Consider the following 57,671-nt stretch of genomic DNA (forward strand, 5'->3'; position numbering starts at 1 on the left):
TGGCCATCCTTGCCCTGGTGTCCAATCCGGAGAAACTGAGCTTCAACGACCAGGATGCCCTCAACATCGTGCTGGATGGACAGGCACGCTACATCCCGGTGAAGTGGAATTACATCTACAGCATGATCGCCGATCTCAAGCAAGGCCGCCAGGCCATGAGCCCGGTAGGTGATGCGCGCATCATCCACTTCGCCGGGCTGGTCAAGCCCTGGATAGACTGGAGCGGACATGCGGCGCGCGAGCTGTATGTGCGCTATCACGCGCTGTCGGCATGGAGCGACCTGCCACTGGACCCGGCACCGCTGAACCACAAGGAAATGCGGGTCTATGCGCGCTTCCTGATCAAGCGCGGGCACTATGCCAGAGGTTTGTACTGGAACGCCCGCTTCCTGCTCACGGCCGTGCGCAGGAAGCTGGGGCGCTGATCAGTTCGCCTCTTCCTGGCCGCGCAGCAGCCCCCAGAGGATGACCATGGTAAAGCCCAGGCTCATCACCCCGGAGTTGTGCGCCATGAACACTTGGGAAAAACCGAAACCGATGAAGTTGACGATCAGCAGAATGCCCCCCACGGCATAGGGCCTGGCCTGTTCGGAGGCTGATTTCAGATGAGCGATGAACAGGCGCAGCGGCACGAAGTACAGTGCCAGCAACACCAGCAGGCCGGGGATGCCGCGCTTGACCAGGGCATCGAGCCATTCGTTGTAGACGTGATTGTTGCCTGACATGAGCGGATTGACCTTGCCCGCTTCGATCTGCTTGCTTTCCCAGGCCACGAAACCAGCCTTGCCCATACCCAGCCACGGCGACTCCGCCGCCGCCATGGCGCCGGTACGCCACATTTCCATGCGCGTACCAATGGAGGTGTCGGCATCTTTCTTGTGCATGTAGGTCATGGCCTCGGAGAAGGCCAGCGTCACGCGCGCCCGGTAATCCGAACTCGGCAACACCGTGAAGACCAGGACGATGGCTGCGATCAGCGCGGCAAGCCCGCCCCACACATAACGCGGCTGGATCGAGCGGCTGTAGTACACACACAGGATCAGCAGGCAGGCCGGCAAGCCCACCCAGCTGCCACGACTGCCGGTAAACAAGGAACCCAACAGGCCCATGACACCGCCCACGATCAGCAAGGGCAGCCAGATCCGTACCGCGCGCTGCTGCAGCGCCCAGGTGAGCCCGGTCAGGCAGAGGATACCGATGATGAAACTGATGTCGCCATATTGGATGGCATTGGTGTAGCCGGTCGCGCGCAGGTTATGCGAAAAGTACTGCCAGCCGGCGAAAAGTCCCGAGCCGATACCACCAAGGATCAGACCGGACCAGAAGCTCGCCGGTGACGGCGGATAGGCCCGCAGCAGCAGCAACGCCATGGCTGCCAGCAGGAAGCGCAGCGGCAGGTCATATTCCTTGAGGCTTTCGTGGTGGAACAGGTGCATGGCCACGGTGACCACGAAGTAGATCACCAGTACCGCGATGAGCAGGCGATCTTCCCGGCTCAGGGTGGAACGGATGCGCTTGTTGACCAACGTGAAGCTGCCCAGGGACAGCAGGATGGCGCCAACAGAAAAGCCGCTGGGGACAATCAGTGCGATGGCGGAATAGAGAAAGACTGCGAACGAGGTAAAGCTGCCCATCTAAGTGAATCCTGTTTATAGTTTGAATTGACGAAGGCCAAGGCCCCCTTGGTTTCAATAACGTGCGATCAGTGGAAATCCGGCCCCTTCCCCGGCTTCTTGTTCAATGATTTCCTGGTCACACATCCTCAATACTCAATACTCAATACTCGACCACTACCGCCTCCTTGCCAAACGACGCCACCAGCGTCGACTGCAGACTGTCGCTGGGATTGACGCGCCAGGCATCGCCCAGCACGACTTCGCAGGCCGCATCGGCCTGGCGATACTTCATCACGAAGGGCAGGCCCTGCTCCTGGCGATGCGCAGCCAGCGTATCGCGCAGGTGATTCGGGTCGATCGCCTTGTTGAGCGACACCACCATGCGCACGCCATACTGGATGCGCGCCGCGCCCAGGTCCATGACCTTGTCGGCGGCCACCCGCAGGCCGCCATTGAAACGGTCTTCCGACACCTTGCCCGAGACCACCAGCAATTCGTCTTCCTTGATGAGATGCTTGAAGGGCTCGAAGAGTTCGTTGTAGATCGTGGCTTCGATCACGCCCGTGCCATCGTCGAGCGTGCAGATCACCAGCTTGCCGCGCTGGGTCATCTGCACCCGCACCCCGGTGATGATGCCGGCCAGGCTGCGCGGCTCCCACGAGGGTTCCAGGCTGGCGATCTTGGTGCGCACGAAGCGGCGCACTTCCTTTTCGTAGGCCGAGAACAGATGGCCGGAGAGATAGAAGCCCAAGGCGCCCTTCTCTTCGGTCAGGCGCTGCTTGTCGCTCCAGGGCGGTACCTGCACGTATTCCAGCGGCGCTTCCAGGTCGCTGTCGTCACCGCCGAATAGGCTGACCTGGTTGGCCGATTTCTCGGCCTGCTCGGCACTTTCCCAGGCCAGGTTGACCGAGGCCTGCAAAATTGCGCGGTCGACCTTGAAGCAGTCGAAGGCACCGGCGCGAATCAGCGAATCGATAGTACGACGATTGATCTGCTTCTTGTCCACCCGCTTGGCGAAGTCGAACAGGTCCTTGAAGGGGCCGCTCTTGCGGGCTTCCAGGATGGCTTCGATGGCGTTCTGCCCGGCCCCCTTGACGGCGCCCAGGCCATAGCGGATCTGGGTGGCCTTCTTGCCCGGCTCGCCCACCGGCATGAAGCGGTAGTCGGACTTGTTGATGTCCGGCGGCAGGATGGCCAGCTTGCAGATATCGATCGAGTCCTCGATCAGGATCTTGACCTTGTCCGTATCTTCCATGGCCAGCGACAAGTTGGCGGCCATGAACGCGGCGGGGTGATGGGCCTTCAGGTAGGCGGTGTAATAGGACAGCAGCGCATAGGCGGCCGCGTGCGACTTGTTGAAGCCGTAGCCGGCAAACTTTTCCATCAAGTCGAAGATTTCGTCGGCCTTGGCCTGGTCCAGCCCGTTCTTGGCCGCGCCTTCGCGGAACAGTTCACGGTGCTTGGCCATTTCCTCGGCCTTCTTCTTGCCCATGGCCCGGCGCAGCAAGTCGGCGCCACCCAGCGAGTAGCCACCGATCACCTGCGCCATCTGCATCACCTGCTCCTGGTAGACCATGATGCCGTAGGTCTCGGAGAGGATGCCCTCGGTACGCGGGTCAGGATAGTCGAAGGCTTCGCCGTGCTTGCGCTTGCAGAAGTCGGGAATCAGGTCCATCGGGCCGGGACGATACAGCGCCACCAGGGCGATGATGTCCTCGAAACGGTCGGGCCGCGCATCCTTCAACATGCCTTGCATGCCGCGGCTTTCCAGCTGGAACACGGCGACCGTCTTGGCCTTGGTCAGCAGCTCATAGGAAGGCCGGTCATCCAGCGGCAGCTTGGCCAGGTCGAAATCGGCCATGGCCGGATCGAGCATGCGGATATAGCGCACCGCACGATCGAGGATGGTCAGCGTGGTCAGGCCCAAAAAGTCGAACTTCACCAGGCCGACGGCTTCCACGTCGTCCTTGTCGTACTGCGAGACCACGCCGGAATCGCCGCCCTGGGTGTAGAGCGGGCAGAAATCGGTCAGCTTGCCGGGCGCGATCAGCACGCCACCGGCGTGCATGCCGATGTTGCGGGCGATGCCTTCAACCTGCTGGGCCAGGCCCATCAACTGCTTGACCTCTTCCTCGTTCTCCAGCCGCTCCTTCAGGAGAGGCTCTTCCTCAATGGCGTCGGCCAGCGTGACCAGCTTGCCCGGCTTGAAGGGAATCAGCTTGGAGATGCCGTCACAGAAGTTGTAGCCCAGGTCCAGTACGCGGCCCACGTCGCGCACCGCGCCCTTGGCGGCCATGGTACCGAAGGTGGCAATCTGCGAGACCGCCTCCTTGCCGTAACGATCCTTCACATACTGGATGACGCGATCGCGGCCTTCCTGGCAGAAGTCGATGTCGAAGTCGGGCATCGAGACGCGTTCGGGGTTCAGGAAACGTTCGAACAGCAGGTTGTAGCGCAACGGGTCGAGGTCGGTAATCAACAGGCAGTAAGCCACCAGCGAGCCGGCACCGGAACCCCGGCCAGGGCCGACCGGCACGCCATTGTTCTTGGCCCACTGGATGAAGTCCGCCACGATCAGGAAGTAGCCCGGGAACTTCATCTTGATGATGGTGTTGTTCTCGAACTCCAGGCGCGCTTCATAGCGCGGGCGCTGCTTCTCCCGTTCTGCTTCGTTGGGGAACAGTTCCTTCAAGCGCACTTCCAGCCCGGCCTTGGTCTGGGCCACCAGGAAGTCGTCGATGGTCATGCCGTCGGGCGTGGGGAAATCCGGCAGTTGCGGCTTGCCCAGCTGCAGCACCAGGTTGCAGCGCTTGGCGATTTCCACGGTATTGGCAATCGCACCGGGCAGGTCGGCAAACAGCTCGGCCATCTCGGCCTGCGACTTGAAGTATTGCTGCTCGTTGAAGCGGCGCACCCGGCGCGCATTGGCCATGATCTCGCCCTCGGCGATGCAGGTGCGGGCTTCGTGGGCGATGAATTCTTCAGGGCTCTGGAACTGGATCGGATGCGTAGCCACGCACGGCAGGCCCAGCTTGGCGCCCAGGGCCACGCTCTGGCGTACCTGCAGTTCCATGTTGGCCTGGCCGGCACGCTGCAGTTCCAGATAGAACGCACCGGGGAAAATCTCCGCCCAGCGGCGCGCGCAGGCTTCAGCCTGGGCCAGGTTGCCGTTGTCGATGGCCTGGCCGATGTCGCCCATGCCGGCACCCGACAGGGCGATCAGGCCATTGCCGCCTTCCTGGTGGCGCAGCGCATCGAGCCATTCCATACGGACTTCAGCACGGCCCTTGTATTGGTTGGTGAGCCAGGCCTGGGACAAGACTTCACATAACTGCAGGTAGCCATGACGGCTTTTGATCAGCACCAGCAGGCGGAAAGGTTTTTCGCGGTCGGCGTCGTTGGTGATCCACAGGTCGCAGCCGGCGATGGGCTTGACGCCCTTGCCGCGCGCTTCCTTGTAGAAACGCACCATGCAGAACAGGTTGGCGAGGTCGGTCACCGCCAGGGCGGCCTGTCCATCCTTGGCGGCGGCCTTGACGATGTCGTCAATACGCACCAGGCCATCCACGATGGAGTACTCCGAGTGCATACGGAGGTGTACAAATTGCGGTGTAGTCATAGGGTCGACATTTTACCGGAGCTTGCGATCCTGACCGGTTCCGAATGCTCTCGAATTGTGAGAAATATGAAGACTTTACACCTGCCCCTTGTGCCCGATCGTCCGGGCTTGCCTTGATCTGCATCAGAGAAGCCGCAGGCACCGGCCAAATAACTGCGGCCACCCGGGGTGCACGGTTATAATGCTGACGATTCAAAGACTTACAGTTGAGTACGCCATCATGCAGTCCCCGCAGACCCCCTACGTCAACATTGCCGCCTACAAATTCATCAGCTTCGATGACACCGCTGAAAAGCGTCCGGCATTCCTGGAAATTTGCCAGAAGAACAACCTTCGTGGCACCGTGATCCTGAGCCCGGAAGGCATCAACCTCTTCCTGGCCGGCCTGCGCCATGAAATCGACGCCTTCCTGGCCTGGCTGCGCGCCGATGCGCGCTTTGCCGACCTGACCGTCAAGGAAAGCTATTCCGAGAAGCAACCCTTCACTCGCATGCTGGTGAAACTGAAGGCCGAGATCATCACCATGAAGCATCCGCTGATCAAGCCGGAGCTGGGTCGTGCGCCTTTCGTGGAGCCCAAGGAACTCAAGCGCTGGCTGGACCAGGGCCATGACGACGAAGGCCGTCCGGTGGTGATGGTGGATACGCGCAACGGCTTCGAGGTCGATGTCGGTACGTTTGACAACACGGTGGACTACCGCATCAGCAAGTTCACCGAATTCCCGCAGGTGATCGAGGAGCACAAGGCCGATTTCGAAGGCAAGACGGTCGTCACCTTCTGCACCGGCGGCATTCGCTGCGAAAAGGCCGCGATTCATATGCAGAACATCGGCTATGACCATGTCTACCAGCTCGAAGGCGGCATCCTGAAGTATTTCGAGGACGTGGGCGGTGCCCACTACAACGGCGACTGCTTCGTCTTCGACTATCGCACCGCCCTGAGCCCGGAGCTCAAGGAAACCCAGACCGCTCAATGCTTTGCCTGCCGCGCCGTGGTCACCCCGCGTGAACAGCTCTCGCCGGATTACGTGCCGGGCAAGTCCTGTCCGCATTGCGCGCCCAAGCAGCGAGCTGCGCATGAATCCAGCTCTGCAGCAGCCTGATTGCTGCGCATCCCGGCAACGAAAAAGCCGACCCCTTGCGAGGTCGGCTTTTTTACATCTTCACGGTTTGTGACGATGAGATGAAGATTACTTCTTGAACTTGGCAGCCGTTTCCATCACGCGCGCGCCGAACAGCTTGGCGGTTTCCAGGTCGCCCGGCAGCGGGCCTTCTTCGGGCGAAGAGTCCGACGGGCTTTGCGCCATCAGGCCCGAGAAGGAACCGACGAAGTTGATGTCATTGCGCTGGGCAGCCTTGCTGTTGGCAGGCATCAGGCCGGTGCCGACCCAGATCATGCTGTGCTGCATGCCCAGCGTGAACAGGTAGTGCAGGGTCGAGAGCTTGTCGCCGTTCATGGTGGCCGAGTTGGTGAAGGCGGCACCGACCTTGTCCTTCCACTTCTGGCTGAACCAGGGCTTGGAGGAGGCGTCGGCGAACTTCTTGAACTGCCAGGACACGGTACCCATGTAGGTCGGCGAACCGAAGATGATGGCATCGGCCGCGTCCAGGCTGGCCCATTGTTCATCGGTGATGGTGCCTTCGGCACTGATGGCGATCAGCTCGACAGCGGCGCCGGCAACGCCGGCCGCGCCAGCCTGCACGGCTTCGGCCTGCTTCTTGGTGTGGCCGTAGCCGGAGTGGTAAACGATGGCAACTTTGGTCATGACGAAATTTCCTTCTCTAGAGAGTGAAGTGACGCGGAAAAAACCGCCGGTGTGATCGGTACCGGCGGGTTGCTACTGGAAACTGCTTGCTGCATTCCTGCATGCCGGCGCAGCAAAGCTCAGCGCGGCAGGTCAAACAACAGGACTTCGGCCTTCTCGCCGCCGCTGATCTCGATGCGATCCACCGCACTGAGCTTGACGGCATCGCCCGCCTGCAGGGCCTGGCCATTGACGCTGATCTTGCCACGGGCCACATGCACATAGCCCAGGCGACCTTGCGACAGGGTGTACTCGGCGCTTTGTGCACCGTCGAACAAACCGGCGTAAAGCTGGGCATCCTGGTTCATGCTGACCGAACCTTCCCGGCCATCACGCGAAGCTACCAGGCGCAGCTTGCCATCCTTGTCGGCGGCCGAGAAGTGCGCTTCCTGGTAACCCGGCTCGGCGCCAGCACGGTCGGGCATGATCCAGATCTGCAGGAAGTGCGTGGTGCCGTCCTGGGAGTGGTTGTACTCCGAATGACGCACGCCCGTGCCGGCACTCATGCGCTGCACGTCACCGGGACGGATCACGCTGCCATTGCCCATGCTGTCCTTGTGCGCAAGTTCACCTTCGAGCACATAGGAAATGATCTCCATGTCACGGTGACCATGGGTACCAAAGCCCTGGCCTGCGGCCACGCGGTCCTCGTTGATCACCCGCAGCGGACCAAAGCCCATGTGCTTGGGATCATAGTAGTCCGCGAAGGAAAAGCTGTGATACGAATCCAGCCAACCGTGGTTGGCGTGGCCACGATCGTTCGCTTTGCGAAGTTCCATCATGTCAACACCTCTTTCTTGAGTGGGACCAAACCGGAATTGATTTGGTCAAAATGTTTGTCGATGGCGTCACTATAGTGGCTATCTTTTATGCAGATAAGGTCTAAAATCCGTAGTGTTCGTTCAAAAAATTTAAACAAGCGGAGCAAGACGTGAACCTGACCCTGGAATCCCTGCTGATCCTCGACATGATCGACCGCAAGGGCAGCTTTGCCGCGGCCGCCGTGGCCCTGGACCGGGTGCCCTCGGCCCTGACCTACAGCGTGCGCAAGCTGGAGGATGACCTCGATGTGCTGCTGTTCGACCGTCGCGGCCACCGGGCCCAGTTGACACCGGCCGGCCTGCAATTGTTGCAGGAAGGCCGACACCTTTTGCTGGCCGCCAGCGATCTGGAGCAGCGTGTCAAGCGCACCGCCACCGGGCGCGAGACCGAATTGCACATCGTGCTCAACAGTCTGATTCCCTTCGAGAAGATGCTGCCGGTCATCGAAGCCTTCGACCGCGAAGAGTCCGGCACACGGCTGCGCTTCACGCCCGGTGTGCTGACCGGCGCCTGGGAAAAGCTCATCGAAGGCCGTGCCAACCTGGTCATCGGGGTCACGCTGGACGGGCCGGAAGTGGTCCGCACCAGCGGGCGCTTCCAGATGCAGGAGCTGGGCGCGGTGGACTGGGTGTTTGCAGTGGCGCCGACGCACCCGCTGGCGGCCGCCGACGAACCCTTGTCAGCAGAGCTGGTGCGCAGCCACCGGGCCATTGCCGTGGGCGACAACAGCCAGACCCTGCCGACACTGACCATGGGCCTGCTGTCGGGCCAGGAAACGCTGACGGTGGCCACCGTGGCCGACAAGCTGCAGGCCCAGCTGGCCGGTCTCGGTTGCGGCCATCTGCCGCGCATCTGGGCCGCGCCCTACCTCGCCACCGGCGCTCTGGTGGAAAAGCAGACCCTGGCGGCCAAACCCAACGACAACTTCATGGTGGCCTGGCCCAAGGCCGAGCAGGGCAAGTCGCTCAAATGGTTCATCCAGTACCTGGCACAGCCGCATGTAAGGCAATCATTGATCGGACCGATCCCCCTGCGGGAGCAGATGTGAGCGGTCATGCCTATGTCGGCCGCTTCGCGCCCTCGCCTTCCGGTCCGCTGCATGCGGGCTCGCTGGTGGCGGCGCTGGCCAGCTACCTGGATGCGCGTGTACACGCTGGACGCTGGCTGCTGCGCATCGAGGACATCGATGAGACCCGCACCGTGCCCGGCGCGGCCGACGACATCGTCGCCACCCTGGCGGCCTTGGATATGCACTCGGATGGACCGGTCCTGGTACAGAGCCAGCGCAAGGCACGCTATCAGCTTGCACGCGAGCGTCTGGGCGCGCTGGCCTACCCCTGCGGCTGCAGCCGCAAGGAAATCGCCGATTCCAGGGTGGGCAGGGCCAGCGATGGCGCCGCGCTCTATCCCGGTACCTGCCGCCAGGGCCTGGCGCCCGGCAAAGCGGCACGCACGCTGCGACTGCGCGTGCCGGATGCCGGTGAGCCGGGCGAGCTGGTGCAGTTTACGGATCGCTGGCTGGGGCCGCAGGTCCAGCACCTGGCCTCGGAAGTCGGGGATTTCGTGCTGCAGCGGGCTGATGGCTTCTGGGCCTACCAACTGGCGGTAGTGGTCGATGATGCCGAACAGGGCGTCACCGACATCGTGCGCGGCGCCGACCTGCTGGACTCGACGGCACGGCAGATCTACCTGCAGGGACTGCTGGGCTATGCGACGCCGCGCTACCTGCACGTGCCGCTGTTGATGAATGCGTCGGGAGAAAAGTTTTCCAAGCAGAACGGTGCCCAGGCGCTGGACCTGGGCCAGCCGCTGCAAGCCTTGCAGCAGGCGGCGGCCTTTCTTGGACTGGACACGGGCGCAGCCCGTGACAGGGAAGGATTCTGGACCCTGGCGCTCACCGGCTGGGGAGCGCGTTTCGGTCCGGGCGCAAGCGCATGATCGACGCCAGGCCCGATGTCCGCATCAGCGCTTGGGGATGCCGCCCAGCAAGGCCGCAACCTTGGGCTTGGGACGGTTGTTCTTCGCCAGCTCCGGCTTGGTGGAGACGGTTTCGGTGGTACTGGGTTCGTATGGCTTGAGGAACCACGGATCAACCTTCTCGCGCCGGGCCACCGGTGCGCCACCTTCGCGACTGCTGCGGCTGCGCTCACCACGTTCACTGCGTTCACCACGCTCGGGACGTTCACCGCGCTCACCGCGCTCACCGCGTTCGCTACGCTCGCCACGTTCGTGACGGGCACGCGGGGCAAAGCCGACCAGTTCGGCGCGCTCAAACTTCTTCTTGATCAGCTTTTCGATATCGACCAGCAGGCGTTCATCCTTGTCGCAGAACAGCGAGATGGCGTCACCCGAAGCGCCCGCGCGACCGGTACGGCCAATACGGTGCACATAGTCTTCGGCGTTGTAGGGCAGATCGTAGTTGATGACGCAAGGCAGTTCGGCAATGTCCAGGCCACGGGCGGCCACGTCGGTGGCCACCAGGACCTCGATCTGCCCCTGCTTGAAGGACTCCAGCGCCGCCATGCGCTCGGACTGGGTCTTGTCGCCATGGATGGCAGAAGCCTTCACACCTTCGGCCACCAATGTGCGCGCCAGGCGCGAGGCACCGATCTTGGTATTGGAAAAGACGATCACTTGCTTCAGTTCGCGCTGGCGAATGATGAAGCTCACAGCATCGGCCTTGGCCGCCTCCTCGACTTTGTAGATGGTCTGGCTGACGTTTTCTGCCGTGGCATTGCTGCGCGCGACTTCGATGGTCACCGGATTGTTCTGGAAGCTGGCGGCCAGCTTCTTGATCTCGGGCGAGAAGGTGGCCGAGAACAGCAGGTTCTGGCGCTGCTTGGGCAACAGGTTGATGATGCGCTGCAGATCCGGCAGGAAGCCCATGTCCAGCATGCGGTCGGCTTCATCCATGACCAGGATCTGGGTCTGCGACAGGTTGACCGTCTTCTGCTGCACGTGGTCCAGCAAGCGGCCCGGGGTGGCGATGACGATTTCCACACCGGCACGCAGGGTGGCGGTCTGGGGTGCCATGTCGACGCCGCCGAAGACCACGGTGGAGCGCAGCGGGGTGAAGCGGGAATAAGCCTTCACATTCTCGGCCACCTGGTCGGCCAGCTCGCGGGTCGGGGTCAGGATCAGGGCGCGCACCGGATGACGGGCGGGGGAAGCGCTGTGGCTGGCATGCGCCAGCAGGCGCTGGATGATCGGCAGGGAGAAACCGGCGGTCTTGCCGGTGCCGGTCTGGGCTGCGCCCATCACGTCCCGGCCTTGCAGCACCACTGGAATGGCCTGGGCCTGGATCGGAGTCGGATGGACGTAGCCTTGTTCGGACAAGGCCTTCAGAATATCGGGCGAGAGGCCGAAATCTTCAAAGCGGACGGCAGGTGCAGCCGGTGCTGCGGACGCGGACGTGGTGTCGGACATGGTTTATTGCGAACGGTGCGACAGCGCCGCGGCAGCCGCCAGGCGGCTCCGGTGCATGGGGTGCATGCGCACGGGTTCTGATTGCTTTCTGTGTTGAAGTGTTACGGGCGAACCGGCCAATTGCTGCGCAGCCGGGCGCTTCGGATGATGCAAACGCCAAAAACGATGCTGACCGGGCGGACGACTTGCAATGCCCGGAATTCCTTGCGGAACTCCGTATTATACGCCGCATCGCCGCCGGCTTCATGACAGTTTGGTTTCCGCCCGGTACCGAGGGCCTGTGCAGCGCTGCGAAGAAGCCGCAGCGCCCTCCCCTCCGGGGTGTTCAGCCGATGGTGATGTTGATGTCCGGCAAGCCGTCCACATGCCCTTGCAACTGGTCACCCTTGATCACCGCACCCACGCCTTCGGGGGTGCCGGTGTAGATCAGGTCGCCGGGGAACAGCTCGACCAGGCCGGACAAATAGGAAATGGTCTCGGCCACGTTCCAGATCAGGTCCGAGAGATCGCCCTGCTGACGTACCTCGCCGTTGACCTTGAGCCAGACGGCACCCTTGTCCGGATGCCCGCACTGGGCCACCGGCACGATGGGCGCACAAGGTGCGGACTGGTCGAAACCCTTGGCCATGTCCCAGGGGCGCCCCAGTTTCTTGGCCTGCGCCTGCAGGTCGCGACGGGTCATGTCCAGGCCGACGGCGTAGCCATAGACCAGTTCCAGCGCCTTCTCCACAGGGATATCGCGCCCTCCGCCGGACAGTGCCACCACCAGTTCGATCTCATGATGATAGTCCGCCGTCGCCGCCGGATACGGCACCACGGCATCGGTCGGCACGACGGCGTCAGCCGGCTTCATGAAGAAGAACGGCGGCTCGCGGTCAGGGTCATGCCCCATCTCGCGGGCATGGGCGGCATAGTTGCGACCTACGCAATAGATGCGGCGAACCGGGAACGGCGCACCGCCGACCACCGCAACGGTGGCCTGGGCGGGGGCGGGAATGGCGAAACTCATCAGGAAAACTCCGTGGTGGCGCATGCAGCTGCATGCGGTGGATGAAGAACCGGTCATGGCCGGCTTGGCGAGCGCATCAGTTGTCTGATGTCCCGGTAGTGTAAAAGAAAAGCGCTGGCCCCGCTTGCAGCTCACCCGGCCTCTCTCTCCTACCCGACGACCCGCCATAGCCCGCAATTGGAGGGCGATTGCCCCGGTAATCCGCCAGCAGAAAGCCGGCGAATTTGGGACACTTGCCACTTGTCGGCGCCGCCGGCACTTTCTCCTCATCTCGACTCGATCCATGCACCCGCAAGCCAACGCTTCTCTCATCCTGTTGCAAAAAGCCCTGGCACTCCACCAGAAAGGCCAGCTGGCGCCAGCGGAAGACCTCTACAAGAAGGTGCTGGCGAAGCTGCCACGCCATTTCGAGGCCAATTATCTGTACGGCATGCTCAAGCTGCACCAGGAAGAGTGGGAAGCCGCCGAGGCGCAACTGGCCAAGGCGATCGAACTCAATCCCGACCATCCCGATACCTATTTCGATCACGCCGGGGCCCTGGTCCATTTGGGCCGAGATGCCGAGGCAGTGGAACGCTACAACCAGATTCTGACGCAGAACCCGGCCTTCGCCGATGCCCTGCTGGCGCGGGGCGCCGCCTTGCGTCGGCTCGATCTGAACCGGGAAGCACTGGAGGATCTGCAGCAAGCGGTGCGGCTGGTGCCGGACCATGCCGATGCCTGGTTCCAGCTGGGCAATCTCCAGCACGAGCTCTACAGCTATCGCGATGCGCGCGCCAGCTATGAACGCGCGGTCGCGCTGCGCCCCGATTTCATCGAGGCCTGGTTCAACCTGGGCAATGCCTGCAAGGACAGCTACCAGTTCGAGGAGGCCCTGCGGGCCTTTGACCGTGCGCTGGCGGTGCAGCCCGACTTTTTCGAAGCCCAGTCCAACCGGGGCTTCGTCCTGTTCAAGATGCAGCGTCCGGAGGAAGCGCTGGAAGCCTACGACCGCGCCCTGGCGCTCAGCGACAGCTCCCCGGACCTGTGGTTCAACCGGGCATCGACGCTGGAACAACTCTCGCGTTTCAGCGAGGCCAGCCAATCCTATCAGCGGGCGCGCGAACTCAGCCCCGAGAGCCATTCGGCTCAGTGGAACGAAGCCCTCCTGAAACTGCGCCTGGGTGAGTTCGCCAAAGGCTGGCCGGCCTATGAATCCCGCTGGAAGACCGCGCAGATGCGTACGCAGGTACGTCAGTTCCTGGAGCCGCTCTGGCTCGGACTGCAACCGCTGCGAGGCAAGACCATCCTGATCCACGCCGAACAAGGCTTTGGCGACACCCTGCAGTTCGTGCGCTACCTGCCGCGGGTGGCCGGTCTCGGCGCCCGCGTCATCCTCGAAGTGCAACCCGCGCTCAAGCGCCTGCTGGCCGGGGTACCGGGGGCGGCCGAAGTCATCGGCAGCGACCAGGACACGCGTCCCGCGTTCGACTATCACTGCCCGCTGATGAGCTTGCCGCTGGCCTGCAAGTCCTTCAGCGAAGCCGACATACCGCGTGCGCCCTATCTGCTGCCCGAGTCGGAAGCCTGGGCAGCCTGGCTGCAGCGTCTGCCGCACAACCGCGCCCTGCGGGTCGGCCTGGTCTGGGCAGGTAGCTCGGCCCAGACCCACCCGGATGCGGTACGGATCGACAGCGAACGTTCGCTGCCCTTCTCGGCACTGGCACCGTTGGTGGAACTGGCGCATGAGCATGCGCAACTGGAGTTCTATTCCTTGCAGGTGGGCCAGGCCGCGCTGGAGCAGCTGCATGCCCATCCGCTGGCCAGCCAGGTGCAGGATTGCGCCGGCGCATTGCATGACTTTGCCGACACCTCCGGCCTGCTCGCCAATCTCGACCTGCTCATCAGCGTCGATACCGCCGTCTGCCACCTGGCGGGTGCCCTGGGCAAGCCAGTCTGGCTGCTCAACCGCGCCAATACCTGCTGGCGCTGGCAGCTGGAACGCAGCGATACGCCCTGGTATCCGACCATGCGCCTGTTCCGCCAGCGCCAGACCGGGGACTGGAGCGAAGTCATCGCCGAGGTCCGCAGCGCCCTGCTACAACAGTTGGCCTGATGCTGTTACCATGCGCGCCGATACGGATGACCCGCTCATCCGTCGGAACCTGGCGCGCCGGCTCGCCTCATACCCTGTAACGCAGCTGCGGCCCGATCTCTCTGACACTGTGACAGGCGGCACCGCCCAGCGCCCTGCCGCCTGTCGGCATGAAGAAAACAAGGACAAGACGATGCAAGCCCCCACTCCCTCCCCGAGCAAGCCTCCCCACGCCGCCGGTCCGCGCCTTCTGGCCGACATTGGTGGCACCAATGCCCGTTTCGCGCTGGAAACTTCACCCGGCCATCTAGAACAAGTGCAGGTCCTGCGCGGTGCCGACTATCCGCAATTCACCGATGCCGTGCAGGCCTATCTGGAGCTGGCGGGCCAGCCCGCCGTCAAGCACGCGGCAGTGGCCATTGCCAACCCGGTGCAGGGCGACCAGATCAAGATGACCAACCATGACTGGGCCTTCTCCATCGAAGCGGCGCGCCAGTTGCTGGGCTTTGATCTGCTACTGGTGGTCAATGACTTCACGGCACTGTCCATGGCGGTGCCGCAACTGCGCGCTGATGAGTTGCAGCAGATCGGTGGCGGCGCGCCCAAGGTGGGCCAGCCGGTCGGGCTGGTGGGCGCCGGGACGGGACTGGGCGTGGGCGGACTGGTGCGCGGCGACGGCCACTGGCTGCCGCTGGCCAGCGAAGGCGGTCACGTCGCCTTCGCCCCGGCCAATGCGCGTGAAGCGGCTGTGCTGGCCTATGCCTGGCAGTTTCATGAGCACGTGTCGGCTGAACGCCTGGTCTCGGGGCCCGGGCTCGAACTCATCCATCGTGCACTGCTGGCCATCGATGGTCATCCGGCTGCCGAACTGAAGGCCGCCGGAATCGTGGACGGCGCACTCAAGCAAGGCGACGCGGTCTGCCTGGAAACGCTGGACCTGTTCTGCAGCATGCTCGGTACCGTTGCAGCCGATCTGGCGCTGACGCTGGGTGCACTTGGCGGCATCTATATTGGTGGCGGCGTGGTACCGCACCTGGGCGAATACTTCGCGCGTTCGGCCTTCCGCGCACGCTTCGAGAACAAGGGCCGCATGTCCGTGCTGACCAAGGCCATTCCGACTTATGTGATCACGGCGCAATATCCGGCCTTCACGGGCGTGTCAGCGATCCTGGCCGACCGGCTGGATCCGTACGAGTAAGAACAGGTAGCGCTGCGAGGTTTTGCAGGAGGCTGATGCGGCAGATTCGCGTCAGCCTTTTTTATGGCATCGCGCGAGACGGCAACAGCTCAACAACGAGAAAAAATCCGAGGAGATGAGTCGAGGGGGAGGACCTGCCGGAACAACAGAAGAAACAGAAGAAACAGAAGAGAGATAAGAGGCGAGCCTTGTCTGCGGCACTTGCGGGAAATGGCTGTGGCTGCTTCGTTCCCGACCTGACCAGGTTGACCATGCCACAATGCGCAGGGGCCCGCCGGGGTGCATTGTATCGCAGTTCAGCGACTTGCCGCCAGAGAAATCATTGCAGCGCATCAGAAAGTGAAAAGCCGCGCGAATTGCCTAAACAATTTACGCGGCTTTTTGCATGAAGCTTCATATGTTCGTCAGGCGCGCCATACCGGGTGCGCGCCCTGCCCGCTCAGATGCCGAGGTCCTTCCAGATGGCATCGACACGTTTCTTCACGTCGTCGCTCATCACGATGGGCGTACCCCATTCACGGCTGGTTTCACCGGGCCACTTGTTGGTGGCATCGATGCCCATCTTGCTGCCCAGCCCGCTGATGGGCGAGGCGAAGTCGAGATAATCGATGGGCGTGTTGTCCACCATGACGGTGTCACGCACCGGATCCACACGCGTGGTGATGGCCCAGATCACTTCCTTCCAGTCACGGATATCGACATCCTCATCCACCACCACGATGAACTTGGTGTACATGAACTGGCGCAGGAAACTCCACACCCCGAACATCACCCGCTTGGCATGGCCGGCGTAAGATTTCTTCATCTGCACTACCGCCATGCGATAGCTGCATCCCTCTGGCGGCAAGTAGAAATCGGTGATTTCGGCGAACTGCTTCTGCAGCAGCGGGACGAACACTTCATTCAACGCCACCCCCAGCACGGCCGGCTCATCGGGCGGTTTGCCGGTGTAGGTGGAGTGATAGATGGCATCGCGCCGCATGGTGATGCGGTCGATGGTGAAGACCGGGAACCAGTCCTGCTCATTGTAGTAACCGGTGTGATCGCCATACGGCCCTTCGAGCGCATGCTCGAATCCGCAGGCGTGTTTTTCATCCGGATAGATATGCCCTTCCAGCACGATCTCAGCCGAAGCCGGCACGCGCAAGTCGCTGCCCATGGCCTTGACCAGTTCGGTACGGCTGCCGCGCAGAAGACCCGCGAACTGGTATTCGGAGAGACTGTCGGGCACTGGCGTGACCGCACCTAATATAGTGGCGGGATCGGCACCCAGGGCCACCGCGATCGGATAGGGCTTGCCGGGATTGGCAATGCAGTGCTCGCGGAAATCCAGAGCGCCGCCGCGATGGGCCAGCCAGCGCATGATGACCTTGTTCGGACCCAGCACCTGCTGGCGATAGATGCCCAGGTTCTGGCGTTTCTTGTTCGGCCCCTTGGTGACGACCAGGCCCCAGGTAATCAGGGGCGCAATGTCGCCCGGCCAGCAGTGCTGGATCGGCAGGCGCGACAGGTCCACGTCCCGGCCCTCCCACACCACATCCTGGCAGGGTGCCGAGCTGCGCTCCTTGGGTGCCATGTCCCACAGCGACTTCACCAGCCCGCCCAGGTCCAGCACATCCTTGATGCCCTTGGGCGGCTCCGGCTCCTTCAGACGCGCCAGCAAATGACCGATGCGGCGCAGTTCACTGATGCTGTCGGCCCCCATGCCGAGTGCCACGCGATGGGGGGTACCGAAAAGATTCGCTAAAACCGGGATATTTTTTTTGTCGACCTGCTCAAAAAGAAGCGCCGGACCTTCCGCCCGGAGGGTACGGTCGGCGATTTCGGTCATCTCCAGATGTGACGACACGGGGTGTGAAACACGCTTGAGCTCACCTTTTTGTTGCAACTGGGAAATAAAATCCCGCAAATCAGTGTATTTCATACTTTTTAACAAATTTCTTTTTGCATCACAGCCGGCTCAAGTAACCCCGGCAAACGCTTGATTCTATTGAATTTTGACGAAAGGCCACATGCAATATGATACACAAAAGTTATAAAGAACCAATTTCATAGTATTGACTCGATATAAAGTGGCTTCTACAATGCGCCCACTCTAAACCGAAGAGGTGAGCCGTGGGCTCGTAGAGGCTTGATCGAAAACAGTCAAGCCTAGCAAGGTATCCAGGGAACCGGGGTCCCAGCAACTCAAGAAGTGTGTCCAGGGCGTCAGCCCTACCCCCCGAAACATGCCATCCGACGGCAGGGCCAGCAGGCCTCGCGGATGGCCTTGCCGTAACGCCTTGCGACGGTAACGCAATAGATTGCAGCGACGACAGTTCAGCCGTTTGGTCTTCACTTCTTGGCCAGGCGCGCCCTGTTTTTGCCGCAATAACGCAGGAGGTTCAATGTCCAACCAAGCTTCCGAGGCGCCTTTAGCGGGCGCCCCGCAGATGGTTCGCCGCGTGGATTTCCGGAATCTCTCCGGAAATGTACGCATTGCTCAATTTTTCGGCATCGCTCATCGTCTGCTGACGATACTCGGCATTGCCGCGTTGTTTGTTCTGGGTCTGATGTTCTTCAATCCCGACCTGGCCGACAAGCTGATCAGCATGTCGCCCTTCTCGGACGCCACTGAAGAAGTCCAGGAAGCCGAGGCACCGGCCACGCCGGCGCTGGCCGACCTGATGGCCCCGACCGCGCCGATGGCCACCGTCAGTGCGCTGGCAGGTGCGGCTGCGGCCAGTTCGGTGCAGCACGCCAACGCACCGATCCAGGCCCTGTCGCCGGAAGAACGCCAGTTGCTGGGCAATCCGCGCCAGCAGAAACTGGTGACCAACTGGCTGGCCAAGCGCTATCGTGTGGCCAGCGATGCAGCTGACATGCTGGTCTCGGCGGCTTACCTGACCGCGCGCGACATCAAGCTCGATCCGCTGCTGATCCTGTCGGTGATCGCCATCGAGTCGCGCTTCAATCCCTTCGCAGAAAGCCCCATGGGTGCGCAGGGCCTGATGCAGGTGATGGCCAAGGTACACCACGACAAGTTCCAGGAGCTGGGCGGCATCAAGGCAGCCTTGAATCCGGTCGCCAACATCCGCGTCGGTTCGCAGATCCTGAAGGAATATGTGACCCGTGGCGGCTCGGTGGAAGCCGGCCTGAAGAGCTACGTGGGTGCGGCCGACATGGCCAATGATGGCGGTTACGGTCTCAAAGTGCTCTCCGAGTACCAGAACCTGAAGCAAGTGGCGATGGGCAAGAACGTGTCGATCTACACCACCGCGACCATCAAGCTGCCGCCGGCCTCCTCGGGTGTCTCGGCCAGTGCCGCACAGCCCAAGGCGCCTGCCAACAACGTGGCCTCGGCATCCAAGCCCAAGACCGAAGAACAACTCGCTGCCCTGTAATATTGCTGGATACAGGTTGGTGTGTTGCGATGTGAATATTACCGGTATTCAGCACGCACGAAAAAGGAGCCCTCGGGCTCCTTTTTTTTTGCCTGTCCACTGGCAGGCAAGGCTGCAGCTCTGCCCTGCTTCAGGCTGCCTGGCGACGCCGCTCGAAGAACACGCGCAGACGCGCCACGGCCTCCTGCAGGTTTTCCAGCGAGGTCGCATAGGACAGTCGGATGAAACGTCGCGCCGTAGAGGGGCCGAAGTCCAGCCCTGGCACCAGCACCACGCCGGCCTCATTGAGCATGTCCAGGCTGAGCTGGTCGGCATCATCGGACAACGCGCTGCAATCGGCATAGACATAGAAGGCGCCGTCGGGCACCACCGGCACCTTGAAGCCCAGGCTTTCCAGGGCCGGCACGATGTAGTCGCGGCGACGCTTGAACTCGGCCTTGCGTTCTTCATACAGCGCAATGGTCTCGGGCGTGAAGCAGGCCACGGCCGCATGCTGGGCAATCGAGGACGCACAGATCAAGAGGTTCTGCGCCAGCTTCTCGACCTGCGGCACCAAGGCCGGCGGCAACACCAGCCAGCCCAGGCGCCAGCCGGTCATGTTGAAGTACTTCGAGAAGCTGTTGATGACCACCACGTCCTCGCCCAGCGACAGCGCCGAGAACGGAGCGCCTTCATAAGACAAGCCCTGGTAGATCTCATCGACGATGGTGAAGCCGCCACGCTGGCGCACTTCGCCCAGGATGGCCCGCAACTCCTCGGGGGCGATCGAGGTGCCCGTCGGATTGGAGGGGGAGGCCAGCAACACGCCACGGGTCTGCTCGCTCCAGTGCTCGCGCACCATCTGCGCCGACAGCTGGAAGCGATGCTCGGGACCGCTGGCGATGAGCCTGGCACGTCCCTCGAAGGCCGCCACGAAATGACGGTTGCAGGGATAGCTGGGGTCGGGCATGAGCACTTCGGTATCGCGCTCGACCAGCGCCGCGCAGGCCAGCAGCAAGGCGGCCGAGGCACCAGCGGTAATGACGATGCGCTCCGGCGCAATCTCCAGGCCGTAGACGCTGCGGTAGTGCTCCGAGATGGCGGCCCGCAAGGCCGGCAAGCCGGTGGCCGAGGTGTACTGCATCTTCCCTTCGGCCATCGCGCGGGTGGCGGCCTCGACCACGGCGGGTGGTGCGGTGAAATCAGGCTCGCCGATGCCCATGTGGATCAGGTGACGGCCCTGCTGGGCCAGGATATCGGCCTTCTTGGACAATTCCATCACATGGAAGGGAGCGATGTGCTGCAAACGTGAAGCAAGTTGGTTCAGGTTCATGCGCTAATTCCAGACAACATGGGCAAAAAAGACAAGACGGCGCCCAAGCCAACGGCGCCGTCCAAACACGAGCAAATCAGCCGACGACAGCAGATCAGCGGCGACCGGCAGCTTCCACTTCGGTGCTGCGCGCCTGGGCGGCGAAACGGTCCAGTACGCCATTGACATACTTGTGACCGTCGATGCCGCCAAAGGACTTGGTCAGTTCGACCGCTTCATTGATGACCACCTTGTAGGGGATCTCGATGTGGTTCTGCAACTCGTAGGCACCGATGAGCAGGGCGGCGTGCTCCACCGGCGAGAGTTCCTTGATGGGACGATCGATCAGCGGAGAGAGGCCTGCACGCAGCTTGTCAGCATCACGGATGGCCCCGGTGAGCAGGGTGTCGAAATGTTCGGCGTCGGCCTTGTCGAAACCGTGGGCTTCGCGGATGTGGGCTTCGATGGCGCCCGCGTCCTCGTGATTGAGCAACCACTGGTACAAGCCCTGCAACGCGAACTCGCGCGCGCGGTGACGCGGGGTGCGGTTCTTGTTCGAATTGGCGTGTGGAGTTTTGTTCGACATGATGAATGCGGCCGGAGCCTTGGATAACTGAAACAAAGGAATGCGAGTGCCGGCACAGGCCGGCGGGACGGCAGCGGGATATGCACCCCGCCGCTGCCTGTGAATTATTCTTCTTCGGTCGCCTGGCCGAGTTCTTCCAGCACGATGGACAGGTTGGCCATTTCCACGGCCACGCGCGCGGCATCGGCGCCCTTCTCGGCCATGCGGACTTCGGCTTGCTCGTCGTTTTCGGTGGTCAGCACGGCATTGGCGATGGGCAGACCGAAGTCCAGGCCGATGCGGGTGATGCCGGCGCCGGATTCGTTGGAGACCAGTTCGAAGTGATAGGTCTCGCCACGGATGACCGCGCCCAGCGCGATCAAGGCATCGAACTGTTCCGTCTCGGCCATCTTCTGCAATGCCAGGGGGATTTCCAGGGCGCCCGGCACGGTCACGTGCAGGATGTCTTCATCGGCCACGCCCAAGTGCTTCAGTTCGGCCAGGCAGGACGCCAGCAGGCCGTGGCAGACGTCTTCGTTGAAGCGCGCCTGGACGATGCCGATGCGCAAGCTTTCGCCATTGAGGTCTGGTTCATAGGTTCCGATGGTCATGGCTGTTCCTTCTTGATAGGTTGACTTGCGTAATTCTTGATACGTCGGGCGGCAGGCTCACGCGCCTTCGCGTGCCTGATAACCGGTCACTTCCAGCTGGAAGCCGGCCATCGAGGGCATCTTGCGCGGGCTGGCCAGGAGCTTCATCTTGCACACGCCGATATCCTTGAGGATCTGGGCGCCGATACCGTAGGTGCGCAGGTCCATGCGGTCGGCGCGGCCGGGCTTGGCGGCCTCGGGCGTACCGACCTTGTTGAGTGCACCGAACTGGTCGAACATCTGCTGGGCCGACTCTTCGCAGTTGAGCAGCACGATCACGCCGGACTCGGCTTCCTGCACGGCCTTCATGGCCGCCGCCAGGTTCCAGGAGTGGGTGGTCACGCCGGCTTCGAGCAGGTCCAGGATGGAGACCGGCTGGTGCACGCGCACCAGGGTTTCACGACCCGGCTCGATGTCGCCGCGCACCAGCGCCAGGTGCGCGCCGCCCGAGGGGGTGTCGCGGTAGGCGATGGCCTTGAACGTCCCGTGCGCGGTCTGCATCTCGCGCTCGGCCACGCGTTCGATGATGCTTTCGTTGCGGCTGCGGTAATGGATCAGGTCGGCGATGGTACCGATCTTCAGATTGTGCTTCTCGGCGAACTCCAGCAGGTCCGGCAGGCGCGCCATGGTGCCGTCTTCCTTCAGGATCTCGCAGATCACGGAAGCGGGGGTAAGCCCGGCCATGGCCGTCAGGTCGCAACCGGCTTCGGTGTGACCGGCGCGCATGAGCACCCCGCCCTTTTGCGCGCGCAACGGGAAGATGTGGCCCGGCTGCACCAGGTCCGACGGCTTGGCGCCCTTGGAGGCGGCCACCTGGATGGTCCGGGCGCGGTCGGCGGCAGAAATCCCCGTGGTCACGCCTTCGGCGGCTTCGATGGAGACGGTGAAATTGGTACCGTAGGCGGTACCGTTGCGGCTGGCCATGAGCGGCAGGTCAAGTTGGTCCACGTGTTCTTCGGTCAGCGTCAGGCAGACCAGGCCACGCGCATGCGTGACCATGAAATTGATGGCTTCGGGCGTGACGAAGTCGGTGGCCAGCACCAGATCACCTTCGTTTTCGCGGTCTTCTTCGTCGACCAGGATCACCATGCGCCCGGCACGGAGTTCGGCAACGATTTCTTCGGTTGTAGCAAGTGGCATGTTCGCGCTCTTTTCCCAATTGGAACCCGCTATTTTAAAGGATTGCGGGCCTGCTCCGCTGGCCAATTACGCCATTGACCCGATTTGCGCAGCCTGGGCCGCCTGGGTGCGTTGCAAGGCTTCCAACAACAGGGCCGGATCGCCCAGCGCCAGGCGCCTGGAATCCGACAAGGTCTGGCGGAAGGCGCGCGCGCCGGGCATGCCGGTCAACAGGCCCAGCATGTGGCGGGTGATGCTGTTCAAGCGCAGGCCGCGCCCATTGTCGCCGTGCAATTCCAGCTGGCGCTTGATGTAGGGCAACATGGCCGCGATCACCTCGGCCCGGCTGGGCTGGCGACCACCGGGCAAGTCGCCGTAGTAGCGGGCATCGAAGCTGGCCATCAGATAGGGGTTGTGATACGCCTCGCGACCCAGCATGACGCCATCGACATGCCTGAGATGCTCATCGATCTCGGGCAAGGTCTTGATGCCGCCGTTGATGAGAATTTCCAGGTCAGGGAAATCCTGCTTCAGTTGATAGGCGTAGTGATACTTCAGGGGCGGGATCTCGCGGTTTTCCTTGGGGCTCAGCCCCTTGAGGATGGCGTTGCGGGCGTGGACGATGAAGGTCTTGCAACCCGCCTCGGCGATCTGACCGACGAAATCGCGCACGAAATCATAGGATTGCACGTCATCGATGCCGATGCGGTGCTTCACGGTCACATCGATGGACACCGCATCGCGCATGGCCTTGACGCAATCGGCCACCAGCGCGGGCTCGCCCATCAGACAGGCACCGAAAGCGCCCTTCTGGACGCGCTCGGAGGGGCAGCCGCAGTTCAGGTTGATCTCGTCATAGCCCCACTGCTCGCCCAGCCTGGCGCTGTGCGCCAGGTCGGCGGGCTCGCTGCCACCCAGTTGCAGGGCCACGGGATGTTCCTGCTCGTCGAAATCCAGGTGACGCGGCACGTCGCCATGCAGCAGCGCACCGGTGGTGACCATCTCGGTGTAAAGCCAGGTGTGGCGCGTGATCTGGCGGTGGAAGACGCGGCAGTGGCGGTCGGTCCAGTCCATCATGGGGGCGACCGACAGCGTACGCGCTGGCAGGGAGTTCTTCATAAACTGACGAAATGCTTCATTAAATTTCTGAGCTGGAGGCCGGAAAACCAGACAACAAGCGCCGGGGAGGAACAAACCTTCATTTGCCCGTTTTAGCACCCTGGATCCGCCACAGCGGCAAATAGAAAGCCCGCAAGGCTTGCGCATTGCGGGCTGGTGTCCCCTCTATCCTCTTCGAGATAGGATTTTTCGTACAACGGACACGATTCTGCACCACAATCCGGCAGCCGTCATTTCGCAATGCACAAAAACAGCGCAGCACAAACTATTTTGGACAAACGTTCATCTCGCGCAACAATGAACGGAAGGATAAAGACCGCATTCACGTCCGCCGCGCAGGCGTAAAACCACTAGCACCGGACCTCTGCGACTGGAGAGTGGAAATGGCAAAAAAAAAGCCCACAACCGAAGTTGCGGGCTTGAATCCAATTCTTTAGGAGGAAATTGGAGGAGACAGGTGTAACTATATGGCAGTGCATCATGGCTGTCTGCTTTATTGTGCTGATATCAGTTATTCACAAACCAGATATCACCACCAGCACAGCCCGCCATTCCCGACTCTTCACTGCAGGCAGGCCCTGCGGGCCCGCCCTTCCCCGCTACCGATTTAGATGGATTCTTCGCGCGATGCCTTCTTGCGCTCGTGTTCCTTCAGGTGACGCTTGCGCAGACGAATGCTCTTCGGAGTCACTTCGACCAGTTCGTCGTCTTCGATGAATTCCACCGCGTATTCCAGCGACAGTTCGATCGGCGGCACCAGGCGCACGGCTTCGTCGGTACCGGAAGCGCGCACGTTGGTCAGCTGCTTGCCCTTGATCGGGTTGACGACCAGATCGTTGTCACGCGAGTGGATACCGATGATCATGCCTTCATACACCGGGTCGTTGTGGCTGACGAACATGCGGCCGCGATCCTGCAGCTTCCACAGTGCGTAGGCCACGGCAGCGCCGTCGTCCTGGGAGATCAGCACGCCGTTGCGACGGCCGGCCAGTTCGCCCTTGGTGGTATCGACCGGCTTGTAGTCGTCGAAGACGTGGCTCATCAGGCCGGTGCCGCGGGTCAGGGTCATGAATTCACCCTGGAAGCCGATCAGGCCACGTGCCGGGATGTGGTATTCCAGGCGCACACGGCCCTTGCCGTCCGGTTCCATGTTCTGCAGGTCGCCACGGCGGCGGCCCAGTTCTTCCATGACGCCGCCCTGGTGGGTTTCTTCGACGTCGACGGTCAGGTTTTCGTACGGCTCTTCACGCACGCCGTCGACCATGCGGAACACCACGCGCGGACGCGAGACGGCCAGCTCGAAGCCTTCGCGGCGCATGTTTTCGATCAGGATGGTCAGGTGCAATTCACCACGGCCCGACACTTCATAGGTCGAGTCGTCGTTCTCGGCCTGCACCACGCGCAGGGCCATGTTGGACTTCAGTTCCTTTTCCAGGCGGTCGCGGATCTGGCGGGTGGTGACGAACTTGCCTTCGCGGCCAGCCAGCGGCGAGGTGTTGACCATGAAGTTCATGGTCAGGGTCGGCTCGTCCACCTTCAGCATCGGCAGGCCGTTGGGCGCGTCCGGCGCACAGATGGTGGAGCCGATGCCGATTTCTTCGATACCGTTGATCAGCACGATGTCACCCGCCAGGGCTTCATCGACCAGCACGCGCTCCAGGCCCTTGAAGGTCAGCACCTGGTTGATGCGGGCCTTGGTCGGTTTGTCTTCCGGACCATTCATCCAGACCACGTCCTGACCGCCCTTGACGCGACCGGCCAGGATGCGGCCCACGCCGATCTTGCCGACGTAGGAGGAGTATTCCAGCGAGGTGATCTGCAGTTGCAGCGGTGCGTCCGGATCATCCTTGCGGGCCGGCACGTACTTCAGGATCGCGTCGAACAGCGGCTCCATGTTGCCTTCGCGGGTTTCCGGATCCAGGCTGGCGTAGCCGTTCAGGCCCGAAGCGTAGATCACGGGGAAGTCCAGCTGCTCTTCGGTGGCACCCAGCTTGTCGAACAGTTCGAAGGTGGCATTGATGGCCCACTCGGCGCGTGCACCCGGACGGTCGATCTTGTTCAGGACGACGATGGGCTTCAGGCCCAGGGCCAGTGCCTTGCGGGTCACGAAGCGGGTCTGCGGCATCGGGCCTTCCTGGGCATCCACCAGCAGCAGCACCGAGTCCACCATCGACAGCACGCGCTCGACCTCACCGCCGAAGTCGGCGTGGCCCGGGGTGTCGACGATGTTGATGTGGGTGCCCTTGTATTCCACCGCGCAGTTCTTCGACAGGATGGTGATGCCGCGTTCCTTTTCGATGTCGTTGGAGTCCATCACGCGGTTGTCCACTTGCTGGTTGTCGCGGAAGGTGCCGGACTGGCGCAGCAGCTGGTCCACCAGGGTGGTCTTGCCGTGGTCAACGTGGGCGATGATGGCGATGTTGCGAATTGCGCGGATATTGTTTGACATGGTGAATGTGGTTGGGAATGCCGAATCTCGGGAGGCGCGCATTATAGCATGTTGCGACGCATGAACTTTGGAAAAACCTGTGTTATCAACGGCTTGCCGAGCCCTGCGGGCTATCCCGGAAGGCCAGGCTGCAAGCCGTTTTGACGCTATCTGTCCTCAGGCGGTGGACACCAGCCTTTCGGGGGCCAGGATGGCGTATTCCTGCAACAGTCCGGTGCCCAGCAAGGCTTCATCCGAACCGCGATAGACCCTTACGCGGCCGGTCTGCTCCGGCACCGCCACCCCTTCCTTGCCCAGCGGCAAGCGTTGGCCATGCAGGAAGCGGCGCGCCAGCTCATCGGTCAGTTGCACCGCGGGGAAGCTGCGCAAGAGGCCGTCCACCGGCAGCAGCAAGGCCTTGCGGGCCTCCAGCTCGCCGGCGGCATCGAAGGTCTCCAGCGTGACCGCGCCCTCCAGCGTGAGAGCGCCGACTCCAGTGCGTCTCAGGGCATTGAGGTGGGCCCCGCAGCCCAGTACTTCGCCAATATCTTCACCCAGCACGCGGATATATGTCCCTTTGCTGCAAGTGACACGGATGCGCAGCATGGGGGCCTGGTAGTCCAGCAGTTCCAGGGTGTGGATGATGACGTTGCGGGCTTCGCGCTCCAGCGTAATGCCGGCGCGGGCGTATTCGTACAAGGGCTTGCCGTCGCGCTTCAAGGCCGAGTGCATCGGCGGGACCTGGCTGATGGGGCCACGGAACTGCGCCAGCGCGGCTTCGATTTGCGCCACGCTGACCTCGACGGCGCGCTCGCTGATGACCTGGCCTTCGGTGTCGCCGGTGTCAGTGCGCACGCCCAGGTGGACCAGGGCTTCGTAGGTCTTGTCGGCTTCCAGCAAGTCCTGCGAGAACTTGGTGGCCTCGCCGAAACACAGCGGCAAAAGCCCCGTGGCAAACGGATCCAGGGTGCCGGTGTGCCCGGCCTTGGGCGCGTTGAGCATGCGCTTGGCGCGGATCAGGGCGTCGTTGCTGGACAAGCCGACCGGCTTGTCCAGCAACAGCACGCCATGCACCGGCACGCGCGGGGGACGCGCCGGGCGTGCCTGCTGGCTGCGCTTGGCACGCGGCTGCTGCGGTTCAGGGGAAGCGGAGACAGTGTCCGCCGTCGTATCGTCGGCCATGAAATGCAAGACCGGCCCACGCCCCGCTGAAGGGAAACGCAGACCGGTATGAAAAGTATGAAGAAAACTGCAATGCAACGGGAAAAGAAACGCCCGTCTTCAAGCCTCGTCGTCCGAATCCTTGGCGCGGGTAGCGTTGGCTTCGTCGATCAGGCGCGACATTTCAATGCCGCGTGCGGTCGAGTTGTCATGCACGAAATGCAGTTCCGGCAGGGTGTGGATGGTCAACCGGCGGCCCAGCTGGGTACGCAGGTAACCGCCCGCCTTGCGCAGGCCGGCCAGGGTGTTCTTGATCGCCTCCGGGTTGTCCACCAGCGTGGTGAAGAAGACCTTGGCGTGCGCGTAGTCCGGGGTGACCTGCACTTCGGTAATGGTGATCATGCCCACCCGCGGATCCTTCAGCTCGAAGGCGATCAATTCCGACAGGTCGCGCTGGATCTGGTCGGCGACGCGCAAGCCGCGTCCGGGAATGGATTTGCTGTGTTTTGCCATGCTTTAAAAAAACAATCCGCCGATGGCGTGGCGGGAGGATTCCCGCGTTGCTGCGACGGATCTTGCCAGTGAAGCCGGCGCATCGCGAACGATGCGCCGGCGTATTGCATTACAGGGTACGGGCGACTTCCTGGACTTCGAAGATTTCGAGCTGATCGCCCACTTCGATGTCGTTGTAGCCCTTGAGCGACAGACCGCACTCGAAGCCCGACTTGACTTCCTTGACGTCGTCCTTGAAGCGCTTGAGCGAATCCAGTTCGCCGGTCCACACCACCACGTTGTTGCGCAGCAGGCGTACTTGCGAGCCACGCTTGACCAGGCCCTCGAGCACGTAGCAGCCGGCGATCGAACCGACCTTGCTGACCACGAACACCTGGCGGATTTCCACCAGGCCCAGCGCCTGTTCGCGCTTTTCCGGGGAGAGCATGCCCGACATCGCGGCCTTCACCTCGTCCACTGCATCATAGATGATGTTGTAGTAACGGATGTCCACGCCCGAGGCTTCGGCCAGCTTGCGTGCCGACGCATCGGCACGGGTGTTGAAGCCGATGATGACGGCCTTCGAAGCGACTGCCAGGTTGACGTCGTTTTCGCTGATGCCGCCCACTGCAGCGTGCACCACCTGGACGCGCACTTCGGCGGTCGACAGCTTCTGCAGCGACTGCACCAGAGCTTCCTGGGAACCTTGCACGTCGGTCTTGATGATCATCGGCAGGTTCTTGACCTCGCCTTCGGTCATCTGGTCGAACATGTTTTCCAGCTTGGCAGCCTGCTGCTTGGCCAGCTTCACGTCGCGGAACTTGCCCTGGCGGAACAGGCCGATTTCGCGCGCCTTGCGCTCGTCGGTCATGACCACCACTTCTTCACCAGCGGAGGGCACTTCGGTCAGGCCCTGGATTTCCACCGGCAGGGACGGGCCTGCCTCGGCGATGTTCTTGCCGTTTTCGTCCAGCATCGCACGCACACGGCCATAGGCCGAACCGGCCAGCACGACGTCGCCGCGCTTCAAGGTACCGGACTGCACCAGGATCGTTGCCACCGGGCCGCGGCCCTTGTCCAGCTTGGCTTCGATCACCAGGCCACGGGCCGGCACATCCACCGGTGCCTTCAGTTCCAGCACTTCGGCTTGCAGCAGGACGTTTTCCAGCAGCGAGTCGATGCCTTCGCCGGTCTTGGCGGAGACGGCGATGAACGGGGCATCGCCACCGTATTCTTCCGGCACCACTTCTTCGGCGATCAGTTCCTGCTTGACGCGGTCGGGGTTAGCACCCGGCTTGTCGATCTTGTTGATCGCTACCACCAGCGGTACACCGCCGGCCTTGGCGTGGGCGATCGCTTCCTTGGTCTGGGGCATGACGCCGTCGTCGGCGGCCACCACCAGGATCACGATGTCGGTTGCCTTGGCACCGCGGGCACGCATGGCGGTGAACGCCTCGTGGCCCGGGGTATCCAGGAAGGTGATCATGCCGCGCGGGGTTTCCACGTGGTAGGCGCCGATGTGCTGGGTAATGCCACCGGCTTCACCCGAGGCCACCTTGGTGCGGCGGATGTAGTCCAGCAGCGAGGTCTTGCCGTGGTCGACGTGACCCATGACGGTAACCACCGGTGCGCGCGGCAGGGCCTCGGCGTCACCATGTTCTTCACCCTCGACCAGCAGGGCTTCCGGATCGTCCAGCTTGGCGGCGTGGGCGCGGTGGCCCATTTCTTCCACCACGATCATCGCGGTTTCCTGATCCAGCACCTGGTTGATGGTGACCATCTGGCCCAGCTTCATCAGGTGCTTGATGACTTCGGAAGCCTTGACTGCCATCTTGTGGGCCACTTCGGCCACGGTGATGGTTTCGGGCACGTAGACATCGTGCACCACGGCTTCGGTCGGCACCTGGAAGTTGCTTTCGCGCTGGTCGTCGCCGTGCGAGTGACGACGGCCCTTGGGGCCGGCACGCCAGCCATCGCGACCACCACCACCGGTGGCGCCGCGCGACTTCATGCCGCCGGTGCCACGCTTCTTGGCATCGTCCTGCCAGGTGGAGGAGACATTGGCCGACTTGATCGACTTCTTGTCTGCCGCCACGGCGGGCTTCTTGTCATCCTTCTTCTCGCCCGGCTTGGCCGCGGTCGCCGGCTTGTGCAGCGTGCCTTCCGAGGTCTTGGCCGGGGCCGGTGCGGGTTCCGGTGCCTTGATGACGCGACGCGGCGCATTCATCATGGCCTTGATCTGGGCCACTTCGTCTTCCACGGCCTTGCGCGCACGATCTGCGGCAGCAGCGCGGTCAGCGGCTTCCTTGGCGGCAGCTTCGGCCTTTTTCTTCGCTTCCTCAGCAGCAGCGCGCTTTTTTTCTTCAGCGGCCGGATCGGCGGCAGGGGCCGGCGCAGCAGCGGCAGCGGGGGCCTTCGAGCTGGCAGCAGCAGCCTTGGCCTTCTCGGCTTCGGCAGCAGCTGCGGCGGCTTCGGCAGCCTGGCGCTTGGCTTCGGCTTCGGCTTCTTCGCGAGCACGTTGCTGTTCCAGCTCGGCAGCCTTGGCCTGGGCGGCGCGTTCGGCCTCCAGCTGGGCCAGACGCTCTTGCTGGGCCTTCAGTTCGGCCTGACGGCGAGCCTCTTCCTGCTCACGTTCCTGCGCCTCGATGGCCGGATCGCGCTGAGGCGCCGCAGCACGTGCAGCGGACTCGTCGACGCCGGGCTCGTCACGCTTGATGAAGGTACGCTTCTTGCGCACTTCCACCTGGATCGTGCGCGATTTGCCGGTCGCATCGGCCTGCTTGATCTCGGTGGTTTCCTTGCGGGTCAGCGTGATCTTTTTCTTCTCGCCTTCCGGCGCGGCCCCGCGCGAACGGCGCAGGTGTTCAAGCAGGCGGTCCTTGTCTTCCTTCGACAGGGAGTCGGATGCAGAGCTTTTCTCGACACCGGCCGAACGCAGCTGGGTCAGCAGCAGGTCAGCAGGCATCTTAAGCTCGGTGGCAAATTGGGCAACGTTGTTACTCGCCATTCAGTCCTCTTTTCTATGTGGCTCGGCAGATGATGTGGAGACGCTCCGCTTTTCAGCGGCCTTCGACAGCGCTCCATGCCTTGGCCTGCAGGGCCTTGGCGCGCTCATCGTATTTGGAATCGATGAGCTTCATTTCATCGTCGGTCACATCTTCAAATGCATTTTCAATCAGTTGGCGCGCGCGCTCGGAAGGCAGGGCCAGGATCGCGCCGAATTCGTCATAAGCCAGGCCGGCAAAGGCCGGCAGCGTCTTCACACCCGCCAGACCCAGCTTGCCAGCCAGCACACGGTCCAGGCCTTCGAAGTTGATCAGTTCCTCTTCCATGCCTTCCAGGCCTTCTTCGGAGGCGATCGCTTCGGTCACCAGGGCGTCGCGCGAGCGGTTGCGCAGCTCATTGACGGTCTCTTCGTCGAACGATTCGATCTCGAGCATCTCGTTGATCGGCACGTAGGCGATTTCTTCCAGGGTCGAGAAACCTTCCTCGACCAGGATGTCGGCCACTTCCTGGTCGACATCGAGCTTTTCCATGAACAGCTTGCGGATCAGCGCGGTTTCGGCCGCCGACTTGTCAGCCGATTCCTCGGCCGTCATGATGTTGATCTGCCAGCGGGTCAGTTCGGCTGCCAGACGCACGTTCTGGCCGCCGCGACCGATGGCGATGGCGAGGTTTTCTTCATCCACCACCACATCCATGGCGTGCTTTTCTTCATCGACCACGATGGAGGTCACGTTGGCCGGGGCCAGCGCACCGATGACGAACTGCGCCGGATCTTCCGACCACAGCACGATGTCCACGCGCTCGCCGCCCAGTTCACCGGTGACGGCCTGCACACGCGAACCGCGCATGCCCACGCAGGTACCGATGGGGTCGATGCGCTTGTCGGCGGTGTAGACCGCGATCTTGGCGCGCACACCCGGATCACGAGCAGCCGACTTGATTTCCAGCGAGCCTTGTTCGATTTCCGGCACTTCCAGTTCGAACAGCTTCATGATGAATTCCGGCGCGGTACGCGACAGGATCACCTGCGGGCCACGGGCGCCGCGGTCCACGCGCAGGATGTAGGCACGCACGCGATCACCGATGCGCAGATTCTCCTTGGGGATCATCTGGTCGCGCGGCAGGCGGGCTTCGATCTTGCCGGATTCGATGATGGCGTCACCGCGCTCCATGCGCTTGATGGTGCCGGTCACCAGGGCATCGCCACGGGCCAGGAAGTCCGCCAGGATCTGCTCGCGCTCGGCGTCGCGGATGCGCTGCAGGACGACCTGCTTGGTGTCTTGCGCAAAACGGCGGCCGAATTCAACGGATTCGATCGGATCTTCAATGTATTCGTCGACTTCGATATCGGGGAACTGTTCCTTGGCTTCGAACAGCAGCACTTCCTGGTCAGGCAACTGCAGGCCGGCTTCATCGGGCACGACGTGCCAGCGGCGGAAGGATTCGAACTCGCCGCTTTCACGGTCGATCGAGACGCGAATGTCGACCTCGCCGTCATAGCGCTTCTTGGTAGCCTGCGCAAGCGCATGCTCCAGTGCGCCGAAGACGACTTCCTTATCGACGTTCTTTTCGCGCGCCAGCGCATCGACCAACAACAAAATTTCGCGACTCATCCTTTGCGACTCCTAAAATCGACCTGCGGCACCAGGTGTGCCTTATCCACATCGGCCAGCGTGAAATTCAACACGGCGGCCGACCCATCGTTTGCTTCAAATTCCAATACCAGTTCCTCGCCTTCCGGTTCACGCAGCACGCCTTCATAGGTCTTGCGGTTGGACGTACCGGGCAGCGGCACGCGCAACTTGACCACGGCTTCGCAATCCACGAAACGCACGAAGTCAGTGAACTTCTTCAGGGGGCGATCCAGCCCGGGCGAGGAGACTTCCAGGCGTTCATACAGCACGTTTTCCACGGTGAAGACGTGCAACAGCTGATGCGTCGCCTTCTCGCAATCCTCGACGGTGATCGAACGCGCTTCTTCTGCTTCGGGGTCGAACGGAAAATCGATGAAGACACGCACCAGACCGCGCTGCGCCTTCTCGAACTCAACCAGTTCGTAGCCCAGGCCCGCGAGGGTGGATTCGATCAGCTCCAGCAATTGCAAGACTATTTCTCCATCAGGATGCCGGTTTGCCAGCGCGGGCAAAGCAGACATCTAAAATTGATCAGCAAAAAAAAAATGGGCATCTGCCCATCTTTTGTTATCTCACGCAACGCGAGATCACACATCACGCGAACCACCGTACTTCCATCGATCATGGTGCAGGCGGATCTATCAATGATTTATCACATATGCGATTCGCGGCAGGTTGCGTTTAACTAACATATTATAACCGATTCAGGTATCCACAGCAAATCCGGAATCATGTCAAATAGGATTGCAGTGCCAAAAACGTCCATAAAAAACGTCATTGCTGCATTTCAAGCGTCACGGGTAGTGTAAAGAAGCTCTTGCCCGCCCCGGCATTGCCGACGGGCAAGAACGTCATCAACGACCGCCGCGCCGGCGATTCATGCCCGGCAGGCCACCCAGCATGAAGTTGGGGGCACTGTTGCCACCGCGCTGGGGACGATTGCCGCGACGCTGGTTGCCGGCATCCGGGAAGCCCAGTGCGGTCTGCAGCGGATCAGGCTGGCGGCTCTTGGGCTGACCGCCCTTGTTGCCACCACCATAACCTGCTCCATTGCCCCCGCCATTGCCATAGTTGCCACCCTGGTTGCCGAAGTTGCCGCCATTGCGCCCCTTCTGCGGACCCTTGTTCTGCATGGCGTTGCCGCGCGGGCCGTTGTTCTGGCCGCGACCGGCGTGACCGGCATTGCCGCCATTGCCGGACTTGGCTTCCCCGGCCTGCTTTTCCAGACCACAGGCGGCCATCAGGTTGCGCACGGCGTTTTCTTCCAGCTCTTCCCAACGACCACGCTTCAGGGTCTGCGGCAAGGTCATGGCACCGTAACGGGTACGGATCAGGCGCGACACGGTCAGGCCGACCGCTTCAAACATGCGGCGCACTTCACGGTTGCGGCCTTCGCCGATGGTCACGCGATACCACTTGTTCACACCTTCGCCACCGCCATCGGCGATGCGCGAGAACTGCGCCGGACCGTCATCGAGCTCCACGCCCGACAGCAGCTTCTGGCGCATGCCCTCTTCCAGCTCGCCCAGGGTACGCACGGCGTATTCACGCTCGATGTTGTAGCGCGGGTGCATCAGGCGATTGGCCAGGTCACCGGAGGTGGTGAAGAGCAGCAAACCTTCGGTATTGAAGTCGAGGCGCCCCACGGCCAGCCACTTGCCAGCCTTCATGGTCGGCAGGCGATCGAACACCGAGCTGCGACCTTCCGGATCGGCATGGCTGACGATCTCGCCCGAGGGCTTGTGATAGACCAGCACGCGCGGCGGACGCTTGCTCACCTTGCGCTGGATCAGCTTGCCGTTGATGCGCACGGCATCGGTGGGCAGGATGCGCTGACCGATATGGGCCGGCTCGCCATTGACCGATACGCGGCCGGCAACGATGAGCTCTTCCATGTCGCGGCGCGAACCCAGACCGGCATCGGCCAGCACCTTGTGCAGCTTGGGCGCATCATCCTCGGCGGTCAGGTCGCGACGGCCATTCTTGCCGCGCATCTGGTGCGGCTGACGGCCACCGGCCTTGGCGCCCTCGTCGCGGTCATACGCTTCCGAGGTCACGTAGGAGAAGATGTCATCGACCGGTTCGGCCGAACGCAGGCCCAGTTGCGGGGCCTTGGGCTTCTTGCCGTTCTTCTCGAAATTCTTTTTGCCTTGCTGGCCAGGCTGACCGCCATGAGCGCCATGACCATTGTTCTTGCCGAACTGGCCGCGCGGCTGGCGTTCGACGGCGGGAGCGACATCGCCCTCGCTCTTGCCATGCACCGGTGCAGCCTCGGCACCACCGGCGGCGGCACGCTGGGCGGCGCGATTGTTGCGCAAGGCACGCGGACCACGCACGCCACGGCGGGCCGGTTTGGCGCGATTGGGATCGACCGGGGCATCCAGCAGCACCGGCGGGGCAACCACTTCCTCACCGACGGTGACGATGACCTTGGGCAATTCGGCCACCGGAGCCGATACCGGCGCGGCCACCTCAGGCGCTGCCGCCTTGGGCTTGGCAGCGCGCTTGGGCTTGGCCGGCGCGGCAGGTGCAGGCTCCATGGCCAGGCTCATCTGAGCCGCGGCCTCGGCGACGGGGGCGTCTGCCACCACATCGGCCTTCCTGGTACGCGGCTTGGTGACGCGCGGTTTCTTTTCCGGAGCAGGTACGGACTCGGCAGCAGGTGTCTCCACCACTGCCACGGCCGGTGCCGCCGTCTCGGCGCTGAGCTTCTTTGCTCGCGGCGCACGCTTTTTCGGCGCAGCCTCGTCAGCGACGGCTTGCGGCGCGGCCGCGATTGCCTCGACCGGCGCAGCGCCGGCCGCAGGCTTGCGGGTACGCTTCTTCACCGGCTTGTCGGATGCGGCAGCATCGGCCGCGGCCAGGTCGACCTGGGTCTCGTCTTTGGAACTAGTTGGCTTCATTCTTCGAATCTGGATGTGGCGGACGCGCGTCATTTCCCCGCTGATCGGCCCGCTCGGTGGTGTCGTTGTGCTCGCCTGCCGCTTCGTCGGCGGCCTCGATGGCGTCTGTGCCAGTTACGGCAACGTCTTGCTCAAAAGGTTCTTGCGCTTCTGGGGAAGCGTCTTCACTGCCTGCAGCGCGCTCTTCCCCGGTGGCGGCTGCGCTATCGGACTGCTCTACATCCTCTGCGGCGATATCCCCGGACCGGGCCGCTTGGACCTCGGCGCCAGGCACCTCGTCTTCTTCCTGCGCCTGCTCTGCCAGCGCCGCCACCCCGCCCTCGAGGGCCTGCAATTCCAGCAGCGCACCCTGGGCAGCAGCTTCACCGCTGACCTGCTGCAGCGGAGGCAATTCTTCCAGCGAACTCAGGCCCAGGTCATCCAGGAACTTGCGCGTAGTGGCAAACAGCGCCGGTCGCCCCGGCACGTCACGGTGGCCGATCGATTCAATCCAGCCCCGGTCTTCCAGCATGCGGATGGTCTGCGTATTGACGGCCACCCCGCGAATCTCTTCGATGTCGCCGCGCGTGACCGGCTGGCGGTAAGCGATAATGGCCAGCGTTTCCAGCGTGGCGCGGGTGTACTTGGGCGGCTTCTCCGGATTCAGGCGTTCCAGGTAGACCTTCATTTCCTTGCGGCTCTGGAAGCGCCAGCCCGTCGACAGGCTGACCACTTCCACCCCCTTGTCGGCCCATTCGGTGCGCAGTTCATCGAGCATCTGCCGGATCATCTCGGCGTTGATGTCGCTGCTCTCTTCGCTCTCGGGATCGACGTACAGCTTTTTCAGGTCATTGATCGACAGGGGCTCATGCGTGCAAAGCAATGCAGTTTCGAGGACTTTCTTGGCCTCAGCAATATTCATGTACCACTCTTGTGCGTCTTGTTGTTAACAAAGTTCGGCTTGCAGCAGGTCTCCGGCGCTACGGCTGCAGTCCGCCCGTCCGGCAGCGAAAGCCGAAACAGGCCGGGTGCGGCAAGTCTTGCGCAGTGCTGGATGCGGCGGCGCTGCCTTCCGGTGTTTGGAGATTGAATGAGCTGGAATCTAAGACCCGGGCAAATCGGCGTCGCGGAGGACTCGCGCTTTCGCAAAGCCGTCATGTCGCGGGGTTGCGGACGGCCGACCTGCACCTTTTCAACTACCGGCCTTGCGTCATGGAGCCTTTGTTGGCCGCACAGGCTGCGGCGGTCGGGGCGCAAAGCATCAAAAGTACTGGGCGGAGTGTAGCACAAAGATTTGCGGGGATGCAGCCTGTTGCAGCCTGCGGACAATTATTTCCATGACCATTACCGGGCGCTTCCCGCCTGCCGGGTCAGCCAGGCCGTGAAATCCTCGACCGTCATGGGCTTGCCAAAGAGATAACCCTGTACCTCGTCACAGGCATTTTCCTTCAGGAAAGCATATTGCTCTTCATCCTCCACTCCCTCGGCGATGACGCGCAGGTTCAGGATATGGGCCAGCGATATGACGGCCTTGACGATGGCTGCGCTGTCAGCATCGCGCGCAATGTCGCGTACGAAGGACTTGTCGATCTTCAGGGCGTCGACCGGGAAGCGGCGCAGATAGGAGAGGCTGGAATAGCCGGTGCCGAAATCATCGACAGAAATCTGCAGACCCAGGCGCTTCAAGGCATGCAGGGTCGCCACGCTCTTCTCGGCATCTTTCATGACCACGTTCTCGGTGATCTCCAGTTCAAGACAGGAGGCCGCCAGGCCGCTCTGCTCCAGTACGCCGGCGACGAACTCCGGCAAGCTCTGGTTGAGCTGCCGTGGCGAGAGGTTGACCGCCACCGGTATCGTCGGCAGCCCGGCCTCCTGCCAGCGCTTGTTCTGGTGGCAGGCGCTGCGCAGCACCCACTCCCCGATGGGCAGGATCAGCCCGGCTTCTTCAGCGAACGGAATGAAGCGGTCCGGCGGCACCATGCCCTGCTCCGGCGACTGCCAGCGGATCAGCGCCTCGGCGCCGATGACACTGCCATCCTTGAGGCTCAGCTTGGGCTGGTAGTAGAGCTTGAACTCGTCCTGATCCAGCGCACGGCGCAGGTTGATCAGCATTTCCAGACGATTGCTGACCTGCGTGTCCATCCAGGGCGCAAAGAACTGGAAGTTGTTGCGCCCCTGCTCCTTGGCGCGATACATGGCTGAATCGGCCTGCTTCAACAGGGTCTCGACATCCTTGCCATCGATAGGATAGCGGCTGACCCCGATGCTGGCGGTGACCTGGAACTCGCGATCGCCAGCCTGCCAGGGGCGCGCCACCGCCGCCAGGATACGCTGCATCACCTCGGCGATGCCGAACTCGCCACCGGTCTGGTTCTGCAACACCAGCACGAATTCATCGCCACCCTGGCGCGCCACCATGTCGGTATCGCGCAGGCAGGCTTGCAGGCGCTGTGCCACGGTCTTGAGAAGTTCATCACCGACCTGGTGACCCAGGCTGTCATTGATGAACTTGAACTGGTCCAGATCCACGAACACCACCGCCGTCAGCCCGCCCTTCTGGCGCGCCGCCTGAATGGCGCGCTGCAGATGCTCGTGCAGCATGTTGCGGTTGGGCAATCCGGTGAGCGCATCGTGGGTCGCGTGATGGCGCATCTCGGCTTCATAGAGCTTGCGCTCGGTGATGGCTTCGACGGTGCCTTCATAACAAACCAGGGTGCCGCCATCGTCATAGACGGCACGGGCGTTCTCGGAGATCCAGATGATGTCGCCATCACGCCGGTACACGCGCGACTCGAAATTGGAGACCGAGCCCTGCTGCTCCATGAGCCGCATGAATTCGCTACGCCGCTCCGGCTCCACATACAACTGATGGCGAATGTCGCGCAGACCGACGATCAGGTCTTCCGGCGAGTGGTAGCCGTAAATGCGTGCCAGCGCCGGGTTGACGGCGATGTAGGTGCCATCGGGCGTGGTCTGGAAGACCCCTTCGATGGCGTTCTCGAAGATGCTGCGATAGCGGCGCTCAGCTTCCTGCAATGCCTGTGCGGCCTCCTTGCGCTCGGTCACATCCTGCAGGAAGCCTTCCATGGCCTCCACCGCGCCGGCGGCGTTGTACAGCCCCACCCCGCGCTCCCACACCCAGCGCAGGCTGCCGTCGGCATGCACGATGCGATATTCGATGTCGATGCGGCGCCGCTCGCGCATGCAGAGATCGATGTGGCTGCGCACCATCGCGCGGTCTTCGGGATGCGTCAGTTGCAGAAAAGAAATGCGGCTGTTGAGCAACAGGTCCTCCGGCGTGTAGCCGGTCAGGGCGTAGCAGCCTTCACTGACGAATTCCAGGGTCCAGTGAGCATCGTCGCGGCAGCGGTAGACCATGCCGTCAAGGTTGGCCAGCAGTGTCTCCAGCAGTCTCGGCGGACGCGCCATGACCACCACCGACTGGCTCTGCGTGGCGTCCTGGCGGCACAATGCCCTGGCCGCAGGGCGCGAGGAGGAGGAAGAGGCCGCCAATGCGCCTCGTGAAGCAACTGTTTTCATAACGACATCGTGTCTCTGGCCTCTGGTGTGCAGGCTGGCTGTGATGGTGCGGTTGGCCCGGGTGCCGGGCACCGGTTCCCCACGGTGCCTGACTGGAAGATTCATCAAAGCAATAAGGATGCCACTGCGCAAGCAGCGGGCCTGAGAAGCGGCACACAGAGCAGTTCGCCAGAATCGGCCGGAAAAACCCTTCACTTCATCGCGCACTACGGTTGAGCGCGGGCGGTAGAATCCATGCAAACCCGCCCACCGACCGCACCGGCCGGTGCAGGTTTCCTCATGACAACTAGCGGACTCTTCTATGTGGGCAAATCGGTATTTCGTGTTCTGGTCAGTGCTCGTGCTGACTGCAGTCTTGCTGGCCCTGGCGGCCACCCATGGCCTGGGCTGGGGCTGGGCGCTCATTCCCCTGGTATTGAGCGTCATCGGCGTCCACGACCTGGTGCAGCGACGCCATGCGGTCTTGCGCAACTATCCGCTGATCGGCCACTTCCGCTTCCTGTTCGAGGCCATCCGGCCGGAACTGCGCCAGTATTTCTTCGAAGATGAAATGGATGGCCGCCCCTTCTCGCGCAAGAAGCGCAGCGTGGTCTACCAGCGTGCCAAGGCCGATGTCGACAGCCGCCCCTTCGGTACCGAGCTGGACATGCAGCAGGCCGGCCATGAATGGATAGGCCATTCACTCTCCCCCACCAAGATCGCCAGCCATGACTTCCGCGTCGTCGTCGGGGCCGACCGCGCCCAGCCGTATTCGATGTCGGTCTTCAACGTCTCGGCCATGAGCTTCGGCTCGCTTTCGGCCAATGCCATCCGTGCGCTCAACCAGGGCGCCAAAAAGGGCAATTTCGCCCACGACACCGGCGAAGGCTCGGTCTCCGAATACCATCGCGAATTCGGCGGCGACCTGGTGTGGCAGATCGCCTCGGGCTATTTCGGCTGCCGCAATGCGGATGGCAGCTTCAATGAAGAGAAATTCACCGTCCAGGCGCAGTCGTCACAGATCAAGATGATCGAGGTGAAGCTTTCACAAGGCGCCAAGCCGGGCCACGGCGGCGTGCTGCCGGCGGCCAAGATCACCCCCGAGATCGCCGCCACGCGCGGCATTCCGATGGGTGTGGACTGCATCTCGCCGGCCGTGCACTCGTCCTTCTCCACGCCGATCGGACTGCTGGAATTCATCGAGAAGCTGCGCGGGATGTCCGGCGGCAAGCCGGTCGGCATCAAACTGTGCGTGGGACACCCCTGGGAATTCTTCGGCATCGCCAAGGCCATGTTGAAGACCGGCATCGTGCCCGACTTCATTACGGTGGATGGCTCCGAAGGCGGTACCGGTGCGGCCCCGCTGGAATTCGTGGACCACGTCGGCATGCCGTTGCAGGAGGGGCTGCTGATGGTGCACAACACCCTGACGGGCATCGGCCTGCGCGACAAGGTCAAGATCGGCGCCAGCGGCAAGATCATCACCGCCTTCGATGTGGCGCGCACACTGGCACTGGGAGCGGACTGGTGCAATTCGGCGCGCGGCTTCATGTTCGCCCTGGGCTGCATCCAGTCGCAGAGCTGCCATACCGATCGCTGCCCGACGGGCGTGGCGACCCAGAATGCCCAGCGCGCCCGCGCCCTGGTGGTGCCGGACAAGGCCGAGCGCGTCTTCCGCTTCCACCAGAGCACCCTGCACGCGCTGCAGGAGCTGGTGCAGGCAGCCGGTCTGCCGCACACCTCGGCGCTGCGGCCGCATCACATCGTGCGGCGCATCAACGACCATGAGATCCAGCTCATGTCCAACGTGCTGAAGTATCTGCAGCCCAACGATTTGCTGGAAGGCAATTATCGTTATCGGGTCTACGAAAAGTTCTGGCCGATTGCCCGTGCGGAAAGCTTCCATCCGGAATTTTGAAGAAAGCTTCATCTCCCCGGACAAACAAAAACCCGCAGTTCAACCGAGCTGCGGGTTTTTCAATGCTGCCAGCCTGATCTTGCCGGGATGGACAGGGGTAGGGCTTATTTGCGCTTCATGAAGAAGATGAACTCGTGTTCATCATTCTGCGATTGCTCCAGCAGATCGTTGCCGGTCTGCTTGGCGAAGGCCTGGAAATCGCGCACCGAACCGGTATCGGTGGCGGTCACCCTGAGCACCTGGCCACTGGCCATGTCCGCCAGGGCTTTCTTGGTCTTGAGGATGGGCAGCGGACAGTTCAGACCGCGCGCATCGAGTTCCCGGTGAAATTGGATGGTCATTACTTCGACTCAAAATGGATCACGACGAAAACGATTTTACTGCAAAATGCGCCGACTTGATGCGTTGCACAAGTTCTGTTGTTTTCGCCGCACTAGGCTTGTGCAAAAGCAAGAAGAACATGTGCCACGATGGAACGGTTCGTCTTGTCTTGTCTACCCGCTTACTTCAGGACCTGGGGTGTTTCGATCGGCGTGCTTGACCCGGCAAATTCGACGTACTGTACCGGCAGCGCACGCCGCCGCATCCAGTCCGCGACGGCATGGCCGGTCCCGGCAGGCCAGGGGCGCAGGTCGGCCGGGGCTGTCAGACGATATTCCAGCAGCTCCGGAGAAAGCCTGATGGTGCCGCTCGCCTTCACGTAGTACGCAATGATCAGCTCGTTCTTGCGCATGAATTCATAGACGCCGATCAACTCGATCTCCTGGGCGTCCAGGTCGGTCTCTTCCTTCAGTTCCCGGGCGATCCCCTGTTCAGGGGTTTCGTCGCGTTCCATGAAACCGGTGATGAGCGCAAAACGCCCTTCGGCCCAGGCGGCATTGCGCGCAGTGAGCATCTTGCCGTCGATCTCCACCAGCGCGGCCAGCACCGGCAGGGGGTTGTCCCAATGGGTCCAGTGGCCATCAGGACAGGCCAGCCGGACCTTGCCGGCCTCGCCTTCATCGGCGCGCAGCACCAGCGATGCCGCGCAGACCGGACAAAACTTGAACTCGCTCATGCGCGCTCCGGGTCAGGGCCGTTGAACATTACAGCTTGGACTGAACCCAGTTGGCCACACCCTGCAGCGCACCCGGCAGAGCCGCCGGCTCGGTGCCGCCCGCCTGGGCCATGTCCGGACGACCGCCACCCTTGCCGCCGACCTGCTGGGCAACGAAGTTGACCAGTTCACCGGCCTTGACCTTGGCGGTAGCGTCCGCAGTCACGCCCGCGATAAGGCTGACCTTGCCATCCTTGACGCTGCCCAGCACGATGGCGGCGGTCTTGAGCTTGTCCTTCAACTTGTCCATGGTCTCGCGCAGGGTGGCGACGTCAGCGCCTTCCAGCGTGGCCGCCAGGACCTTGATGCCGTTGATGTCGACCGCCTGGCTGACCAGTTCGTCGCCCTGGCTGGAAGCCAGCTTGGACTTCAGTGAAGCCAGTTCCTTTTCCAGCGCCTTGACTTGGTCCTGCACCTGGCCGATGCGCGGCAGCAGTTCTTCCGGCTGGGTCTTGAGCGCCGCAGCGGCTTCGGCCACGCGGGTCGAGAGCGACTGCACCAGCGCCAGCGCGCCCTCGCCGGTGACGGCTTCAACGCGGCGGATACCAGCGGCCACGCCGCCTTCGGAGACGATCTTGAACAGGCCGATGTCACCGGTACGGGTGACGTGCGTACCGCCGCACAGTTCGGTGGAAGTACCGATGGAGAGCACACGCACCTGGTCGCCGTACTTTTCGCCGAACAGCGCCATGGCGCCAGCGGCGATGGCATCGTCGTAGCCCATCAGCCGGGCGCCGGTGGCGACGTTGGCCAGCACTTCGCGGTTGACGATGTCTTCCACGCGGCGGATTTCGTCGGCGGTCATCGGGGCGTTGTGGCTGAAGTCGAAACGCGTCTTGTCGGCATCGACCAGCGAACCCTTCTGCGACACGTGCGAACCCAGCACTTCGCGCAGGGCCTTGTGCATCAGGTGGGTGGCCGAGTGGTTGCGCATGGTGCGGGCGCGCTGGTCGGCATCGACCTTGGCCTCGACGGCGTCGCCGATGGCCAGGCTGCCCTTGATCAACTGGCCGTGATGACCGAACACCTCGGCCTGGATCTTTTGCGTATCGGCTACGGCGAAGAGGCCATTGGCCGCTTCCAGCGCTCCGGCGTCACCGCACTGACCGCCGGATTCCGCATAGAACGGGGTGGTGTCCAGCACCACGATGGCGTCCTGGCCGGCCTCGATCTTCTGCACCGGGCTGCCGGCCACGTAGAGGGCCACCACCTTGGCCGACTGGGCCAGCGATTCGTAGCCGACGAAGCGGGTCTTGTCGCCGGTGTATTCAATGGCGGCGGCCATCTTGAACTTGCCGGCGGCGCGGGCGGCGCTCTTCTGGCGTTCCATGGCGGCGGTGAAGCCGGCTTCGTCCAGTTCGACATTGCGCTCGCGGCAGATGTCGGCGGTCAGGTCCAGCGGGAAGCCGTAGGTGTCGTACAGGGTGAAGGCGGTTTCGCCATCGAGCTTGCTGCTGTTGGCGGCCAGCGCGGCTTCCAGAATCTTCATGCCGTGCTCCAGCGTTTCGCCGAAACGTTCTTCTTCCTGCTTCAGCACCATCTCGACACGCTCGGCGGCTTCCGGCAGTTCCGGATAGGCCGCACCCATCTGCACCACCAGGTCCTTGACCAGCTTGTGGAAGAAAGGCTTGGTCTGACCCAGCTTGTGGCCGTGACGCAGCGCGCGGCGGATGATGCGGCGCAGGACGTAGCCACGGCCTTCATTGCCGGGGATCACGCCGTCAACGATCAGGAAGGAGGTGGCACGGATGTGGTCCGCAATCACGCGCAGCGAAGCATTGGAGAGGTCGGTCTCGCCGGTTTCGCGGGCAGCCGCTTTGATCAGCGCCTGGAACAGGTCGATCTCGTAGTTGCTGTGCACGTGTTGCAGGATCGCGGCCAGGCGCTCCAGGCCCATGCCGGTATCGACGCAAGGCGCCGGCAGCGGGGTCAGGGTGTATTCGCCGGTGGCCGGGTCGAGCTGGCGGTCGAACTGCATGAACACGTTGTTCCAGATCTCGATGTAGCGGTCGCCGTCGGCGTCGGGGCTACCCGGGGGGCCGCCCCAGATGTCCGGACCGTGGTCGTAGAAGATCTCCGAGCAAGGACCGCAGGGACCGGTTTCGGCCATCTGCCAGAAGTTGTCGGAGGCGTAGGGTGCGCCCTTGTTGTCGCCGATGCGCACCACGCGCTCGGGCGGCAGGCCGATTTCCTTGGTCCAGATGTCGTAGGCTTCATCATCGGTCTGGTAGACGGTCGCCCAGAGCTTGTCGGCCGGCAGGCCGTAGACCTGGGTCAGCAGTTCCCAGGCCCACTTGAGCGACTCGCGCTTGAAGTAGTCGCCGAAGGACCAGTTGCCCAGCATTTCGAAGAAGGTATGGTGGCGCGCGGTGTAGCCGACGTTTTCCAGGTCGTTGTGCTTGCCGCCGGCGCGCAGGCAGCGCTGCACGGAGGCCGCGCGCACGTAGTTGCGCTTGTCGGTGCCCAGGAACACGTCCTTGAACTGAACCATGCCCGAATTGGTGAACAGCAAGGTCGGGTCATTGCCCGGTACCAGGCTGGAGGAGCGGACGATGGTGTGTTCTTTGGATTCAAAGAATTTCAGAAACTTGTCGCGAATTTCGGCTGAGTTCATGTTCGAAGACGGATAAATGGGCCAGATGCTGCCGGTAACGCGCAGATCGGACCCGGATGGGAGTCGGTGCAAAAAACGATTGCGAACCGATGATTATACGTGATCCCGGCCCGGATACGCAGGCCCGGACGCCGTACCACCACGCCCGCCCGGCAGGCCGGGCAGCGCTTCTCCGGAGACGAAAAAAAACCCGCCGGGAAACCCGGGCGGGTTACAGGATCGGCTGACCCGGCATGGCGCGCTACCCTGCGTTGCCGGACCTTAACTGTGTCAGCCCATCCTTCCGGTAAAACCGGGAGCGGGCCGCGCCAGGCGGACCGCCACAAGAAGACCGGGCGATCAGGCGCCCTTGTTGACAGGCATCGTTGCTGCCTTCTTGGCCTTCTTGTGCTTGTGCTTCTTGGCCTTCTTGGCGTGCTTCTTGTGCTTCTTGTGAGCAGGCTTGGCAGCCGGGGCTTCAGCGGCGGGAGCGCCAGCCGGAGCCGGGGCAGGCTGGGCCAGGACCGGCATGGCGAAGGCGGCGACGAGTACGGCAGCCAGCAGTTTGTTGATCTTCATCGTTTTCCTCTATCTCTCAGTGTTGTGTGCTTCCACAAGTCCACCGGCGTGCTCACGGATGCCGGCCTTGTGCCTCCTTAACGCAAGCATTTCTCGACAGGTTGACAACAACTGTCGACTGTCTGCCAGTTATTGCCTTAGGCAGGTGAATCATAGCTAGCGCAGGAGGATTCAGTCCGCCGGTAAGAGTGCAATTTGTCGTTCATTTCCACGCGGCGCGAAGTGAACGATGTGGACATGATGTTGCCATTGCCAACTCTACCGGCCTACCAGGCGTCGGCTGCGATCAGATCGATGCGGTCGGTGCAGAAGGCATCCACGCCCCACTGGCGGATTTCCTCGGCGCGCGCCATGTCGTTGACGGTGTAGCAGAACAGCCCGACACCGGCCGCTTTGACGGCGGCAGCCAGCGCCGGGGTGAGGTGCTTGTGATTGGTGTGCAGCGCCACTGCCTGCAGTTGTTGCAGACGCGCCTGCCAGTCCTCGGCAATCACATCCACCAGATAAGCGCGTGGCAAGGCTGGTGCCACTTCCTTGGCTGCCAGCAGGGCCTCGAAGGAGAACGAGGACAAGACCGGCAGCGCCGCCCCGCTCTTGCCGGCGAAGCGCCGTGCCACCGCCTGGGCGGTCAGTTCGCCGGTACGGCGTGCCAGCTCCGCAGCGGCGGGCTTGATCTCGACGTTCATCCAGATTCCCTCGGCCAGGCAGAAATCCAGTCCCTGCTCCAGCGTGCAGATCCGTTCACCGGCAAAACGCGCATCCAGCCAGGCGCCGGCGTCGAGGTCGCGCAATTGGGCCCAGTCGCTCTCGGCGATCTTGCCCTCGCCGGGCAGGGTGCGCCCGCGCTGCGGATCGTGCATCAGGATGGGGAGGTCGTCGCGGGTCAGCATGACGTCGAATTCGACGGCGCGATAGCCGTGTTCCAGGCCGCAGCGGAAACCGGCCAGGGTGTTTTCCGGCGCCAGGGTGCCGCCGCCACGATGGGCGAGGATGCGAGGATAGGGCCACATGATGTTCTCCGAGGGTGGGCCTTGCAAAAAGGGGCAAGGTAATCGGCGCATAAGGTAGAGCAGTTCACGCCGTGCCACAAGCACTTCAGGCCAGCCAACCTGCCCTTGGTCGCAAGGTGCTCGCCGGCGGCGCCGCGACGGTGCATTCTTGCCGCATCCTTGATCCACCTGCTGCGAGGCCATCATGCACGAGACTGCTCCCTCCCCCCTGCCCGGCGACAAGACTTGCGCCCCGGGCGCCACCCCCTGCGACTACGCCCGCGCCGAGCGCCGCGTGGCACGCCAGGTCGGCTTTTTCTACCACCTGGGCATCTACCTGAGCGTCAATGCAGCGCTGATGCTGCTCGACCTCATGGGGCCGCGCGCCCACTGGTGGAGCCTGGGGCCTCTCCTTGGCTGGGGAATCGGGGTACTATTCCACGCCTTGCGCGTATTCGGGCGCTTTCCCGCCGGCTGGAAACAGGCGATGATCGCCCGTGAACTACGCCGACGTTGACAGGCCCGGTGCGCCGGGCAGCTTGTTTGCCTCATCACCGAAAACTGCATGACCCGACACGATACATCGATCCCGCCCCGCCTGACCGTCCTGCTGCGCGAGCTGGCGCTGTCCCTGCTGCCCACGCTGGTGATCAACCTGCTGTGTGCACTGGCCGTGACCTACCTGATGCGCATCGGCGGCAGCTTCTATGAAAACCTGCAAGTGTCGATGTGCATCGGCCTGCTGGCCATGCTGCTCATCAACGGCACGCGCCTGGCCATCTGGGGCGATGGCGAGCCCAACAAGCTGGGCTTTCTGGCGATCATCGCGGTCATGGCCCCGCTGGCGGTGCTGCTGGGACGCCTGCTGGCCAGCGTATTGCTGGACCAGCCCATCCTGAGCCTGGTACCGGAGCACAGCGACAACATCATCGCGGTGATGGTGCTGACCTTCCTGGTCTGCTTCGGCGCCACCGTCTTCTTCTGGAACCGCCAGAAGATGGCCGCCCTGCAAGCCCACGCCAGCCAGGTCGAAAAGCAGGCCGTGCAGGCGCAATTGCAGATGCTGCAGGCCCAGATCGAGCCGCACATGCTCTTCAACACGCTGGCCACGCTGCAATCGCTCATCAGCACCGACCCGTTGCAGGCCGAGCTGATGTTGAACCAGCTGGTCCAATACCTGCGCACGACCTTGTCGGCTTCACGCGCCGACAGCACTTCACTGCAAAAGGAATTCGACCTCATCAAGGCCTACCTGGGATTGATGTCGCTGCGCATGGGTCTGCGCCTGACCTATACCCTGCAGCTGCCGGAACACCTGGGCCGCCTGCGCCTGGCGCCGATGCTGCTGCAGCCGCTGGTGGAGAACGCCATCAAGCATGGCCTGGAACCCAAGGTGGAAGGCGGCAACTGCACCGTGCGCGCGGCAGTCCACAACGACATGCTGGTGCTGAGCGTGCTCGACACCGGCGTGGGCCTGCCCACCAGCATCAGCCTGAACCAGCCGCCGGCGCAGAAGGAACCGGTGATCGGCATGCACTTCGGGCTGGACAACATCCGCGAGCGCCTGGCCACGCTCTACGGGCCACTGGCCGAACTCATCATCACCCACAACGTGCCGGCCGGCGCAATGGCGCAGATCACCATCCCGCTCAAGGCCCTCAAGGCGGCCCACCGCAGCAGCAAGAGCAGCCGCCTGCTGGATCGCTGAGTCCCCTGCCGTTTTTGTCGGAGTCCGATATGGCCCATCCCACTGCCCTGATCGCCGAAGACGAACCCCTGCTGGCCAACGCACTGCGCCAGGCCCTGGCGCGCTGCTGGCCGGAACTGCCGGCACCGCATCTGGCGGCCAATGGGGACGAAGCGCTCGAGCGGGCGCTGGCACTGCTGCCGGATGTGCTGTTCCTGGATATCAGGATGCCCGGTCGCAGCGGATTGGAGGTGGCCGGCGACTTGGCCGAGGAGTGGCCGGCGGGGCGTCCCTTCCCGCTCATCGTCTTCGTCACGGCCTACGACGATTACGCCCTGCAAGCCTTCGAGCGCGCCGCCATCGATTATTTGCTCAAACCGGTCAGTCAGGAGCGCCTGGCGCTCACGGTCGCGCGCCTGCAAGGCTTGCTGGCCCGGCGCGCCGCCAGCGACCAGGATAGCCAGCTGGAAAGCGCCCTGGCGCAACTGCGTGCCCTGGCCGCGCCAGTGGCCGAGCCGACACCGCCGCGACTGGACTACATCCGCGCCGCAGTCGGCAACAAGGTGAAGTTGATCCCGGTAGACGAAGTGATCTATTTCGAGGCCACCGACAAATACGTCAATGTGGTCAGCGCCGAGGGGAGCGCGCTGATCCGGTCCAGCCTGCGGGAATTGATCCCGCAACTCGATGCCCGCCAGTTCTGGCAGATCCATCGCGGCACCGTGGTGCAGGTCCGGCAGATTCAGGCGGCGGTGCGGGAAGAGAGCGGCAAGCTCTTCGTGCAGTTGCGCGACCGCCCGGAAAAACTGGCGGTCAGCCGCCTGTTCGCCTATCTGTTCAGGCAGATGTAGCCGCTCCTGGCTCAACCATCAGCGTCCGTAGTAATACCCGGGGCCGTAATAAGGACGGTAGTAATGCGGCTGCGGCGGGCCCACCGGCACCACCACGCAGGCCGACAACGTGGCAGCGGCCACGGCGGCGGCGACGATCAGCTTGATCCAACGGCTCATGATGCACTCCTTGTGTTTTGGCGTTTTTGTTCACTGCGCCCGGCTGATGCCTGGCCACGCTGGCAGAGTGCCAGCCGCGCCCCCTCACAGGTAATACATGGGCGTATCTTGTGTAACAAGAACAGGTAAAAACCTTCATATCGCCTCCAAGGCGCGTTGTCGACGGGCAAAAAAACCTGCCGCAACGGCGGCAAAGCCCGTGGAACCTGGGTAGCTGCGGTAGAATGCCTGCCATCTGAATAAACAGGCATTCCTCCCGATTCATCTCATGAGCAACGAACTGAAAAACGGTCATCCCCCTGCCCCCTCCACCAATTTCCTGCGCGGCATCATCGAATCCGACCTGGTCTCGGGCACCTATGCCCAGCGCAGCAGCCAGGATGGCCAGGCCCTGCCGCAGGTGGTGACCCGTTTTCCGCCCGAGCCCAACGGCTACCTGCACATCGGCCACGCCAAGTCGATCTGCCTGAACTTCGGCCTGGCGGCAGACTATGCCGGCCGCTGCCACATGCGTTTCGACGATACCAACCCCGAGAAGGAAGAACAGGAATACGTCGACACCATCCTGGACTCGGTCAAGTGGCTGGGCTTCTCCTGGGAGCATGAAGGCAAGTCGCACCTGTACTACGCCAGCAACTATTTCGACGTCATGTACGCCTGCGCCCAGGCGCTCATCCGCAAGGGCCTGGCCTACGTGGACGAGCAGAACGCCGAACAGATGCGCGAGAACCGCGGCACCCTGACCGAACCCGGCAAGGACTCGCCGTGGCGCGACCGCCCGGTGGAAGAATCGCTGCGCCTGTTCGAGGAAATGCGCGACGGCAAGCATCCGGATGGCTCCATGATCCTGCGTGCCAAGATCGACATGGCCAGCCCCAACATGAATCTGCGCGATCCGGCCATCTACCGCATCCGCCATGCCACCCACCACAATACCGGCGACAAGTGGCGCGTCTATCCGATGTACACCTTCGCGCACCCGATCGAAGATGCGCTGGAAAACATCTCGCACTCCATCTGCACCCTGGAATTCGAAGACCAGCGCCCGTTCTATGACTGGCTGCTGGAACACCTGGCCGAGGAAGGCTTCTTCAAGAAGCCGCTGCCGCATCAATATGAATTCGCGCGCCTCAATCTGACCTACATCATCACCAGCAAGCGCAAGCTGCGCCAGCTGGTGGATGAAAAGATCGTCTCCGGCTGGGACGACCCGCGCATGCCCACCATCGTCGGCCTGCGTCGCCGTGGCTACACGCCCGAGGCGATCCGTCTGATGTGCGACCGCACCGGCGCCTCCAAGAACAACAGCTGGATCGACTTCAGCGTGCTCGAAGGCGCGCTGCGCGAAGACCTTGATCCCAAGGCACCGCGCGCGGTAGCCGTGCTGCGTCCCTTGAAACTGATCATCGACAACTTCCCCGAAGGCGTGTCCATCGATTGCAGCGCTCCGGTCTATCCGCCCGCGCATCCGGAACACGACACCGCGCACCGCCACTTCCCCATCACCCGCGAACTGTGGATCGAGCGCGAAGACTTCATGGAAGAACCGACCAAGGGTTATTTCCGCCTCTTCCCCGGCAACAAGGTGCGCCTGCGCTACGGCTACGTGGTCGAATGCACCGGCTGCGACAAGGATGAACACGGCAACGTCATCGCCGTGCACTGCAACTACTTCGAAGACAGCAAGAGCGGCACCGAAGGCAGTTCCAACTACAAGGTCAAGGGCAACCTGCACTGGGTCAGCGCCGAACACGCCCTGGCCACCGAAGTGCGCCTGTACGACCGCCTGTTCTCGGACCCGCATCCGGATGCCGGCGGCAAGGATTTCCTGGCGGCCTTGAATCCGAACTCCAAGGAAGTCATCACCGCCTACCTGGAGCCGACCCTGAAGACCGCCCAACCCGGCGACATCTACCAGTTCGAACGCCACGGCTACTTCGTGGCCGACCGCGTCGATTCGATCGGGGGCCAGCCGATCTTCAACCGGGCCGTCACGCTCAAGGACAGCTGGGGCAAGTAAGCACAATCAGGGGAAGACGGCCGCAAGGCCACGCGGGCGGCAGCGCGCCAGTCGTCCGCGCCAACGGGATGGCGCAGCCGGGTGGCCAGGGTCACCGGCAGAGCTAGGGGAACTCATGTTCGAGCAGATCAAGATCCAGCGCTTGTCGATGTCATCCATCTACAAACTGCTGGCCCTCGGTACCAGCTTCTCGCTGGTGCCGTTTTCAACGCTGATGGGTGTGCTCTCGCTGTTCGGCGCACAAACCATCACCTGGGATGGCAAGCACCTGATCGGTTATGACGGCCTGATCGCCTCGCCCTTCATCGGCCTGTTCCTCTCGGCCTTCATCACGCTCTTCCTGGGCACCCTGTGCTGCATCGGGCTGTGGCTGTATTCGCTGTGGCGCCCGCTGTCACTGAAGGTGGAGGCGGTGGACAATCTGGACATCGACCAGCTGATCCGCGAGAGCGAAGAAGCCATGGCCACCCGCGACTGACTGCCACCAAGCGCCACTCAGCTCCACTGAGCGCGGGACACTCAGAATATCTTCATCCACTTGAGGAAGGCCACGGTGGCCACACCGAGGCCGCCCATGGCGCCCATCACGATCCAGAACGAGGTCTCATCATGCAGGCCCGGCAAACCTGCCACGTTCATCCCGAAGATCCCCGACACCAGCGTGGCCGGCATCAAGAGCGCCGTCAGGACCGACAGCGCCATCAGGTTGCGGTTCATCTGCTCCGACATCTGCGAGGCGATCTCTTCCTGCAGCAGCTTGGCGCGTTCATAGACAGCCTCCACGGTGGAGTGCAGTTCGTTGAGTTCATCCAGAGCATGGGTCAGGTCTTCCAGTGCCTCGCGCGGCACCCAGCCTGGACGCAGGCGCTGAAACTGGGCCAGGATGCGGCGCTCCGGTGCGATGAAGCGACGCAGCTCGGCCAGTTGGCGGCGGATGCCGGAGAGCTCGGCGCGGTCTTCGGAACGGCGATCCGAGAGCACCGAGAATTCGATGTCGTCCACCTTGTCATTGAGCTTGTCCAGACGTGCATTGAAGCCATCGGCCAGACAGCGCAGCAGCTCGGCGAACAGGTCCATGGGATTGTCGAAGTCACCGCCGTCCAGCACCTTCTGACGCAGCAGGTTGGTCGACAGAAGCGGCTGGGTGCGCAAGGTCAACAAGCGGGTACGGTCCAGATAGAAATGCAGTGCCCCCTTTTCGGTCCCGGTGTCGCCGATCTCCATCTTCATATCGGTCAGCGTGCCATACACCCCCTCGGGCGTGGCGTGCAGGCCCGGATGGGTGTCGCTGCTGAGCAGGAATTCGGTGATGTACTCGGGAATGTCGCTGTGATGCGCCATCCATTGCTGGATCTTCACATCGGCGGTCTTGACGTGCAGCCAGGCGAAATCCGGTGCGCTGGGGTGATAGTCGACCACTTCATTCCAGTTCATCTGGCGTGCCCGGCCCTCCTCGAATCGGAAGGCGCAGATGAATCCGGCCGGTTCGTAGAGCAGGTGCAGTGCTTGCGGGGTGTCCGGCGGATTGTGCATGAGCGGCCAGGTCAGGAATGGGCGGAAGGCATGAGACCCCGCATTCTAGCGACCGTCTTTGACAGATTTGTGACAGGGCCGTGACGCCCCGTGCACGGCCGCCCCGGCTCAGTAGTTGAAGTTGCGGTTGCCCCAGGCCTCGCGGGCCGCACCGCAGACCCGGATCTGGTCTTCGTTCATGCCGGAGGTGCCATTCAACTGGCACTGGTCGGAGACCGACTTGGCCTCCTCGATGTTCTTGCGGAAATAGGCGTAATCCTTCTTGCCGGCCACGGCGTCACAGGCCGACAGCAACGGCAGGGCGATGCACAGCAGCGCTGGCAGGCGGAGGGCGGATTTCATGCGGTGGTTCCCCTGAAAGGCGGGCCAGGCCCGCGACAGGCAGCGCCGAGATGCGCCCCCGACCGGCCCTTCCCCGGGGCCGTGGCGGCAGCGCTGCGCTGCAACGCGACAAAGTATAGACAGCCGTCGAGGATTGCTCAACGGAAATCTTCACTTTCCTCACCTCATGGTAGAACAAAAAGGGCCGGTCACCATGACCAGCCCCGGTGTGCTGCATGAACGCCTTGTCAGGATGGAATCATCCGCGACGCTTGAGCAGGGCGTGCAGGATGATGGCACCGAAGGTAGCGGTGCCGATGCCGCCCAGGGCGAAGCCGCCCATCTTCAGGGTGAAGTCGCCTGCGCCCAGCACCAGCGTGACGGCGGCCACGATCAGGTTGGTATTGTTGGAGAAATCGACCTTGTTCTCGACCCAGATGCGGGCGCCCGATACGGTGATGAGACCGAACACCACGATCGACACGCCGCCCAGCACCGCGCCAGGAATGGTCAGGATGACCGCGCCGAACTTGGGCGAGAAGCCCAGCAGGATGGCGATCACCGCCGCCACCACGAAGACCAGGGTGGAATAGATCTTGGTGACGGCCATCACGCCGATATTCTCGGCATAGGTGGTCACGCCGGTGCCGCCCACGCTGCCCGAGAGCATGGTGGCCAGGCCGTCGCCGATGAAGGCGCGACCGATGTAGCGGTCCAGGTTCTGGCCGGTCATGGCCGAGACGGCCTTGATGTGACCCAGGTTCTCGGCCACCAGGATGATGGCCACCGGTGCCAGCAATGCCATGGCGCTGCCCTGGAAGACCGGTGCGGCAAAGTGCGGCAGACCGAACCAGGCAGCATTGGCCACGGTGGAAAAGTCGATCGGCTTGCCCAGGCCCATGCCGTTGGTCAGTACCGCGTAGAGCACATAGGCCAGCAGCAGGCCGATGAGGATCAACAGGCGCTGCAGCATGCCGCGCGTAAAGACTGCCACGAAGCCCACGCAGAGGATGGTGGCCAGCGCCATCCAGCTGTCGAAACTGCTGCCGGAGACGCCCTTGACGGCGATGGGGGCCAGGTTCAGGCCGATCACCGCCACCACCGCACCGGTCACTACCGGGGGCATCAGGGATTCGATCCAGCGCGTGCCCACGCCCGAGACGATCAGCCCGATCACGGCATAGACCGCACCGCAGGCGATGATGCCGCCCAGCGCCACGCCGAGGTTGGCGTTGGGACCGGAGCCGGCATAACCGGTCACGGCGATGACCAGTCCGATGAAGGAAAAGCTCGACCCCAGGTAGCTCGGCACCCGACCGCCGACCATCAGGAAGAACAGCAGGGTGCCGATGCCCGACATCAGGATCGCCAGGTTGGGATCGAAGCCCATGAGCAGCGGGGCCAGCACGGTCGAGCCGAACATGGCCACCACGTGCTGCACGCCCATGGCCAGCGTCTGCGGTGCAGGCAGCCGCTCATCGGCGGCGATCACGGCCCCCTGGCCGTCGTTGGTGCTTTGGCGCAGCCGCCATTGGGGGAAATACGAACCCGACATGGAGATCCCTTTCGTTGTGGATTTGTTTTGATTTGTACGTGGATGTGGAACGGGGGCTAGTGTATTGAGCGACCGCACAAATAACAATTGCTGCGGCGCTGCCCCGCAAAAATAAATCCGTAAAAGATTTCGGCCGCCCCGGCGCGCTGCTGCCCGGCGGTGCAAAAAGCGCGCCTGCACCACCCTGACGCCCCAAAACAGATCGCCCGTTTGCGCAAACGCCGGCGACCTTTCCCGGGCATGTTTCTTGCGCCTCGGGAGCGGTTAGAATCACGTCCCCGATTGTTCCCTGCCATGTCGATGATCAACCTCACCACCCCTGCCCTGCTGTTCCCCGCGACCTCGCTGTTGCTGCTGGCCTATACCAACCGCTTCCTGGTGCTGGCGCAGCTGATCCGCAACCTGCAGCACCAGGGACAGAACGATGAACGCGGGCTGGTGATCCGGCAGATCCTCAATCTGCGCAAACGCATCGTGCTGACCCGCTACATGCAGGCCCTGGGCGTGTCCAGCTTCATCATGTGCGCCATCTCGATGTACCTGATCTTCGTGGATCGCAATCACTGGGCCGAGGTGCTGTTCGGCCTGAGCCTGATGCTGCTGGTGCTGTCATTGCTGGTGTCGCTGTGGGAAATCATGATCAGCACGCGCGCCATCGAGATCACCCTGGAAGACATGGCCCAGAAGCTGGAAAAAGGGAGCCTCCCCGTCCAATGAAAGCTTTTCATTCATGGCACGATTCCATTGAAAGCCGGCATCGGACGAACATGTAATAATCGAGCGCCCGGCCGGCCTCGTAGATGGCCGTTCTCGGGCATCCCTCGACTATGCACTGGAGACCCACATGATCCTGGAACTGGCGGACATCCGCATCCAACCCGGCAAGCAAGCAGAATTCGACGAAGCCATCCAGCGCGGCCTGGCGCAAACCATCAGCAAGGCCCGTGGCTATCTCGGCCACAAGGTCCAAAAAGGCATCGAATCGCCCGAGCGCTACCTGCTCATGGTGTACTGGGCCACCCTGGAAAACCATACCGTGGATTTCCGTGAATCGCCCGCCTTCACCGAATGGCGCGGCATCGTCGGCCCCTTCTTCGCCGGTGCCCCGCAGGTGGAGCACTTCGCACTGCTGACCGAATCCGCGTAAGACCGGTGCGCGCCGGGCGCGCCCATCGCCCACCGGATACCCGCTGCGCCACCCGACCCGGTGCTGCGGAACGTTTTCCGGCCTGCCCTTGACTAAGGGGCAGGCCCGGGGGCCGGCCCAAAGAGCCGCCCCCGCAGGCCGCATACCGATGATGCGCCGCCATGACAACAGCGCCGGTCTGCACCGTGCGCAGGAACACCAGAATGACCACACTGCTCCGCTTACTCACCCCACGCCATCTGCGCGCCGGCGCCTGTGCACTGGGCATGCTGCTGGCCCTGTCCGGCTGCAACAACTTCAGCGGTGACGAACGGCAGCAAGCCGAGGTGATCGGCAGCTTCTATCGTATCCACCTCAAGAACCGTGCCCCCGGCCTGCCCTCGGCCGAGGAACTCAAGCAGTTCGAGCCGCTGGTCAGCCGCGCCCTCTACGCCCTGCTGACCCGGGCCGAAGCCGCCGACGTGCGCTATCACAGCGTGGCCGGCCCGCAGGCCGCGCCCCTCATCGAGGGCGACCTGTTCACCTCGCTCTACGAAGGCGCCACCTCCTTTGAAGTGCAGTCCTGCGACAGCGATACCGACCGCGCCTCCTGCCAGGTCGCCTTCCGCTACCAGAACGAGGGTGCCGACGAGTCCTGGAACGACAAGATCCTGCTGGTGCGCCAGGAACACCAGTGGCGCATCGACGATATCGAGTTCATCGGCAACGACCAGTCCTCCCAGCGCGAATACCTCAGCGACAACCTCAACGACGCCATCGACCAGGCCCAATGAGCCGAGGCGGCTCGCCGTCGCACCCCGGCGGCGGAATTGGCGGCCTTTTGGCAATGTGTTCCCGGCCTTCCTGTTGCGACCGGACGCTTAAGATATGGCTCTGGCATGCTGGGAGGCTTGCGCCCGCCTGGCTGACTGTGCAAGGGCACGCCAAAAATAGCAAAATGACCATAGCACCACGAAACAACACGCCAGCGCCATCCTGTGCCTGGCCCAGGGAGAATCGGATTGAAGCGGATCGGTAAGACACTCATGGTCGCCACCAGCCTGCTGCTTGCAGCCTGCTCGGCCAATGAAGAGGGCAAGGCCAAGGAACTGGTCACGGAGTTCTACCAGACCCATGCCTCGAACCGTCCCTCGGGCGCGCTGACGCTCAGGGAACTGATTACCTTCCGCCGTTTCCTGTCGGTGCCGCTGTTCGACCTGTTGAAGGATGTCTCGGTGGCCCAGGAGGCCCGCGTGGCGCAGTCGACAGCCGAGCAGGCGGCCGATCCTGATGCCGAGCCCTTGCCGCCGCTGGTGCAAGGGGATTTGTTGACGGGCAATCCGAATGGTGCCTCCACCTTCCGGGTGGTCCGCTGCGAAGCGCAGGAGCGCGAGGCCACTTGTGCCGTGGAGCTGATCTTCAGCGACGCCAAACTGCAATCCCCGGTCAAATGGACCGACAAGCTCATGCTGGCCCGTGATGCCCGCGGCTGGGTCATCGACAACATCGAGTACGCCGGTGGCAATGCGCCCATGCGCAGCGGCACGTTACAGGATGCCCTGCGCAAGGTCTTGCAGCGCGACGCCGCGCCGATAGCGCCGATGGTACCGCTGGCCCCCGCCACGCCTGCCGCCCCGGAGAAATGAGCCCGGGCCGGTAACGGCCGCTGTGGCGCTGCGGCGCCTCGCAAGAATCCGACTTCGTCCCGCGCCCTGCCGCTCTGCATGCTGGCAAGGGCGACACAAGGCTCTATAATCGCGCGATTCCCTCAGAAGCCCGCTGCGATGTCCAATCACACCTTCCTCTGGCACGACTACGAAACCTTTGGCGCCGTGCCGCGCCGCGACCGGCCTGCGCAGTTTGCCGCCGTGCGTACCGATGCCGAGCTCAACGAGATCGGCGAACCCATCATGATCTACTGCAAGCCGGCCCCGGACTACCTGCCCGACCCGGTATCCTGCCTGATCACCGGCATCACGCCGCAGCACTGTCTGGAACACGGCATGGCCGAACACGAATTTGCGGCCCGCATCGAGCAGGCGCTCGGAGAACCCGGCACCATCGGCGTGGGTTACAACACCATTCGTTTCGATGATGAAGTCACACGCTTCATGTTCTGGCGCAACCTGATCGATCCCTATGCCCGCGAATGGGCCAACGGCTGCGGCCGCTGGGATTTGCTGGACGTGGTGCGACTGACCTATGCGCTGCGCCCGGAGGGCATCCAGTGGCCAACCAAGGAAGACGGCAGCGTCAGCTTCAAGCTGGAGCACCTCTCCAAGGCCAATGGCCTGGCCCACGACGCCGCACACGACGCACTCTCCGATGTGCGCGCCACCATCGCGCTGGCGCGCCTGATCCGCCAGCACAACCCGCGCCTGTTCGACTTCGCCCTGGCCTTGCACAAGAAGGACAAGGCAGCTGCCG

The 57,671-nt window shown here is 62.8% G+C and carries 48 protein-coding genes and 1 other RNA gene (2 of these 49 only partly in view); 18 read left to right on the forward strand and 31 right to left on the reverse strand.

Going from position 1 to position 57,671, the window contains the following annotated elements; genetic code table 11:
- Positions 1-425, forward strand: the 3' portion of a protein-coding gene (locus ACODSZ_RS15995; protein WP_488928030.1) for a glycosyltransferase family 8 protein. The gene continues 595 nt to the left of window position 1, outside the view; the window shows 425 of its 1,020 coding nt (coding positions 596-1,020); the start codon falls outside the window, past its left edge; it ends in the stop codon at positions 423-425.
- Here the strand turns inward: ACODSZ_RS15995 and ACODSZ_RS16000 are convergent, their stop codons facing one another.
- Positions 426-1,634, reverse strand: a complete 1,209-nt coding sequence (locus ACODSZ_RS16000; RefSeq protein ID WP_241820850.1) for an O-antigen ligase family protein — start codon at positions 1,632-1,634, stop codon at positions 426-428. It abuts the gene before it with no gap.
- Positions 1,635-1,776: 142 nt separating this feature from the next.
- A complete protein-coding gene (dnaE, locus tag ACODSZ_RS16005) occupies positions 1,777-5,235 on the reverse strand; it encodes a DNA polymerase III subunit alpha (protein ID WP_488928031.1) in 3,459 nt (1,152 codons plus the stop codon).
- A 220-nt stretch (positions 5,236-5,455) separates the two neighbouring features.
- On the opposite strand from dnaE, the gene ACODSZ_RS16010 reads away from it, so the two are divergent.
- Positions 5,456-6,337 carry a sulfurtransferase gene (locus tag ACODSZ_RS16010; protein WP_486727984.1) on the forward strand — a complete coding sequence of 294 codons (882 nt, stop codon included), beginning with the start codon at positions 5,456-5,458 and terminating at the stop codon, positions 6,335-6,337.
- Positions 6,338-6,424: 87 nt separating this feature from the next.
- Here the strand turns inward: ACODSZ_RS16010 and ACODSZ_RS16015 are convergent, their stop codons facing one another.
- A complete protein-coding gene (locus ACODSZ_RS16015; RefSeq protein ID WP_488928032.1) occupies positions 6,425-7,000 on the reverse strand; it encodes a flavodoxin family protein in 576 nt (191 codons plus the stop codon).
- Positions 7,001-7,119: 119 nt separating this feature from the next.
- Positions 7,120-7,821 carry a pirin family protein gene (locus ACODSZ_RS16020; protein WP_220407381.1) on the reverse strand — a complete coding sequence of 234 codons (702 nt, stop codon included), beginning with the start codon at positions 7,819-7,821 and terminating at the stop codon, positions 7,120-7,122.
- 149 nt (positions 7,822-7,970) lie between these two features.
- On the opposite strand from ACODSZ_RS16020, the gene ACODSZ_RS16025 reads away from it, so the two are divergent.
- Positions 7,971-8,909 carry a LysR family transcriptional regulator gene (locus ACODSZ_RS16025; protein WP_488928033.1) on the forward strand — a complete coding sequence of 313 codons (939 nt, stop codon included), beginning with the start codon at positions 7,971-7,973 and terminating at the stop codon, positions 8,907-8,909.
- The gene (gene gluQRS, locus ACODSZ_RS16030) at positions 8,906-9,799 is read left to right on the forward strand and encodes a tRNA glutamyl-Q(34) synthetase GluQRS (RefSeq protein ID WP_488928034.1); all 894 of its coding nucleotides are present in this window, start codon (positions 8,906-8,908) and stop codon (positions 9,797-9,799) included. The genes ACODSZ_RS16025 and gluQRS overlap by 4 nt, the downstream gene beginning before the upstream one ends.
- A gap of 24 nt (positions 9,800-9,823) precedes the next feature.
- On the opposite strand, the gene ACODSZ_RS16035 is transcribed toward gluQRS, so the two are convergent.
- On the reverse strand, positions 9,824-11,287 hold the full coding sequence (locus tag ACODSZ_RS16035) for a DEAD/DEAH box helicase (RefSeq protein WP_488928035.1): 1,464 nt from the start codon (positions 11,285-11,287) through the stop codon (positions 9,824-9,826).
- Between the two features lie 325 nt (positions 11,288-11,612).
- Complete coding sequence (locus ACODSZ_RS16040; protein WP_008331332.1) at positions 11,613-12,296, reverse strand: fumarylacetoacetate hydrolase family protein; 684 nt, start codon at positions 12,294-12,296, stop codon at positions 11,613-11,615.
- A 283-nt stretch (positions 12,297-12,579) separates the two neighbouring features.
- Between ACODSZ_RS16040 and ACODSZ_RS16045 the strand changes: the two genes are divergently transcribed.
- On the forward strand, positions 12,580-14,391 hold the full coding sequence (locus ACODSZ_RS16045) for a tetratricopeptide repeat protein (protein WP_175344026.1): 1,812 nt from the start codon (positions 12,580-12,582) through the stop codon (positions 14,389-14,391).
- A gap of 172 nt (positions 14,392-14,563) precedes the next feature.
- A complete protein-coding gene (locus ACODSZ_RS16050; protein ID WP_488928036.1) occupies positions 14,564-15,568 on the forward strand; it encodes a glucokinase in 1,005 nt (334 codons plus the stop codon).
- Between the two features lie 177 nt (positions 15,569-15,745).
- On the opposite strand, the gene ffs is transcribed toward ACODSZ_RS16050, so the two are convergent.
- Both ffs and ubiD read right to left on the reverse strand, forming a co-directional pair.
- Positions 15,746-15,844: signal recognition particle sRNA small type (gene ffs, locus ACODSZ_RS16055), an RNA gene on the reverse strand.
- A gap of 163 nt (positions 15,845-16,007) precedes the next feature.
- Positions 16,008-17,492 (reverse strand): 4-hydroxy-3-polyprenylbenzoate decarboxylase, encoded by a 1,485-nt coding sequence (ubiD, locus tag ACODSZ_RS16060; protein WP_488928037.1) that lies wholly within the window; start codon positions 17,490-17,492, stop codon positions 16,008-16,010.
- A 463-nt stretch (positions 17,493-17,955) separates the two neighbouring features.
- Here ubiD and ACODSZ_RS16065 point away from each other — a divergent pair, with 463 nt between their 5' ends.
- Positions 17,956-18,951, forward strand: coding sequence for a transglycosylase SLT domain-containing protein (locus tag ACODSZ_RS16065; RefSeq protein ID WP_488928038.1), 996 nt, complete (start codon positions 17,956-17,958; stop codon positions 18,949-18,951).
- Between the two features lie 130 nt (positions 18,952-19,081).
- Here ACODSZ_RS16065 and ACODSZ_RS16070 read toward each other — a convergent pair whose 3' ends face one another.
- The 14 genes from ACODSZ_RS16070 to ACODSZ_RS16135 all read right to left on the reverse strand — a co-directional run bounded on the left by ACODSZ_RS16070 (position 19,082) and on the right by ACODSZ_RS16135 (position 38,727).
- Positions 19,082-20,263 carry a pyridoxal phosphate-dependent aminotransferase gene (locus tag ACODSZ_RS16070; protein WP_175344029.1) on the reverse strand — a complete coding sequence of 394 codons (1,182 nt, stop codon included), beginning with the start codon at positions 20,261-20,263 and terminating at the stop codon, positions 19,082-19,084.
- Positions 20,264-20,357: 94 nt separating this feature from the next.
- On the reverse strand, positions 20,358-20,828 hold the full coding sequence (nusB, locus tag ACODSZ_RS16075) for a transcription antitermination factor NusB (RefSeq protein ID WP_008331354.1): 471 nt from the start codon (positions 20,826-20,828) through the stop codon (positions 20,358-20,360).
- A 104-nt stretch (positions 20,829-20,932) separates the two neighbouring features.
- Positions 20,933-21,418: a 6,7-dimethyl-8-ribityllumazine synthase gene (ribH, locus tag ACODSZ_RS16080; RefSeq protein ID WP_008331356.1), complete on the reverse strand. Its 486-nt coding sequence runs from the start codon at positions 21,416-21,418 to the stop codon at positions 20,933-20,935.
- Positions 21,419-21,475: 57 nt separating this feature from the next.
- The gene (ribBA, locus tag ACODSZ_RS16085; RefSeq protein ID WP_008331358.1) at positions 21,476-22,597 is read right to left on the reverse strand and encodes a bifunctional 3,4-dihydroxy-2-butanone-4-phosphate synthase/GTP cyclohydrolase II; all 1,122 of its coding nucleotides are present in this window, start codon (positions 22,595-22,597) and stop codon (positions 21,476-21,478) included.
- 66 nt (positions 22,598-22,663) lie between these two features.
- Positions 22,664-23,695 (reverse strand): tRNA dihydrouridine(20/20a) synthase DusA, encoded by a 1,032-nt coding sequence (gene dusA / locus ACODSZ_RS16090; protein ID WP_488928039.1) that lies wholly within the window; start codon positions 23,693-23,695, stop codon positions 22,664-22,666.
- A gap of 607 nt (positions 23,696-24,302) precedes the next feature.
- Positions 24,303-26,144 carry a translational GTPase TypA gene (typA, locus tag ACODSZ_RS16095; protein ID WP_008331395.1) on the reverse strand — a complete coding sequence of 614 codons (1,842 nt, stop codon included), beginning with the start codon at positions 26,142-26,144 and terminating at the stop codon, positions 24,303-24,305.
- Between the two features lie 156 nt (positions 26,145-26,300).
- Positions 26,301-27,305 (reverse strand): tRNA pseudouridine(55) synthase TruB, encoded by a 1,005-nt coding sequence (gene truB, locus ACODSZ_RS16100; RefSeq protein ID WP_488928040.1) that lies wholly within the window; start codon positions 27,303-27,305, stop codon positions 26,301-26,303.
- Between the two features lie 99 nt (positions 27,306-27,404).
- Entirely contained in the window at positions 27,405-27,797 is a 393-nt protein-coding gene (rbfA, locus tag ACODSZ_RS16105) for a 30S ribosome-binding factor RbfA (protein ID WP_013235544.1), read from the reverse strand.
- Positions 27,798-27,906: 109 nt separating this feature from the next.
- On the reverse strand, positions 27,907-30,783 hold the full coding sequence (infB, locus tag ACODSZ_RS16110) for a translation initiation factor IF-2 (protein ID WP_034350894.1): 2,877 nt from the start codon (positions 30,781-30,783) through the stop codon (positions 27,907-27,909).
- 52 nt (positions 30,784-30,835) lie between these two features.
- Positions 30,836-32,395, reverse strand: a complete 1,560-nt coding sequence (gene nusA / locus ACODSZ_RS16115; protein WP_175344033.1) for a transcription termination factor NusA — start codon at positions 32,393-32,395, stop codon at positions 30,836-30,838.
- Complete coding sequence (rimP, locus tag ACODSZ_RS16120) at positions 32,392-32,886, reverse strand: ribosome maturation factor RimP (RefSeq protein ID WP_175344034.1); 495 nt, start codon at positions 32,884-32,886, stop codon at positions 32,392-32,394. The genes nusA and rimP overlap by 4 nt, the downstream gene beginning before the upstream one ends.
- 384 nt (positions 32,887-33,270) lie before the next feature.
- Positions 33,271-35,319, reverse strand: coding sequence for a 23S rRNA pseudouridine(2605) synthase RluB (gene rluB, locus ACODSZ_RS16125; protein ID WP_488928041.1), 2,049 nt, complete (start codon positions 35,317-35,319; stop codon positions 33,271-33,273).
- A complete protein-coding gene (scpB, locus tag ACODSZ_RS16130) occupies positions 35,306-36,220 on the reverse strand; it encodes an SMC-Scp complex subunit ScpB (RefSeq protein WP_488928042.1) in 915 nt (304 codons plus the stop codon). Before scpB ends, rluB begins: the two co-directional genes overlap by 14 nt.
- Before the next feature lie 422 nt (positions 36,221-36,642).
- Positions 36,643-38,727 carry a putative bifunctional diguanylate cyclase/phosphodiesterase gene (locus ACODSZ_RS16135; RefSeq protein WP_175344061.1) on the reverse strand — a complete coding sequence of 695 codons (2,085 nt, stop codon included), beginning with the start codon at positions 38,725-38,727 and terminating at the stop codon, positions 36,643-36,645.
- 412 nt (positions 38,728-39,139) lie between these two features.
- Between ACODSZ_RS16135 and ACODSZ_RS16140 the strand changes: the two genes are divergently transcribed.
- Positions 39,140-40,735: an FMN-binding glutamate synthase family protein gene (locus ACODSZ_RS16140; protein ID WP_008331414.1), complete on the forward strand. Its 1,596-nt coding sequence runs from the start codon at positions 39,140-39,142 to the stop codon at positions 40,733-40,735.
- 104 nt (positions 40,736-40,839) lie between these two features.
- On the opposite strand, the gene ACODSZ_RS16145 is transcribed toward ACODSZ_RS16140, so the two are convergent.
- From ACODSZ_RS16145 to ugpQ, 5 genes are all read right to left on the reverse strand, one after another.
- A complete protein-coding gene (locus ACODSZ_RS16145; protein ID WP_006464319.1) occupies positions 40,840-41,076 on the reverse strand; it encodes a sulfurtransferase TusA family protein in 237 nt (78 codons plus the stop codon).
- A 161-nt stretch (positions 41,077-41,237) separates the two neighbouring features.
- Positions 41,238-41,792, reverse strand: coding sequence for an NUDIX domain-containing protein (locus ACODSZ_RS16150; RefSeq protein ID WP_175344037.1), 555 nt, complete (start codon positions 41,790-41,792; stop codon positions 41,238-41,240).
- Between the two features lie 28 nt (positions 41,793-41,820).
- Positions 41,821-44,445 carry an alanine--tRNA ligase gene (gene alaS, locus ACODSZ_RS16155; protein ID WP_488928043.1) on the reverse strand — a complete coding sequence of 875 codons (2,625 nt, stop codon included), beginning with the start codon at positions 44,443-44,445 and terminating at the stop codon, positions 41,821-41,823.
- A gap of 339 nt (positions 44,446-44,784) precedes the next feature.
- Entirely contained in the window at positions 44,785-45,003 is a 219-nt protein-coding gene (locus ACODSZ_RS16160; RefSeq protein WP_008331427.1) for a hypothetical protein, read from the reverse strand.
- Positions 45,004-45,269: 266 nt separating this feature from the next.
- On the reverse strand, positions 45,270-46,013 hold the full coding sequence (gene ugpQ / locus ACODSZ_RS16165; RefSeq protein ID WP_488928044.1) for a glycerophosphodiester phosphodiesterase: 744 nt from the start codon (positions 46,011-46,013) through the stop codon (positions 45,270-45,272).
- Positions 46,014-46,197: 184 nt separating this feature from the next.
- Between ugpQ and ACODSZ_RS16170 the strand changes: the two genes are divergently transcribed.
- Genes ACODSZ_RS16170 through ACODSZ_RS16180 form a run of 3 tightly spaced genes read left to right on the forward strand, consistent with a single transcriptional unit; the run spans position 46,198 to position 48,530 of the window.
- On the forward strand, positions 46,198-46,509 hold the full coding sequence (locus ACODSZ_RS16170; RefSeq protein WP_008331429.1) for a 2TM domain-containing protein: 312 nt from the start codon (positions 46,198-46,200) through the stop codon (positions 46,507-46,509).
- A 48-nt stretch (positions 46,510-46,557) separates the two neighbouring features.
- Positions 46,558-47,700, forward strand: a complete 1,143-nt coding sequence (locus ACODSZ_RS16175; RefSeq protein ID WP_008331430.1) for a sensor histidine kinase — start codon at positions 46,558-46,560, stop codon at positions 47,698-47,700.
- 29 nt (positions 47,701-47,729) lie between these two features.
- A complete protein-coding gene (locus ACODSZ_RS16180) occupies positions 47,730-48,530 on the forward strand; it encodes a LytR/AlgR family response regulator transcription factor (protein ID WP_175344040.1) in 801 nt (266 codons plus the stop codon).
- An 18-nt stretch (positions 48,531-48,548) separates the two neighbouring features.
- On the opposite strand, the gene ACODSZ_RS16185 is transcribed toward ACODSZ_RS16180, so the two are convergent.
- The gene (locus ACODSZ_RS16185) at positions 48,549-48,689 is read right to left on the reverse strand and encodes a hypothetical protein (RefSeq protein ID WP_008331432.1); all 141 of its coding nucleotides are present in this window, start codon (positions 48,687-48,689) and stop codon (positions 48,549-48,551) included.
- A 268-nt stretch (positions 48,690-48,957) separates the two neighbouring features.
- Here ACODSZ_RS16185 and ACODSZ_RS16190 point away from each other — a divergent pair, with 268 nt between their 5' ends.
- Positions 48,958-50,709, forward strand: a complete 1,752-nt coding sequence (locus ACODSZ_RS16190) for a glutamine--tRNA ligase/YqeY domain fusion protein (RefSeq protein WP_488928045.1) — start codon at positions 48,958-48,960, stop codon at positions 50,707-50,709.
- A 115-nt stretch (positions 50,710-50,824) separates the two neighbouring features.
- Positions 50,825-51,187 (forward strand): hypothetical protein, encoded by a 363-nt coding sequence (locus tag ACODSZ_RS16195; protein WP_008331434.1) that lies wholly within the window; start codon positions 50,825-50,827, stop codon positions 51,185-51,187.
- Positions 51,188-51,228: 41 nt separating this feature from the next.
- On the opposite strand, the gene ACODSZ_RS16200 is transcribed toward ACODSZ_RS16195, so the two are convergent.
- The 3 genes from ACODSZ_RS16200 to ACODSZ_RS16210 all read right to left on the reverse strand — a co-directional run bounded on the left by ACODSZ_RS16200 (position 51,229) and on the right by ACODSZ_RS16210 (position 54,118).
- Complete coding sequence (locus ACODSZ_RS16200; protein ID WP_175344042.1) at positions 51,229-52,242, reverse strand: transporter; 1,014 nt, start codon at positions 52,240-52,242, stop codon at positions 51,229-51,231.
- A gap of 108 nt (positions 52,243-52,350) precedes the next feature.
- Positions 52,351-52,584 carry a hypothetical protein gene (locus tag ACODSZ_RS16205; protein ID WP_008331436.1) on the reverse strand — a complete coding sequence of 78 codons (234 nt, stop codon included), beginning with the start codon at positions 52,582-52,584 and terminating at the stop codon, positions 52,351-52,353.
- Between the two features lie 238 nt (positions 52,585-52,822).
- Entirely contained in the window at positions 52,823-54,118 is a 1,296-nt protein-coding gene (locus ACODSZ_RS16210) for a solute carrier family 23 protein (protein ID WP_008331439.1), read from the reverse strand.
- A 300-nt stretch (positions 54,119-54,418) separates the two neighbouring features.
- On the opposite strand from ACODSZ_RS16210, the gene ACODSZ_RS16215 reads away from it, so the two are divergent.
- From ACODSZ_RS16215 to sbcB, 5 genes are all read left to right on the forward strand, one after another.
- Entirely contained in the window at positions 54,419-54,835 is a 417-nt protein-coding gene (locus ACODSZ_RS16215; protein ID WP_008331443.1) for a DUF2721 domain-containing protein, read from the forward strand.
- Between the two features lie 127 nt (positions 54,836-54,962).
- Positions 54,963-55,265: an antibiotic biosynthesis monooxygenase family protein gene (locus ACODSZ_RS16220; protein WP_008331444.1), complete on the forward strand. Its 303-nt coding sequence runs from the start codon at positions 54,963-54,965 to the stop codon at positions 55,263-55,265.
- 203 nt (positions 55,266-55,468) lie between these two features.
- Positions 55,469-56,038, forward strand: coding sequence for a YqhG/Tai3 family protein (locus ACODSZ_RS16225; protein WP_488928046.1), 570 nt, complete (start codon positions 55,469-55,471; stop codon positions 56,036-56,038).
- A 252-nt stretch (positions 56,039-56,290) separates the two neighbouring features.
- Positions 56,291-56,890, forward strand: a complete 600-nt coding sequence (locus tag ACODSZ_RS16230; RefSeq protein ID WP_488928047.1) for a YqhG/Tai3 family protein — start codon at positions 56,291-56,293, stop codon at positions 56,888-56,890.
- Between the two features lie 138 nt (positions 56,891-57,028).
- On the forward strand, positions 57,029-57,671 hold the beginning of the coding sequence (sbcB, locus tag ACODSZ_RS16235; RefSeq protein ID WP_488928048.1) for an exodeoxyribonuclease I. 794 nt of this gene lie beyond the right edge of the window; only the first 643 of its 1,437 coding nucleotides appear in the window; the start codon lies at positions 57,029-57,031; its stop codon lies off the right edge, out of view.

The organism is Herbaspirillum sp. FG34 (genome assembly GCF_057809315.1).

Bases quoted from the DNA above. Each gene is read 5' to 3' on its own strand.
- typA (WP_008331395.1), bottom strand. From the start codon at position 26,144: ATGTCAAACAATATCCGCGCAATTCGCAACATCGCCATCATCGCCCAC.
- ACODSZ_RS16035 (WP_488928035.1), bottom strand. From the start codon at position 11,287: ATGTCCGACACCACGTCCGCGTCCGCAGCACCGGCTGCACCTGCCGTC.
- nusB (WP_008331354.1), bottom strand. From the start codon at position 20,828: ATGTCGAACAAAACTCCACACGCCAATTCGAACAAGAACCGCACCCCG.
- dusA (WP_488928039.1), bottom strand. From the start codon at position 23,695: ATGAAGAACTCCCTGCCAGCGCGTACGCTGTCGGTCGCCCCCATGATG.
- ACODSZ_RS16180 (WP_175344040.1), top strand. From the start codon at position 47,730: ATGGCCCATCCCACTGCCCTGATCGCCGAAGACGAACCCCTGCTGGCC.
- ACODSZ_RS16195 (WP_008331434.1), top strand. From the start codon at position 50,825: ATGTTCGAGCAGATCAAGATCCAGCGCTTGTCGATGTCATCCATCTAC.
- ACODSZ_RS16045 (WP_175344026.1), top strand. From the start codon at position 12,580: ATGCACCCGCAAGCCAACGCTTCTCTCATCCTGTTGCAAAAAGCCCTG.
- ACODSZ_RS16170 (WP_008331429.1), top strand. From the start codon at position 46,198: ATGCACGAGACTGCTCCCTCCCCCCTGCCCGGCGACAAGACTTGCGCC.
- nusA (WP_175344033.1), bottom strand. From the start codon at position 32,395: ATGAGTCGCGAAATTTTGTTGTTGGTCGATGCGCTGGCGCGCGAAAAG.
- infB (WP_034350894.1), bottom strand. From the start codon at position 30,783: ATGGCGAGTAACAACGTTGCCCAATTTGCCACCGAGCTTAAGATGCCT.
- ribBA (WP_008331358.1), bottom strand. From the start codon at position 22,597: ATGCCACTTGCTACAACCGAAGAAATCGTTGCCGAACTCCGTGCCGGG.
- rluB (WP_488928041.1), bottom strand. From the start codon at position 35,319: ATGAAGCCAACTAGTTCCAAAGACGAGACCCAGGTCGACCTGGCCGCG.
- ACODSZ_RS16160 (WP_008331427.1), bottom strand. From the start codon at position 45,003: ATGAAGATCAACAAACTGCTGGCTGCCGTACTCGTCGCCGCCTTCGCC.
- scpB (WP_488928042.1), bottom strand. From the start codon at position 36,220: ATGAATATTGCTGAGGCCAAGAAAGTCCTCGAAACTGCATTGCTTTGC.
- ACODSZ_RS16145 (WP_006464319.1), bottom strand. From the start codon at position 41,076: ATGACCATCCAATTTCACCGGGAACTCGATGCGCGCGGTCTGAACTGT.
- ugpQ (WP_488928044.1), bottom strand. From the start codon at position 46,013: ATGTGGCCCTATCCTCGCATCCTCGCCCATCGTGGCGGCGGCACCCTG.
- ACODSZ_RS16150 (WP_175344037.1), bottom strand. From the start codon at position 41,792: ATGAGCGAGTTCAAGTTTTGTCCGGTCTGCGCGGCATCGCTGGTGCTG.
- alaS (WP_488928043.1), bottom strand. From the start codon at position 44,445: ATGAACTCAGCCGAAATTCGCGACAAGTTTCTGAAATTCTTTGAATCC.
- ACODSZ_RS16135 (WP_175344061.1), bottom strand. From the start codon at position 38,727: ATGGCGCGTCCGCCGAGACTGCTGGAGACACTGCTGGCCAACCTTGAC.
- ACODSZ_RS16070 (WP_175344029.1), bottom strand. From the start codon at position 20,263: ATGAACCTGAACCAACTTGCTTCACGTTTGCAGCACATCGCTCCCTTC.
- ACODSZ_RS16140 (WP_008331414.1), top strand. From the start codon at position 39,140: ATGTGGGCAAATCGGTATTTCGTGTTCTGGTCAGTGCTCGTGCTGACT.
- ACODSZ_RS16200 (WP_175344042.1), bottom strand. From the start codon at position 52,242: ATGCACAATCCGCCGGACACCCCGCAAGCACTGCACCTGCTCTACGAA.
- ACODSZ_RS16185 (WP_008331432.1), bottom strand. From the start codon at position 48,689: ATGAGCCGTTGGATCAAGCTGATCGTCGCCGCCGCCGTGGCCGCTGCC.
- ubiD (WP_488928037.1), bottom strand. From the start codon at position 17,492: ATGAAATACACTGATTTGCGGGATTTTATTTCCCAGTTGCAACAAAAA.
- dnaE (WP_488928031.1), bottom strand. From the start codon at position 5,235: ATGACTACACCGCAATTTGTACACCTCCGTATGCACTCGGAGTACTCC.
- ACODSZ_RS16205 (WP_008331436.1), bottom strand. From the start codon at position 52,584: ATGAAATCCGCCCTCCGCCTGCCAGCGCTGCTGTGCATCGCCCTGCCG.
- ACODSZ_RS16230 (WP_488928047.1), top strand. From the start codon at position 56,291: ATGGTCGCCACCAGCCTGCTGCTTGCAGCCTGCTCGGCCAATGAAGAG.
- ACODSZ_RS16040 (WP_008331332.1), bottom strand. From the start codon at position 12,296: ATGAGTTTCGCCATTCCCGCCCCCGCCCAGGCCACCGTTGCGGTGGTC.
- rbfA (WP_013235544.1), bottom strand. From the start codon at position 27,797: ATGGCAAAACACAGCAAATCCATTCCCGGACGCGGCTTGCGCGTCGCC.
- ACODSZ_RS16220 (WP_008331444.1), top strand. From the start codon at position 54,963: ATGATCCTGGAACTGGCGGACATCCGCATCCAACCCGGCAAGCAAGCA.
- ACODSZ_RS16020 (WP_220407381.1), bottom strand. From the start codon at position 7,821: ATGATGGAACTTCGCAAAGCGAACGATCGTGGCCACGCCAACCACGGT.
- ACODSZ_RS16190 (WP_488928045.1), top strand. From the start codon at position 48,958: ATGAGCAACGAACTGAAAAACGGTCATCCCCCTGCCCCCTCCACCAAT.
- ACODSZ_RS16210 (WP_008331439.1), bottom strand. From the start codon at position 54,118: ATGTCGGGTTCGTATTTCCCCCAATGGCGGCTGCGCCAAAGCACCAAC.
- ACODSZ_RS16175 (WP_008331430.1), top strand. From the start codon at position 46,558: ATGACCCGACACGATACATCGATCCCGCCCCGCCTGACCGTCCTGCTG.
- ACODSZ_RS16010 (WP_486727984.1), top strand. From the start codon at position 5,456: ATGCAGTCCCCGCAGACCCCCTACGTCAACATTGCCGCCTACAAATTC.
- ACODSZ_RS16050 (WP_488928036.1), top strand. From the start codon at position 14,564: ATGCAAGCCCCCACTCCCTCCCCGAGCAAGCCTCCCCACGCCGCCGGT.
- ribH (WP_008331356.1), bottom strand. From the start codon at position 21,418: ATGACCATCGGAACCTATGAACCAGACCTCAATGGCGAAAGCTTGCGC.
- ACODSZ_RS16215 (WP_008331443.1), top strand. From the start codon at position 54,419: ATGATCAACCTCACCACCCCTGCCCTGCTGTTCCCCGCGACCTCGCTG.
- ACODSZ_RS16000 (WP_241820850.1), bottom strand. From the start codon at position 1,634: ATGGGCAGCTTTACCTCGTTCGCAGTCTTTCTCTATTCCGCCATCGCA.
- truB (WP_488928040.1), bottom strand. From the start codon at position 27,305: ATGGCCGACGATACGACGGCGGACACTGTCTCCGCTTCCCCTGAACCG.
- ACODSZ_RS16015 (WP_488928032.1), bottom strand. From the start codon at position 7,000: ATGACCAAAGTTGCCATCGTTTACCACTCCGGCTACGGCCACACCAAG.
- ACODSZ_RS16065 (WP_488928038.1), top strand. From the start codon at position 17,956: ATGTCCAACCAAGCTTCCGAGGCGCCTTTAGCGGGCGCCCCGCAGATG.
- ACODSZ_RS16225 (WP_488928046.1), top strand. From the start codon at position 55,469: ATGACCACACTGCTCCGCTTACTCACCCCACGCCATCTGCGCGCCGGC.